The organism is Parvibaculum sp. (genome assembly GCF_030651915.1).
Taxonomy (GTDB): domain Bacteria; phylum Pseudomonadota; class Alphaproteobacteria; order Parvibaculales; family Parvibaculaceae; genus Parvibaculum.
Map to the genome: position 1 here is coordinate 333,277 of NZ_JAUSBV010000008.1, position 57,420 is coordinate 390,696.

General features: G+C 63.5%; 48 protein-coding genes, 1 tRNA gene, 1 other RNA gene and 1 pseudogene (2 of these 51 cut by a window edge). 15 read left to right on the forward strand and 36 right to left on the reverse strand.

Features of this window, described 5'->3' with window-relative positions:
- The 20 genes from recN to rnpB form a co-directional block, all read right to left on the reverse strand.
- Nucleotides 1-683: the start of a DNA repair protein RecN gene (gene recN / locus Q7V31_RS13065; protein ID WP_304734948.1), read on the reverse strand. Its footprint begins 1,000 nt before the window's first position; 683 of the gene's 1,683 nt are visible here — the first part of the coding sequence; it begins with the start codon at nt 681-683; its stop codon lies off the left edge, out of view.
- Between the two features lie 21 nt (nt 684-704).
- Entirely contained in the window at nt 705-1,568 is an 864-nt protein-coding gene (locus tag Q7V31_RS13070; RefSeq protein WP_304734950.1) for an outer membrane protein assembly factor BamD, read from the reverse strand.
- A gap of 215 nt (nt 1,569-1,783) precedes the next feature.
- Nucleotides 1,784-2,779, reverse strand: a complete 996-nt coding sequence (gene lpxC, locus Q7V31_RS13075) for a UDP-3-O-acyl-N-acetylglucosamine deacetylase (RefSeq protein ID WP_304734951.1) — start codon at nt 2,777-2,779, stop codon at nt 1,784-1,786.
- A 232-nt stretch (nt 2,780-3,011) separates the two neighbouring features.
- On the reverse strand, nt 3,012-4,667 hold the full coding sequence (gene ftsZ, locus Q7V31_RS13080; RefSeq protein WP_304734952.1) for a cell division protein FtsZ: 1,656 nt from the start codon (nt 4,665-4,667) through the stop codon (nt 3,012-3,014).
- A 178-nt stretch (nt 4,668-4,845) separates the two neighbouring features.
- On the reverse strand, nt 4,846-6,156 hold the full coding sequence (ftsA, locus tag Q7V31_RS13085; RefSeq protein ID WP_304734954.1) for a cell division protein FtsA: 1,311 nt from the start codon (nt 6,154-6,156) through the stop codon (nt 4,846-4,848).
- The gene (locus Q7V31_RS13090; protein WP_304734955.1) at nt 6,153-7,160 is read right to left on the reverse strand and encodes a cell division protein FtsQ/DivIB; all 1,008 of its coding nucleotides are present in this window, start codon (nt 7,158-7,160) and stop codon (nt 6,153-6,155) included. Before Q7V31_RS13090 ends, ftsA begins: the two co-directional genes overlap by 4 nt.
- Nucleotides 7,148-8,074, reverse strand: a complete 927-nt coding sequence (locus Q7V31_RS13095; RefSeq protein ID WP_304734956.1) for a D-alanine--D-alanine ligase — start codon at nt 8,072-8,074, stop codon at nt 7,148-7,150. Before Q7V31_RS13095 ends, Q7V31_RS13090 begins: the two co-directional genes overlap by 13 nt.
- The gene (gene murB / locus Q7V31_RS13100; protein WP_304734957.1) at nt 8,071-9,009 is read right to left on the reverse strand and encodes a UDP-N-acetylmuramate dehydrogenase; all 939 of its coding nucleotides are present in this window, start codon (nt 9,007-9,009) and stop codon (nt 8,071-8,073) included. Before murB ends, Q7V31_RS13095 begins: the two co-directional genes overlap by 4 nt.
- Nucleotides 9,006-10,442 carry a UDP-N-acetylmuramate--L-alanine ligase gene (gene murC / locus Q7V31_RS13105; protein ID WP_304734959.1) on the reverse strand — a complete coding sequence of 479 codons (1,437 nt, stop codon included), beginning with the start codon at nt 10,440-10,442 and terminating at the stop codon, nt 9,006-9,008. Before murC ends, murB begins: the two co-directional genes overlap by 4 nt.
- Nucleotides 10,442-11,632 carry an undecaprenyldiphospho-muramoylpentapeptide beta-N-acetylglucosaminyltransferase gene (gene murG / locus Q7V31_RS13110; protein ID WP_304734960.1) on the reverse strand — a complete coding sequence of 397 codons (1,191 nt, stop codon included), beginning with the start codon at nt 11,630-11,632 and terminating at the stop codon, nt 10,442-10,444. Before murG ends, murC begins: the two co-directional genes overlap by 1 nt.
- Nucleotides 11,629-12,777: a putative lipid II flippase FtsW gene (gene ftsW / locus Q7V31_RS13115; protein WP_304734961.1), complete on the reverse strand. Its 1,149-nt coding sequence runs from the start codon at nt 12,775-12,777 to the stop codon at nt 11,629-11,631. Before ftsW ends, murG begins: the two co-directional genes overlap by 4 nt.
- Nucleotides 12,774-14,183, reverse strand: a complete 1,410-nt coding sequence (gene murD / locus Q7V31_RS13120) for a UDP-N-acetylmuramoyl-L-alanine--D-glutamate ligase (protein WP_304734962.1) — start codon at nt 14,181-14,183, stop codon at nt 12,774-12,776. Before murD ends, ftsW begins: the two co-directional genes overlap by 4 nt.
- A gap of 4 nt (nt 14,184-14,187) precedes the next feature.
- Nucleotides 14,188-15,276, reverse strand: coding sequence for a phospho-N-acetylmuramoyl-pentapeptide-transferase (mraY, locus tag Q7V31_RS13125; protein WP_304734964.1), 1,089 nt, complete (start codon nt 15,274-15,276; stop codon nt 14,188-14,190).
- 3 nt (nt 15,277-15,279) lie between these two features.
- The gene (locus Q7V31_RS13130; protein ID WP_304734965.1) at nt 15,280-16,716 is read right to left on the reverse strand and encodes a UDP-N-acetylmuramoylalanyl-D-glutamyl-2,6-diaminopimelate--D-alanyl-D-alanine ligase; all 1,437 of its coding nucleotides are present in this window, start codon (nt 16,714-16,716) and stop codon (nt 15,280-15,282) included.
- On the reverse strand, nt 16,713-18,182 hold the full coding sequence (locus Q7V31_RS13135; RefSeq protein WP_304734967.1) for a UDP-N-acetylmuramoyl-L-alanyl-D-glutamate--2,6-diaminopimelate ligase: 1,470 nt from the start codon (nt 18,180-18,182) through the stop codon (nt 16,713-16,715). Before Q7V31_RS13135 ends, Q7V31_RS13130 begins: the two co-directional genes overlap by 4 nt.
- Before the next feature lie 31 nt (nt 18,183-18,213).
- Entirely contained in the window at nt 18,214-19,977 is a 1,764-nt protein-coding gene (locus tag Q7V31_RS13140; RefSeq protein WP_304734968.1) for a penicillin-binding protein 2, read from the reverse strand.
- On the reverse strand, nt 19,974-20,348 hold the full coding sequence (locus Q7V31_RS13145; protein ID WP_304734970.1) for a hypothetical protein: 375 nt from the start codon (nt 20,346-20,348) through the stop codon (nt 19,974-19,976). The genes Q7V31_RS13140 and Q7V31_RS13145 overlap by 4 nt, the downstream gene beginning before the upstream one ends.
- Nucleotides 20,345-21,376 carry a 16S rRNA (cytosine(1402)-N(4))-methyltransferase RsmH gene (gene rsmH / locus Q7V31_RS13150; protein ID WP_304734971.1) on the reverse strand — a complete coding sequence of 344 codons (1,032 nt, stop codon included), beginning with the start codon at nt 21,374-21,376 and terminating at the stop codon, nt 20,345-20,347. Before rsmH ends, Q7V31_RS13145 begins: the two co-directional genes overlap by 4 nt.
- Entirely contained in the window at nt 21,373-21,849 is a 477-nt protein-coding gene (locus Q7V31_RS13155; RefSeq protein ID WP_304734973.1) for a division/cell wall cluster transcriptional repressor MraZ, read from the reverse strand. The genes rsmH and Q7V31_RS13155 overlap by 4 nt, the downstream gene beginning before the upstream one ends.
- Before the next feature lie 359 nt (nt 21,850-22,208).
- An RNA gene (rnpB, locus tag Q7V31_RS13160) (RNase P RNA component class A) lies at nt 22,209-22,582 on the reverse strand.
- 104 nt (nt 22,583-22,686) lie between these two features.
- On the opposite strand from rnpB, the gene Q7V31_RS13165 reads away from it, so the two are divergent.
- Nucleotides 22,687-23,649, forward strand: a complete 963-nt coding sequence (locus Q7V31_RS13165) for a zinc-binding alcohol dehydrogenase family protein (protein WP_304734974.1) — start codon at nt 22,687-22,689, stop codon at nt 23,647-23,649.
- On the opposite strand, the gene Q7V31_RS13170 is transcribed toward Q7V31_RS13165, so the two are convergent.
- The 4 genes from Q7V31_RS13170 to Q7V31_RS13185 form a co-directional block, all read right to left on the reverse strand.
- The gene (locus Q7V31_RS13170; RefSeq protein ID WP_304734975.1) at nt 23,646-24,389 is read right to left on the reverse strand and encodes an N-acetylmuramoyl-L-alanine amidase; all 744 of its coding nucleotides are present in this window, start codon (nt 24,387-24,389) and stop codon (nt 23,646-23,648) included. The genes Q7V31_RS13165 and Q7V31_RS13170 overlap by 4 nt on opposite strands.
- On the reverse strand, nt 24,389-25,255 hold the full coding sequence (locus Q7V31_RS13175; RefSeq protein ID WP_304734977.1) for a DMT family transporter: 867 nt from the start codon (nt 25,253-25,255) through the stop codon (nt 24,389-24,391). Before Q7V31_RS13175 ends, Q7V31_RS13170 begins: the two co-directional genes overlap by 1 nt.
- A 94-nt stretch (nt 25,256-25,349) precedes the next feature.
- The gene (locus Q7V31_RS13180) at nt 25,350-26,060 is read right to left on the reverse strand and encodes a TerB family tellurite resistance protein (RefSeq protein WP_304734978.1); all 711 of its coding nucleotides are present in this window, start codon (nt 26,058-26,060) and stop codon (nt 25,350-25,352) included.
- A 77-nt stretch (nt 26,061-26,137) separates the two neighbouring features.
- Nucleotides 26,138-27,049 (reverse strand): hypothetical protein, encoded by a 912-nt coding sequence (locus Q7V31_RS13185; RefSeq protein WP_304734979.1) that lies wholly within the window; start codon nt 27,047-27,049, stop codon nt 26,138-26,140.
- A gap of 98 nt (nt 27,050-27,147) precedes the next feature.
- Between Q7V31_RS13185 and Q7V31_RS13190 the strand changes: the two genes are divergently transcribed.
- Together Q7V31_RS13190 and Q7V31_RS13195 are read left to right on the forward strand one after the other, a co-directional pair.
- Nucleotides 27,148-30,744 carry a hydantoinase B/oxoprolinase family protein gene (locus Q7V31_RS13190; RefSeq protein ID WP_304734980.1) on the forward strand — a complete coding sequence of 1,199 codons (3,597 nt, stop codon included), beginning with the start codon at nt 27,148-27,150 and terminating at the stop codon, nt 30,742-30,744.
- A gap of 181 nt (nt 30,745-30,925) precedes the next feature.
- Nucleotides 30,926-31,093 carry a hypothetical protein gene (locus Q7V31_RS13195; RefSeq protein WP_304734982.1) on the forward strand — a complete coding sequence of 56 codons (168 nt, stop codon included), beginning with the start codon at nt 30,926-30,928 and terminating at the stop codon, nt 31,091-31,093.
- 97 nt (nt 31,094-31,190) lie between these two features.
- On the opposite strand, the gene Q7V31_RS13200 is transcribed toward Q7V31_RS13195, so the two are convergent.
- A complete protein-coding gene (locus Q7V31_RS13200) occupies nt 31,191-31,745 on the reverse strand; it encodes a carboxymuconolactone decarboxylase family protein (protein ID WP_304734983.1) in 555 nt (184 codons plus the stop codon).
- Between the two features lie 83 nt (nt 31,746-31,828).
- Here Q7V31_RS13200 and Q7V31_RS13205 point away from each other — a divergent pair, with 83 nt between their 5' ends.
- Nucleotides 31,829-32,173 (forward strand): helix-turn-helix domain-containing protein, encoded by a 345-nt coding sequence (locus tag Q7V31_RS13205; protein WP_304734985.1) that lies wholly within the window; start codon nt 31,829-31,831, stop codon nt 32,171-32,173.
- Nucleotides 32,174-32,176: 3 nt separating this feature from the next.
- On the opposite strand, the pseudogene metH reads toward Q7V31_RS13205, so the two are convergent.
- The 3 genes and pseudogenes from metH to Q7V31_RS13220 form a co-directional block, all read right to left on the reverse strand.
- Nucleotides 32,177-35,972, reverse strand: a pseudogene (gene metH, locus Q7V31_RS13210) (methionine synthase).
- A gap of 10 nt (nt 35,973-35,982) precedes the next feature.
- Complete coding sequence (gene metF, locus Q7V31_RS13215) at nt 35,983-36,885, reverse strand: methylenetetrahydrofolate reductase [NAD(P)H] (RefSeq protein WP_304734986.1); 903 nt, start codon at nt 36,883-36,885, stop codon at nt 35,983-35,985.
- Nucleotides 36,882-37,877 (reverse strand): metalloregulator ArsR/SmtB family transcription factor, encoded by a 996-nt coding sequence (locus Q7V31_RS13220; RefSeq protein ID WP_304734987.1) that lies wholly within the window; start codon nt 37,875-37,877, stop codon nt 36,882-36,884. The genes metF and Q7V31_RS13220 overlap by 4 nt, the downstream gene beginning before the upstream one ends.
- A 313-nt stretch (nt 37,878-38,190) precedes the next feature.
- On the opposite strand from Q7V31_RS13220, the gene Q7V31_RS13225 reads away from it, so the two are divergent.
- The 4 genes from Q7V31_RS13225 (at nt 38,191) to Q7V31_RS13240 (ending at nt 42,122) form a co-directional block, all read left to right on the forward strand.
- Nucleotides 38,191-38,985: a VacJ family lipoprotein gene (locus tag Q7V31_RS13225; RefSeq protein WP_304734988.1), complete on the forward strand. Its 795-nt coding sequence runs from the start codon at nt 38,191-38,193 to the stop codon at nt 38,983-38,985.
- Between the two features lie 65 nt (nt 38,986-39,050).
- The gene (locus Q7V31_RS13230) at nt 39,051-39,716 is read left to right on the forward strand and encodes a phospholipid-binding protein MlaC (protein WP_304734989.1); all 666 of its coding nucleotides are present in this window, start codon (nt 39,051-39,053) and stop codon (nt 39,714-39,716) included.
- Nucleotides 39,717-40,230: 514 nt separating this feature from the next.
- Nucleotides 40,231-41,433: an MFS transporter gene (locus Q7V31_RS13235; protein WP_304734990.1), complete on the forward strand. Its 1,203-nt coding sequence runs from the start codon at nt 40,231-40,233 to the stop codon at nt 41,431-41,433.
- 176 nt (nt 41,434-41,609) lie between these two features.
- Nucleotides 41,610-42,122, forward strand: a complete 513-nt coding sequence (locus Q7V31_RS13240) for a PAS domain-containing protein (RefSeq protein WP_304734991.1) — start codon at nt 41,610-41,612, stop codon at nt 42,120-42,122.
- A 632-nt stretch (nt 42,123-42,754) separates the two neighbouring features.
- Here Q7V31_RS13240 and Q7V31_RS13245 read toward each other — a convergent pair.
- The 4 genes from Q7V31_RS13245 to Q7V31_RS13260 form a co-directional block, all read right to left on the reverse strand.
- Nucleotides 42,755-44,374, reverse strand: coding sequence for an ATP-binding protein (locus tag Q7V31_RS13245; protein ID WP_304734992.1), 1,620 nt, complete (start codon nt 44,372-44,374; stop codon nt 42,755-42,757).
- Between the two features lie 243 nt (nt 44,375-44,617).
- Complete coding sequence (gene ettA, locus Q7V31_RS13250) at nt 44,618-46,273, reverse strand: energy-dependent translational throttle protein EttA (protein WP_304734993.1); 1,656 nt, start codon at nt 46,271-46,273, stop codon at nt 44,618-44,620.
- A gap of 77 nt (nt 46,274-46,350) precedes the next feature.
- Nucleotides 46,351-47,409 (reverse strand): TIGR00341 family protein, encoded by a 1,059-nt coding sequence (locus Q7V31_RS13255; protein ID WP_304734994.1) that lies wholly within the window; start codon nt 47,407-47,409, stop codon nt 46,351-46,353.
- 160 nt (nt 47,410-47,569) lie between these two features.
- Nucleotides 47,570-47,646: transfer RNA gene (locus tag Q7V31_RS13260), tRNA-Ile, on the reverse strand.
- Nucleotides 47,647-47,822: 176 nt separating this feature from the next.
- On the opposite strand from Q7V31_RS13260, the gene Q7V31_RS13265 reads away from it, so the two are divergent.
- From Q7V31_RS13265 to Q7V31_RS13285, 5 genes are all read left to right on the forward strand, one after another.
- The gene (locus Q7V31_RS13265) at nt 47,823-48,557 is read left to right on the forward strand and encodes an SIMPL domain-containing protein (RefSeq protein WP_304734995.1); all 735 of its coding nucleotides are present in this window, start codon (nt 47,823-47,825) and stop codon (nt 48,555-48,557) included.
- Between the two features lie 153 nt (nt 48,558-48,710).
- Nucleotides 48,711-49,148: a nuclear transport factor 2 family protein gene (locus tag Q7V31_RS13270; RefSeq protein WP_304734996.1), complete on the forward strand. Its 438-nt coding sequence runs from the start codon at nt 48,711-48,713 to the stop codon at nt 49,146-49,148.
- Nucleotides 49,145-49,744: a TetR/AcrR family transcriptional regulator gene (locus tag Q7V31_RS13275; protein WP_304734997.1), complete on the forward strand. Its 600-nt coding sequence runs from the start codon at nt 49,145-49,147 to the stop codon at nt 49,742-49,744. The genes Q7V31_RS13270 and Q7V31_RS13275 overlap by 4 nt, the downstream gene beginning before the upstream one ends.
- 133 nt (nt 49,745-49,877) lie before the next feature.
- The gene (locus Q7V31_RS13280; protein ID WP_304734998.1) at nt 49,878-50,924 is read left to right on the forward strand and encodes a methyltransferase domain-containing protein; all 1,047 of its coding nucleotides are present in this window, start codon (nt 49,878-49,880) and stop codon (nt 50,922-50,924) included.
- Between the two features lie 261 nt (nt 50,925-51,185).
- A complete protein-coding gene (locus Q7V31_RS13285; protein ID WP_304734999.1) occupies nt 51,186-51,452 on the forward strand; it encodes a hypothetical protein in 267 nt (88 codons plus the stop codon).
- A gap of 36 nt (nt 51,453-51,488) precedes the next feature.
- On the opposite strand, the gene Q7V31_RS13290 is transcribed toward Q7V31_RS13285, so the two are convergent.
- The 3 genes from Q7V31_RS13290 to dnaG form a co-directional block, all read right to left on the reverse strand.
- Nucleotides 51,489-51,722 (reverse strand): hypothetical protein, encoded by a 234-nt coding sequence (locus Q7V31_RS13290; protein WP_304735000.1) that lies wholly within the window; start codon nt 51,720-51,722, stop codon nt 51,489-51,491.
- Nucleotides 51,723-52,313: 591 nt separating this feature from the next.
- On the reverse strand, nt 52,314-54,287 hold the full coding sequence (gene rpoD / locus Q7V31_RS13295) for an RNA polymerase sigma factor RpoD (RefSeq protein WP_304735001.1): 1,974 nt from the start codon (nt 54,285-54,287) through the stop codon (nt 52,314-52,316).
- A gap of 274 nt (nt 54,288-54,561) precedes the next feature.
- Complete coding sequence (dnaG, locus tag Q7V31_RS13300) at nt 54,562-56,481, reverse strand: DNA primase (RefSeq protein WP_304735002.1); 1,920 nt, start codon at nt 56,479-56,481, stop codon at nt 54,562-54,564.
- Nucleotides 56,482-56,647: 166 nt separating this feature from the next.
- Between dnaG and Q7V31_RS13305 the strand changes: the two genes are divergently transcribed.
- Together Q7V31_RS13305 and Q7V31_RS13310 are read left to right on the forward strand one after the other, a co-directional pair.
- Entirely contained in the window at nt 56,648-56,968 is a 321-nt protein-coding gene (locus Q7V31_RS13305) for a BrnT family toxin (protein ID WP_304735003.1), read from the forward strand.
- 43 nt (nt 56,969-57,011) lie between these two features.
- The gene (locus Q7V31_RS13310) at nt 57,012-57,257 is read left to right on the forward strand and encodes a BrnA antitoxin family protein (RefSeq protein ID WP_304735004.1); all 246 of its coding nucleotides are present in this window, start codon (nt 57,012-57,014) and stop codon (nt 57,255-57,257) included.
- Nucleotides 57,258-57,267: 10 nt separating this feature from the next.
- Here Q7V31_RS13310 and Q7V31_RS13315 read toward each other — a convergent pair whose 3' ends face one another.
- Nucleotides 57,268-57,420, reverse strand: partial view of a GatB/YqeY domain-containing protein gene (locus Q7V31_RS13315; protein ID WP_304735006.1) — the end only. The gene runs 312 nt beyond the window's last position; 153 of the gene's 465 nt are visible here — the last part of the coding sequence; its start codon lies beyond the right edge, outside the window; the stop codon is at nt 57,268-57,270.

The window sequence follows — 57,420 nt, forward strand, 5'->3', positions numbered from 1 at the left end:
ATCAGATCGGCGGCGATCTTTTCGGCATGCATCATCAGCGTGCGCTCTTCGGCCAGCGCCGTTTCCTCGCCGGGCCGGGGCGCAAGTTCGTCGAGCTCGCCGACGACATGGGTCAGGTAATCCTGTTCGGCCTTGGCCCGCGCCAGCAGCGCCACGTGGTCGGCAAGCGCGGTGCGGGCTTCGGCCGCCGCCGCATGAAGCTTGCGCGCCTCGGCCACCGCGCCCTCAAGGCCGCCAAAGGCATCGAGGATCGCCCGATGGCCGGAGGCATCGAGCAGCCCGCGCTCGTCATGCTGGCCGTGGATCTCGACCAGCGCGTCGCCGAGCTGGCGCAACAGCGCGATGCTGACCGGCTGGTCGTTGACGAAAGCGCGCGAGCGGCCGTCGCGCGTCTGCACCCGGCGCAGAATGAGATCGCCCTCGGCATCGAGACCGTTGTCGCGCAGCGTGGCGCGCGCCGGATGCGTGGCCGGCACATCGAAAACCGCGGTGACGCTGCCTTGTTCGACGCCCTGCCCGACAAGCCCGCTATCGGCGCGCGCGCCGATAGCCAGTCCGAGGGCATCGAGAAGGATCGATTTGCCGGCACCGGTCTCGCCCGTCAGCGTGCACAGGCCCCGGTCCAGCACCAGTTCCAGTCTATCGATGAGAACGATGTCGCGGATCGACAGGGCGGCGAGCATCAAACGCGCCTTATGGCTGAGTTAGAAGACCGATGTGACCGACTGCCAGGCCCGGCTGATCCAGGAGTCCTTGTTTTCGACCGGCTCGAGACCGTAGCCCGCGAGCAGCGCGTAGCTGTCCTCGTACCACTCGCTGCCGGGATAGTTGTAGCCGAGGATCGCCGCCGCCGTCTGCGCTTCGGTCTGGATGCCGAGCGCCATATAGGCTTCGGTCAGGCGCTCCAGCGCCTCGGGCGTGTGGGTCGTTGTCTGATAGCGCTCGACAACGACGCGGAAACGGTTGATCGCGGCGATGTAGTCATGCCGCTTGAGATAATAGCGGCCAATTTCCATTTCCTTGCCGGCCAGATGGTCCAGTGCGAGTTCGACCTTCAACCGCGCATCGCGCGAATACTCGCTGGCGGGAAAGCGGCGCACCAGTTCGGTAAAGGCAGCCACCGCATTCTCGGTCATCTTCTGGTCGCGACCGACATCGGAAATCTGTTCGTAATAGCTGAGACCGATCAAGTAGTAGGCGTAAGGGACGTCCCTGTTGCCGGGATGCAGCGCAATAAAGCGCTGCGCATTGAGGATGGTCTCGTCGTACTGGTTGACCTTGTAGTTGGCATAGGCGCTCATCAGCATCGAGCGGCGCGCCCATTCCGAATAGGGATGCTGGCGTTCGACCTCGTCGAACTCCTTGGCCGCCGGGATGTAGCGGCCATCCTCCATGTGATCCATCGCCTTGTTGTAGATCTGCTCGACCGCGCGCTCCTCATAGGGCACTTCGTCGCTGGCGCAGCCGCCGAGGGCGGCGATGGCAAGCACGGCCATACCGGTCAGCGCATGGCGCAGGCGGAAGGCGGACCGGGCATTGCGGAAAGCAGGCAGGCGGGCAGAACTCATGCGGGCAACGTCCATTTCGTTCGATATTCCGGCGGGGCCGCAGCGCAAGGCGCGACTCGCCCCGCCAAGGCACAATCCCTGTCTGTTTCTATCTCAAGAAGCGCTGCGAGACCATAGCGGGCACGCGGCCGGTCGGGCAAGACGCCGCCGGCACGCGGGGCCGCTCATGGCCCGATTCCACTGGATTTTTGGGGTCGTCCGGGAAGGATCGGCGCTCAGTCGGCGGTAATGGCCACGAGGGCGTGTTCCGCCGCATAGACCGGGGACGACGCTTCGACAAAATCGACCACTTCCCAGGCCGTATCGTCGGCCATCAGCGCCCGCAGCACCCAGTTGTTCATGGCATGGCCGGAGCGCGCGCCCTCATAGCGGCCGATCAGCGGCAGCCCCGACAGGGCGAGGTCGCCGACGGCGTCCAGAACCTTGTGGCGCACGAACTCATCCTCGTAGCGCAAACCCTCCTCATTGAGGATGTTTTCGCCATCGATAATGATCGCGTTGTCGAGCGATGCGCCCTGCCCAAGCCCGGCAGCACGCAGCTTCTCCTGATCCTTCAGGAAACCGAAGGTCCGGGCGCCCAGGATGTCGTCGGCAAAGCAGGGATCGTACAAATCCGCCTCGATCGCCTGACGGCCGATCACCGGATTGTCGAAATCGATTTCGAAGGCAAGACGGAAACCGTCGCCCGGCAGAAGCGCGGCGCGCTTCGCGCCGTCTTCGACGATGACGGGCTTCAGAACACGAATGGCGCGGCGCGGCGCGTCCAGCGCCGTCAGGCCGGTTGCCTCAATCCGTTCGACGAAAACCTCGGCGCTGCCATCGAGAACCGGCACTTCCTCGCCGTCGATCTCGATCAGGACATTGTCGATGCTGAGGCCCGAAAGCGCGGCCATCAAATGTTCGATCGTGCCAACCCGCGCGCCGGCTGCATTGCCGATCACCGTCGACATCGTGGTCTCGACGACATGGTCATGACGCGCCCGAATGTCGGTCGCATCGCGACCACCCACGAGATCGATGCGACGAAAAACGACGCCATGGTCGGCGTCCGCCGGATGCAGCATCATGTGAATGATCTTGCCGCTGTGAAGGCCCGCGCCTTCAATGGCAACAGGCGCCGCCAGCGTCATCTGTGGATATGGCAGCGCGGCCGCGCGCCGCTGGCGCCGGACCGTTTCCAGCATGATGGTCTCGAACTCGGATTTACGCACTTGAAACACCTGAGAAATCCCCCAAAGCTCCACCGCCCCATCCGGCTGGCTTCGGCTCGGTTCTAGCAGTGTCTCAAAATCGTCTCAAATAACAGTTCTTTACTGAATGTTACGCGCCGAAAACGAGCGTTAACCGTTTGACAGAAAAAAGAAAACCCGCCCGCCGGCACAGTGGCCAAAACGAGCGGGTTTACCACATAAAGCTGCCCCGAATGAGCGGGACAGCCGTTCTTCAGTTGGCCTGGCGACGCAGGAAAGTCGGTATCTCGAGCTGCTCTTCTTCATAGGAGGGTTGGACGAGACGGCTTTCGGTCGCAGGCGACAGGCTCTCCTGCGGCCGCTCCGCCGGAGCCGGACGAACGGGCTCCTGCTTACGTTGGGCAGCGACCGGCTCGCGGCGTTGCGGCGCCGGCGCCTCCGGCGTTTCCACCTTGCGCCGGCCGCCGGTCAGGCGTTCAAAGAAGCCCGGACCCTTTTTCGGGGCACGGGACTGCTGCACCGGCGCCGGCTTCTGACCAAGAAAGCCCGGAATATCAGCCTTGCCGGTCTGCGCCCGGTCGAGATCGCCCGGAATGAACGGATGCGATTTTGCCTCGGCGCGAACCGCAGCGGCCGGAATGACCGGCGCCTCCACGTCGCCCCGCGACGCCGGCTGATGCCGGGGCTCGGGCTTGTGAATGATGACCTCGGCTTCATAGTCGGCCAGATCATAGTCCCGGCTGGATGACATGGCCGGCTCGATGCCGAGATCGGCCTGCACCGCAGGCGCCATCCGTTCTTCGATGTGCTCGACCTGCGTCTGAACCGGATTGGTCACATGCGCGGTCAACGCGACCGGTTGCATGGCGGCAGGTGCCATGCGGTTCTGTGCGACAACACGGATCTGCGCTGTCTGCACATCGGGGCGCGCCAGCGTCGCCCCCTCCGCCTCGATGCCCGTCGCCACGACCGAAACGCGCATCCGGCCGTCGAGCGAACTGTCGAAGGTCGAACCGACGATGATATTGGCGTCGGGATCGACTTCGGAGCGGATGCGATTGGCCGCCTCGTCGACTTCATAAAGCGTCAGGTCCATGCCGCCTGTGATGTTGATCAGCACACCCTTGGCACCCTTCATCGATACTTCGTCGAGCAGCGGGTTGGAAATCGCCGCTTCCGCCGCTTCGATTGCCCGGTTCTCGCCCGAAGCCTCGCCGGTCCCCATCATCGCCTTGCCCATCTCGTTCATCACGGTGCGCACATCCGCGAAGTCGAGATTAATGAGACCGGGCTTCATCATCAGGTCGGTGATGCCGGCAACGCCGGAATGCAGCACCTGGTCGGCCATGCCGAAAGCGTCGGCAAAAGTCGTGTTCTCATTCGCCACCCGGAACAGGTTCTGGTTCGGGATGATGATGAGCGTGTCGACATATTGCTGCAGTTCGCAAATGCCTTCTTCCGCAAGCCGCATCCGCCGCGAGCCTTCGAACTGGAACGGCTTCGTGATGACGCCGACCGTCAGGATACCGTGCTCGCGCGCCGCCCGTGCGATGACGGGCGCCGCCCCGGTGCCGGTACCGCCGCCCATACCGGCGGTGATGAAGACCATGTGCGCACCCTGCAGATGCTCGACGATCTCATGCAGTGCTTCCTCGGCCGCCGCGCAGCCGACTTCCGGACGTGAACCCGCGCCCAGACCCTCGGTGATTGATGCCCCGAGCTGGATACGCCGATCGGCCGAAGACAGGGCCAGCGCCTGCGCATCCGTGTTGGCGACGACGAAGTCGACGCCCTCGAGGCCCGCTTCGATCATGTTGTTGACCGCATTGCCACCAGCGCCGCCGACGCCGAACACGGTAATTCTGGGCTTGAGTTCCTTTTCCTTAGGAACCGAAAGTTTGATGCTCATGTCAGCCTCCTGGGAGCAGTAGTGAAAATCCGGGTCGGGTTAGCCGCGCTTTTATCTGGCGGCGATTCGTTAGCCCGTCTTCCCGGCGGGCCAGAGAGCCGTCCCTGCCGCCGCCGGCAGGGCGCCCGATCGATAGACCCACGTCGTCGTCGCACGCCGATTTGGCCGATGCGTCTCATCAGAAATTCTCCTTCAGCCAGCGGCCGAAGCGCCGGAACTGCCCACTGGACGACCCCATTTCGGAATCATCATCGGCACCCACGGCGTCGAGCGGCGAGATCTGCGAATAGGTGAGGAGCCCGGCGCAAGTCGAGAAGGCCGGCCCACCTGTCGCATCGGCAAGGCCGGTCAGCCGGATCGGCTGGCCGACCCGGACCTGCTTGTCGAGCATCCGTGTGGCGAGTTCGCGCGCGCCGTTGAGCTGGCTCGCGCCGCCGGTCAGCACCACGCGTCGCCCTGCCAGCCGTCCGTAACCGCTCGCATCCATCCGGTCCCGCACCATCTCGAAAGTCTCCTCCAGGCGGGGCTGGATAATGCCGGTCAGCATCGAACGCGGAATGTGATTCGCCGCGTCTGCATCGGTTTCGCCAACTTGCGGCACATCAATCATTTCTCTCTCATCCGACGGGCTGGCCAGTGCGCTCCCGTAAAGCGTCTTCATTCGTTCCGCATGGGAGAGCGGCGTCGAAAGCCCTCGCGCAATGTCATTGGTAATATGATTCCCGCCAATCGACACGGAATCGCAGTAAACCATCGCACCTTCGAAGAAGATGCCGAGCGATGTCGTGCCCCCGCCCATGTCGACAACGGCAACGCCGAGGTCCATTTCGTCCTCGACGAGACAGGCCAACCCGCTCGCATAGGGGCTGACAGCAATGCCGGCGACCGAGAGATGGCAACGTTCGATGCAGAGTTCGAGGTTGCGCAGGGGTCCACGCAACGCGCTGACCATGTGAACTTCAACACCAAGCCTCTCGCCGAACATGCCGCGCGGATCGCGCACGCCGCGACTGTCGTCGACGCTGTAGTTGGTCGGAATGGCATGCAATACGTCACGCCCGTCGGGTTGGAAATTGCTCTGGGCATGGCCGATCAGGCGGCCGAGATCGTTATCGCCAATCTCGTTGGCCGCGACCGACGCCTTGACGCCAACCGTCTGGCTCTTCGGTTCGCCGCCGGACACGCCGACGATCACGTCCCGAATCGTCACCCCGGCCATCCGCTCGGCCGCATCGACCGCAACGCGAATCGCTTCCTCGGCGGCATCCATGTCGACAACGGTGCCGGCGCGGATGCCGCGCGACACCTGATGTCCGATGCCGATGACGCGCACGGGCGCATGGCCGTTGGCCACCCGCCCCGCTTCAATCCGCGCGATAAAGCAGGAGATCTTGCTCGATCCCACATCGAGCGCCGCGATCGTGCCCGAGCGGCCCACCGCGATGGGACGGCCCTGAAAACTCCGCGAGCCGAGACTGACCATATTCATGTTTCGCCCCCAATACCGGCCTCGGCGGGCCGGACAACGCCGTTCTTGTTCTTGATGCCGGCCGCGATGCCCTGCGTCGAACCGGCGCCTGGTGCCAGTTCGACCGACACGCGGTCGGGAAGCCTCAGATCGACCGCCACGATGTCGCGCGACAGAATACGGTGGCGCGCGTCATGCGCGACGAGGTCTGCCAGCGCCTTCTCGACGCCGCTTTCCGGCAGCTTGACGTCGACGCCGTTTTCGAGCCGCAAATTCCAGCGTCGCCCGCTGACACGCACGAAAGCCCGTACGCGCTGCAAGAGCTGCGGCTGTTCGGCTTGCATGAGCTTCAGCAACGCCGGTGCCTCGCGCGGCGCGCCGAAACCGACGATGAAAGGCAGATGCGCGAATTCCTGTATGCCCTCGTCGGTGATCGGCCGTCCTTCGGCATCAATGACCGACAGCATGCCGCCACGCTGCCAGAGCGCGAAAGGCGCTCGTTCTGTCACTTCAATACGAATGGTGTCCGGAAGCAGTCGCGTCACGGTCGCCGATTCGACCCATCCCAGCCGCTCCACACGTTGCCGCGCCGCCTCGGTGTCAAAACCGAAAATCGGATCGCCGCGTTTGATGCCGCCGGCATCAAACAGCGCCTGCTTGTCGGTCCGCACACGTCCGATGACGGTCACGTCCTGGATGCTGAAGCCCGACAACGCCAGAAGCCGGTTGGTCCGCTCGGCAATCCCGTTGGCGCCCTCGCTCACATGTCCGCCGACAAACAGCCCATAGAGAACGACACCGGCAAACAACGCCACTGCACCGGCTGTAAATGGCCGCATCGGAAACTCGCCGGCGCCGATCTCGGCCAGCCAGCGCCCGACAGGTCCCGGCGGCCGCTGCGCGCGGCGCCCGAAAATCCGCGTCGACGGCGTGTTGTGGCGCTTGCCGGGCGTAACCTTGCTCTTGGCTCCCCGGCGTGGTGCGGCACGGATGCCGGTGCGCGATGCTTTTTTCACCGGTCGCATGTGGCGTCCTCCACCATCCAGCTCACCAGTTCGGCGTAGGAATAGCCGGCGAGATTGGCAAGCTCCGGCACCAGCGATGTCGGCGTCATGCCGGGCTGCGTGTTGACCTCGAGCAGAATGAGTTCGCCCTTGCCGGGGCGCGTATCGTCGAAACGGAAATCGGCGCGGCTGACGCCACGGCATCCCAACGCCTTGTGCGCGGCCAGCGTCACCCGTTGCACCTCGGCATAGACGTCCGGCTCGATCGGTGCCGGAATGACGTGACGCGAACCACCGGCCGCATATTTGGCCTCGTAGTCGTAAAAGGTCGTGTTGGCGATGATCTCGGTCACGCCAAATATCTCTTCGCCCATCACGGCGCAGGTGAGTTCGCGGCCAGCGATGTAGCGTTCCGCCATCACCTCGTCGCCGAGGTTCCAGTCGGGCGAGGTCAGCTCCGCCGGCGGCCGGTTGTCGCCCGCCCGGATGATGAACACACCGACCGACGAACCCTCGCTCACCGGTTTGATGACATAAGGCGGGTCCATCACATGGCCGAGCGCAGCCTGCGCACGCGGCACGACTACGCTCTCGGCCACCGGCAGCCCCGCCGCGCGGAACACGGCCTTGCCGCGCTCCTTGTGCATGGCGAGCGCCGAGGCCAGCACACCCGAATGCGTGTAGGGCACGCGCAGGATTTCGAGCAGCCCCTGCACGCAGCCATCCTCGCCCCAGCGGCCATGCAGCGCATTGAACGCGACATCGGGTTTTGCCTTGAGAATCTGGTCGGCCAGATCGCGTCCGGCATCGATCTCGGTCACGTGATAACCGTGGCTCCGCAGCGCCTCGGCGCAACCCTTGCCGGTGACGAGACTGACTTCGCGCTCGGCGCTCCAGCCGCCCTTCAGGACGGCGACATGCTTGGTCGCGCTCATGCCCCGCCTCCATCGTTGCGCGTGCCGATGCGCCGGATTTCCCATTCAAGCATAACGCCGCTCTGCGCCTTGACGCGCGCGCGCACCTCTTCACCGAGATCCTCGAGGTCGGCGGCGCTGGCCGCACCTGTGTTGAGGAGAAAATTGCAATGCAGCTCCGACACCTGCGCCCCGCCGCGCTTCAGCCCGCGGCAGCCGGCCGCGTCGATCAGCTGCCACGATTTGTGCCCATCGGGGTTCTTGAAGGTCGAACCGCCGGTGCGCGTGCGGATCGGCTGCGTCGCCTCGCGCGACGCCGTGATCTCGTCCATGCGCTTTGCGATCTCGGCCTTGTCGCCGGGCGCGCCCTGAAAGACTGCTTCGACGAAAATCAGATCGTCCGCCGCGCCGCAATGGCGGTAGCTGTATTCCATCTCGGCGTTCGACAGCACATGGCGCTTGCCCGCGCGGTCGATGGCAACCGCCTCTACCAGAACGTCTTTCGTCTCGCGCCCATAGGCGCCGCCATTCATGCGCAAGGCACCGCCGATCGAACCCGGAATGCCGCGATAGAACTCAAGTCCGGCAATGCCCGCCTCCTGGGCGGCTCGCGCCACGGCCACATCGAGCGCCGCCGTGCCCGCGCGCAGGCGCTGGCCCGGCAACGTCTCGATCTGCGCAAAGCCCTTGCCGAGACGGATGACGACGCCCGGCACGCCGCCGTCCCGCACCAGCAGGTTGGAACCGACACCGATCACCGTCACCGTCACATCGGCCGGACAGCCGGCAAGGAACGATGCCAGGTCGTCGGCATCCGCCGGACGGAACATGACCTCCGCCGGTCCGCCGACGCGGAACCAGGTCAGCGGCGCGAGCGGCGCATCGGCGACCAGTGCGCCGCGCACCGGCGGCAGCCGGTCGAGCAGATGGGGAAGCGAGGCGCGGGCCGCCATCATTTCTTCCTCCCGTCTCTGGCATCCGCCTTGTCGAACGCCGCCAGCTGTTCGGGCAGCGCATTGGCCCAATAGGTGATGCTGCCCGCGCCGAGGCAGACGACGAGGTCGCCGGGCTTCGCCGTATCGGCGATCAGCGCCGGCAGGGCCTCCGGCCCCTCCAGCGCCGTCACATTGCGGTGCCCGCGCGCGCGCAAGCCCTCCACCAGTGCGTCGCGATTGGCGCCCGCGATGGGTGTCTCGCCGGCTTCGTAGACATCGGCGACGATCACGGCGTCGGCATCGTTGAAACAGGCGCAGAACTCGTCGAAGAGATTGTGCAGCCGCGTATAGCGATGCGGTTGCACCACCGCGATGACGCGCCCTTGCGTCGCCGAGCGCGCCGCCTGCAGCACAGCCGCGATCTCGACCGGGTGATGGCCGTAATCGTCATAGATGCTGATGCCGTTCCAGTTGCCGACATAGGTGAAGCGCCGCTTGACGCCGCCAAAGCCTTCCAGCGCCGCGCGGATGCGTTCGTCGGCAATTCCCATTTGCAGCGCGACGCCGATGGCCGCAAGGCTGTTCAGCATATTGTGCGTGCCATGCATCGCCAGATGCACGCCGCCGATCTCGCGCGTCTTGCCGGTCTTGCGATCCGTGATTGTGACGTCGAAGGTGTTGAAGCCGTTTTCGACGCGCTGGTTGGTGGCGCGAATATCGGCCTGCGGATTGGTCCCGTAGGTGACAATGCGACGGTCGCGCACCCGGCCGATCAGCGCCTGCACTTCCGGATGGTCGACGCACATGACGGCGCAGCCATAGAACGGCACGTTTTCGACAAAGGCGAGGAAGGCGTCCTTGGCGGCCTCGAACGAACCGTAATAATCGAGATGTTCGGGATCGATATTGGTGACGATCGCAATCGTCGAAGGCAGCTTGACGAAAGTGCCGTCGGATTCATCCGCCTCCACCACCATCCACTCGCCGTCGCCGAGCCGCGCATTGGTGCCATAGGCATTGATGATGCCGCCATTGATGACGGTCGGATCGAAGCCCGCGCCATCGAGGATCGCCGCCACCAGCGACGTCGTCGTCGTCTTGCCATGGGTGCCGCCGATGGCAACACAGGAGCGCAACCGCATCAGTTCGGCCAGCATTTCGGCGCGCCTTACCACCGGCAGGAAGCGCGCCCGCGCCTCCATCAGTTCCGCATTGTCGGGTCTGATCGCCGACGAAACGACGACGACCTGCGCCTCGGCGAGGTTCTCGGCCTTCTGGCCGATGAACACCTTGATGCCGAGCCCGGCGAGCCGCTTGACATTGGCGCTCTCGCTGAGATCGCTGCCCTGCACCGTGTAGCCGAGATTGTGCATGACTTCGGCAATGCCGCTCATGCCGATGCCGCCGATGCCGACGAAATGAATCTTGCCGATGTCGAGAGGCGCGGGACGCATCATGCACCTCCGGTCGCGAATTTGAGGAGGCCGGATCCGCCGGCCGTGTCGGTGGCACGGGCCGGCGCGCCAAGAGCCTGGAATTCGCCGCGGCCGATCCGCTCAACGAGATCGGCGAGATCACGCACGGCATTGGGTTGCCCTTGCGCCTTGGCCGCGCGCGCCGCGGCCGCCAGCTGCGCCGGATCGGCAAGCAGCGAGGTCAACATCGTCGCCAGCGCCGCCGCGGTAAAATTCTTCTGCTCGATGGCCCAGGCAGCGCCCGTGCGGGCCAGCTTTTCGGCATTGGCCTTCTGGTCGTTGTCGAGCGAATGCGGCAGCGGCACCAGGATCGAGGGCCGGCCGACAATGGCCAGCTCGCTGATGGTCGATGCGCCCGACCGGCCGATCACCAGATGCGCACCCGCAAGGCGCTCCGGCATGTCGTCAAAGAAGGGGCTCAGTTCGGCGTCGACGCCGGCGGCCTCGTAAATCGCGGCGGCCCGTTCCATATCCTCGGCACGCGCCTGCTGCACCACCGACAGGCGGCGGCGCAAGGCTTCCGGAAGCTGCGCCAGCGCGTCCGGCACAACATCGCTCATCACGCGCGCGCCCTGGCTGCCGCCAAAAACCAGCAGATGGATCGTCTCTTGCCCGGCAGGCGCCGCATAGCTCCGTCCGGCGACCGCAATCACCGCGTCGCGCACCGGATTGCCGGTCAGCACCAGCTTGCCGGCATCTTTCGGCCTCAGGAATTTCGGCGCATCGAAAGTCGAGGCGATGGCGCTGACATAAGGCGCAACAAGACGGTTGACGCGGCCGAGAACCGCGTTCTGTTCATGCACACACACCGGAACGCCGCGCAGGATCGCGGCGGCAACCGGTGGCAGCGTCGGATAACCGCCAAAGCCGATCAACGCCGCCGGCCGGATCCGGCCGAGAATGCCGAAGGAACGAGCGACGCCCGCAAGAATGGCGGGCGCCGCCCTCACAAGACCGACCGCACCTTTGCCTGAAGGTGTTGCGGCCGGAACGGGATAAATGTCGGCATCGGGAAAAAGCCGGTCGAACCGCTGCACACGCTCATCGGTGATCAGCACGATACGGCGGCCGCGGCGGCGCAGTTCCTGCGCCAGCGCCTGGCCAGGAAACAAATGTCCCCCTGTGCCGCCGGCGGCAATCACGATCGGACCTTGCGGATTGCGCTTCATGCCTGCGCCCTCCGCTCGCCGGGCGGCGCCACATTGCTGCCGGCACGGCGCCGTGTCAGTGCCAGCAGCATGCCCATCGCAAGCGCAAGCGCCAGCAGCGACGAACCGCCATAGGAAATGAACGGCAGCGTCATGCCTTTGGCCGGTACGAGGTTGAGATTGACCGCCATATTGATGAGTGCCTGCACGCCGAACATCGCAACCAGCCCGCATGTTGCGAACTGCACGAAGAGATCGCGCTCCTCGGCGGCCCGCCTCATGGGCCGCACCACGATGAAGGCAAAAAGCCCGATGATCATCAATCCGACAACGACGCCGAACTCTTCGGCCGCGACCGCAAAGATAAAATCGGTATGAGCGTCCGGAAGAATACGCTTCACCTCGCCCTCGCCCGGTCCGCGGCCGAAAAAGCCGGCGGCATGAAAGGCATCGAGTGCGCGGTCGATCTGGTAGGTGTCGCCCGACTCCGGATTGAGAAAGCGATCCACGCGGCTGGCGACATGCGGCATCAACGTATAGGCGCAGATGACGCCGGCCAGCGCCACCGCGGCGAGAGAACCGATCCAGCTCCATGAAAGCCCGGCCATGAAGAACATCGCGCCGAAGACCATCGTCACCAGCATCAGCTGCCCGAAATCGGGTTGCAGCGCCAGCACACCTACAACGGTCGCATAGAGCACCAGCGCGAGAGCGGTGCCGGGAATGCCGGGGTTGCGCTGTGCTTCTGCAAAGAGCCAGGCGACGAGCACGACGAAGGCCGGCTTGACGAATTCCGATGGTTGAATGGCGAAAGGTCCGATCTGCAGCCAGCGATGCGCACCTTTCACTTCCGGTCCGATGAAAAGCGTCAGCACCATCAGCACCAGCGCGCCGACAAAAACCAGCGCCGCCAGGCGTCGCACCTGCCGCACATTGAGCAGCGACACGCCGATCATCACCGCAAGCGCCGGCAGGAAAAACAGCATCTGCCGATAAACAAAATGGAATGGCGGCAGGTTGATGCGCATGGCGACCGCGGGGCTCGCCGCCAGCGCCAGAACGCCGCCCAGAACCATCAGGCACACAAGGCAGAGCAACGTCCATTTGTCGACGGTCCACCACCATTCGGCGATCAGGCTGCGGTTGGTGCGCGCAAGACGGATCATGCGGCGGCTCCTCCCGTTTCGGCGAGCACACGCTGCACTTCGCGGCGAAACAGATCGCCGCGCTCTTCGAAATTCCGGAACTGGTCGAACGAGGCGCAGGCCGGCGAGAGCATCACGACGCGCATCTCGGCCTCGTTCGCCATCGCGTCCCGCGTCGCCGCTTCGATGGCGCGCGGCAGCGTTCCGCATTGCAGATAGTCGACCTTGCCATCAAGCGTCCGGGCGAAATTCGCCGCGGCATCGCCGATCAGATAGGCGCGGACAACATGCGGGAAGAGGCGTTCGAGGCTTTCGATGCCGCCTTCCTTGGCCTTGCCCCCGGCGATCCAGAAAATCGTCCGGTAGGCGCCAAGCGCTTTCGAAGCGGCATCGGCATTGGTCGCCTTGCTGTCATTGACGAAGCGGACGCCGTCGCGCTCCGCGACGATTTCCATGCGATGTGCGAGACCGGGAAAACTCTCGAAAGCGGCGAAAATCTTCTCGCGTGTGTAGCCAAGCGCCCGGCCTGCCGCATAGGCCGCCGCGGCGTTCTGCCAGTTATGCGCACCAGCCAGTGTGCGCATCTCTTTCAGGTCGCCGGCCTTGACCGCCTGTGTGCCGGCATTGTCGTAGAGCGTGCCGTCGATCGCATAGACGCCGCGTCCCACCGTCTTGCCGACCGAAATCGGCACCACCTTCGCCAGACGCCGCGCGCCGACCCGGGTGCAGATGTCCTGCGACAGCGCGTCGTCGACGCTGATAATCGCCGTGTCGCCTTCTGTTTGATTTTCGAAGAGCCGCGCCTTGACGGCCGCGTAATGTTCGAGCGTCCCGTGCCGGTCGATGTGATCGGGCGTGATATTGAGCAACACGGCAACTTGCGGCGCAAGGCTCGGCGCAAGGTCGATCTGGTAGGACGACACCTCGATCACATAGACGGTTGCCGGAGTCGGCGCTTCGAGTTCGAGTACCGCCTTGCCGATATTGCCGCCGACCTGTGCCTCGCCGCCGCAACGCCGGATCATGTGACCGATCAGCGCCGTCGTCGTCGATTTGCCATTGGTGCCGGTGATCGCAACGATCTTGGCCCCCGTGCCGCTCGCTGTCACGGCGCGCTGGAAAAGCTCGATATCGCCGATGATCTTGACGCCGGCCGTTTGCGCCGCCAGTGCGGCCGGATGCGGCTCGGGATGGGTCAGCGGCACGCCGGGGCTGAGCGCCAGCGCGGCGATTTCCGCCCAGGGCCAGTCTCTCATGTCGACGACGTTGAAGCCTGCAACCGCTGCTTCGGCACGTTTCGCGTCGGCATCGTCCCAGGCCAGCACCGTCGCCCCGCCGGCTTCGAGCGCGCGCACGGTCGCAAGGCCCGACGTACCGAGCCCGAACACCGCCACCTTGCGCTTTGCGAAACCGGTCGCTGCGATCATCCCCTCACCTCAACTTCAAGGTTGCGAGGCCGGCCATGGCAAGCACGACCGAGATGATCCAGAAGCGGACGACGATGGTCGGTTCCGCCCAGCCCTTCTGTTCGAAATGATGATGCAGCGGCGCCATGCGGAAAACGCGCTTGCCGGTCAGCTTGAACGAGACGACCTGGACGATGACCGACACCGCTTCGAGGACGAAAAGCCCGCCGATGATGGCCAGCACCAGCTCATGCTTGGCCGCCACTGCGATTACGCCGAGCGCCGCGCCGAGCGCCAGCGAGCCCGTGTCGCCCATGAACACCATGGCCGGCGGCGCGTTGTACCAGAGGAAGCCGAGCCCGGCCCCGATAAGCGCCCCGCAAACGATCGCAAGCTCGCCCGTGCCCGGAACGAAATGCACTTGCAGATAGTCGGCGAAAACGGCATTGCCGACCAGATAGACGATGAGGCCGAACGCCGCCGCCGCGATCATCACCGGCACGATGGCGAGCCCGTCGAGCCCGTCGGTCAGGTTGACCGCGTTTGACGAGCCCACGATCACGAGCGCTCCGAACACGAAGAAGAAGCCGCCGAGCTGCAGCAGCACGCCCTTGAAGAACGGAACCGTCAACGCCGTCTGCAATGGCTCGTTGGCAACCAGCACCAGTGCCCACATGGCCGCAATCGCGATAATGAATTCGAAGAACAGCTTCACCCGTCCCGGCACGCCTTTTGGCGAAATCTTCGACACCTTGAGATAGTCGTCGGCAAAGCCCACCGCGCCGAAGCCGAGCGTCACGAGAAGCACGATCCACACATATTTGTTGGAAAGGTCGGCCCACAGCAGCACCGCCGGCACCAGGCCGACGAGAATGAGAAACCCGCCCATGGTCGGCGTGCCCTGCTTCTGCACGATATGCGTCTGCGGTCCGTCCTCGCGGATCGGCTGACCGCGCCGCTGCCGCGACTTCAAGAGCGCGATGATGCGCGGTCCGAACAGGAAGCTGATCAGGAGTGCTGTCAGCGTTGCCCCGCCGGTGCGGAACGTGATGTAGCGAAACACGTTGAGCGCGGGATACTCACCGGCCATGCCTCCGAGAAGATCGTACAGCATCCTCTATGCCCCCCTGTTGCGCCGCAGGCTGGCGCCGTCATCGTCGCCCATCCCCAGCAGCATCTCGACCAGCGGCCCCATCCGCGAACCGAGAGAACCCTTGACCATTACGACATCGCCGGGACGGATCGCGTCGCGCAGCAGCGGCGCCAACACGTCGGACGTCTCGGCATAACCGCCCTGCACCGTTGTCGGCAGCGCCTTGAACAGCTCGCGCATATGCGGCCCGCAGGCGAAGACGAGGCCGATCCCCGCCGCAGCGATATCCCCGGCGAGCTCGCGATGCATGGCAATCGAGTCGTCGCCAAGTTCCAGCATGTCGCCCATGACCGCGATGCGCCGGCCGCTTCCCGCCGGACTGGACTGGCCGAGCGCCGCAAGCGCGGCGCGCATCGAAGCCGGATTGGCGTTGTAGCTTTCGTCGATCACCGTGAAGTCGCCCAGCGGCGCCGACACGACATGCCGTTCGCCCCGCCCCTTTGGCGCCTTGAGCTGCGCCATCGCGAGCGCCGCCAGCGCCAGATCGGCGTCGAGCGCCTGCACACAGGCCAGCACCGCGAGACTGTTCATCGCAATATGGCGCCCCGGCACGGCAAGCTTGTAGGTGACCTTCTGACCGCAGATCGTCGCCGACACGCAGGAACAGCTTTCGTTGAGCGCCACCTTGTCGAGACGCGCATCGGCATCCGCATGCGCGCCGAACGAAATGATCCGCGCCGCGCCGCGCGCTTCGGCGCGCGCCCGGAGCCGCGCATAATGCGGATTGTCGCGGTTGAGGATGGCGACCCCGCCTTCCTGCAGCCCGTCGAAAATCTCGGCCTTTGCATCTGCGATCTCCTCGACCGAATTGAAGAAGGCCAGATGCACAGCCTCAACCGTCGTGATCAGCGCGACAAAGGGTTCGACCAGCTTCGACAGCGGCGTGATTTCGCCGGGATGGTTCATCCCGACTTCAAAAATGCCGAAGCGCGTATCGGCGGGCATTCGCGCCAGCGACAGCGGCACGCCCCAGAGATTGTTATAGGACGCCGCCGAGGCATGGGTCGCACCCTGCTCGGACAGCACGAAGTGTAACGCTTCCTTGGTGCCGGTCTTGCCGACGCTCCCGGTCACGGCGACGATGCCGGCACGCGCCCGCCGCCGCGCCGCGCGGCCAAGCGCATTCAGCGCGGCCAGCGTATCGGCAACGATGACGAGCGGCCCCGCCGCACGCATCTTGTCTGTCGGCTTCGACACGATGGCCGCCGCCGCGCCTTTGGCGAAGGCGCTTTCGACAAACACATGTCCATCCGAATTCTCGCCCGAAATGGCGACGAAGAGATCGCCCGGCTGCAGTGTCCGGCTGTCGATCGAAACGCCGCTGGCCGCCCAACGCGCACCCTCGGCCTTGCCGCCGGTTGCCGCGATTGTTTCCTCTTGCGTCCACAACGGTGTTGTCATGCGCCACCGCCGATCTTCCGTGCCGCCGCTGCAATGGCGTCGTGATCAGAGAACGGGATCGTCCGGTCACCGACGATCTGCCCCGTCTCATGTCCCTTGCCGGCCACGACCAGCACATCGCCTGCGCGGAGGGCCCGCATTGCCGTTTCGATCGCCTGGGCCCGGTCGCCGATTTCGGTGGCACCGGGGCAGCCCTTCATGATCGCTGCGCGAATGGCGCCGGCATCCTCGCTGCGCGGATTGTCGTCGGTGACATAAACCTGGTCGGCGAGACGCGCCGCGATCTCGCCCATCTGCGGACGCTTGCCGGCATCGCGATCGCCGCCGCAGCCGAAAACGACGGCCAGCCTGTCTTCAGCATGCGGCCGCATCGCGTCGAGCGCATTCTCAAGCGCATCCGGTGTATGTGCGTAATCTATATAGACGGCCGCACCCGACGGCAGATGGGCGGCTTCTTCCATGCGGCCGCGCGCGCCCTTGAGGTTCTCGAGTGCCTTGAAGACCTTGGCCGCGATGCCTCCGCAGCCGATGACAAGGCCGGCGGCGACCAGCGCATTTGACGCCTGGAAGGTCCCAACCAGCGGAAGCTGTACTTCATAGTTCGCGCCGCCATGCACCAGCTCCAGCGTCTGGCCCCGTGCCGTCGGCCGCGCTGCGACGAGGCAAATGCCGCGTCCCTTGCGTCCGACCGAGATGATCCGGTGCCCGCGCGCCCAGCACAGCGCCTCAAGTTCGGCGGCCTGCGCACCGTCGGCATTGATGACGGCGACGCCGCCCGGCCCCATCACCTCGCCGAACAGGCGCATCTTCGCATAGAGGTAATCGTCGAAGCTGGTGTGATAGTCCATATGATCGCGCGTGATATTGGTAAACCCGGCCGCGGCCAGCCGCACCCCATCGAGGCGGTACTGCGCAAGCCCATGGCTCGACGCCTCCATCGCAAGATGCGTCACACCTTCATCTGCCAGTGCCGCAAGCTCAGCCTGCAGGGCGACCGGATCGGGCGTCGTAAAGCCCAGCGGCCGCTCGCCCTTCGGGCTTTCGACACCCAGCGTCCCGAGACTGGCTGCCGGCTCGCCGAGTGCCGCCCAGATCTGCCGCACGAAAGTCGCGACCGATGTTTTGCCGTTGGTCCCCGTTACCGCCGCGACGATCTCCGGCTGCTTGCCGAAAAACCGCGCCGCCATCAACGCAAGACGTCGGCGCGGATTACGGTCGGCGATCACCGGCACACGCGCCTTGATCCCGGCTCCTTGCGGCACGAGCAACGCCACTGCCCCTTGTTCCAGCGCCTGCGGAATGAAGCGCGTACCGTCGAGCTTGGTGCCGGGAAGGGCCGCGAACAGAAATCCGGGTCTGACCGCGCGGCTGTCCGCGGTCAGGCCAAGGATCTCCGTGGCACCCCCTTCCGGGAGCGCCGGGAGGTCCGACCCCATTAACGCCGCAAGCTGCATATCTCCCAACATTCTCGTTCGCCGTAAACTCACACGCCCGTCGTCATCGCCCGTTCGCCTCGAAAGACACGAGCTTCGCTTCACGCAACATTTCCAGTTCCTGCGGCTTTGTTGCCGGGCGAAGCCCGAGCAGCGGTGCGACACGCGCCACCACGCGTGATGTCACCGGCGCGGCGTTCCAGCCCGCCGTCGCATAGCCATAGGTATCCTTGGTCGGTTTCGGTTCGTCGAACATCACGATCATCGCGTAGCGCGGATCGTTGGCCGGAAAGGCGCTTATGAACGACGTGATCAGCTTGTTACGCGCATAGCGGCCGTTCTCGGCCTTCTCGGCCGTCCCGGTCTTGCCCATCACCGGATAACCCGCCACATCGGCACGCCGCCCTGTGCCCTCAGCCACGACCATCCGCATCAGCCCGCGCATGGTCTGGCTGACTTCGCTCGAAATCACCCGCGCGCCAAGCTGCGCCTCATTACGGCGCAGGAAGGTCGGCTCAACCTTGAGCCCACCATTGACGATGGTCGCGACCGCGCTGACGACCTGCAGCGGCGTCACGGCAATGCCGTGGCCATAGGAAGTCGTGATGGTCGACAATTCGCTCCAGCGCGCCGGGGTCAGCGGCGAACCGGCCTCCGGCAATTCGATCTGCGGTCGTGTCAGCATACCGAAGCGGCGCAAATATTCGCGGTGCTCCTCGCCGCCGAGCTGCAATGCAATCTTGGCCGTACCGATATTCGAGGAATGAACAAAAACTTCGGGCACACTGAGCCAGCGATTTTGGGCATGGAAATCGTGAATTTTGAAGCGCGCCACCTGCATCGGCTGTGTCGCGTCGAACCGGCCGTCGAGCCGGACCTTGCCGCTGTCGAGTGCGGCTGCCAGCGTCACGGCCTTGAACACCGATCCCATCTCATAGACGCCGAGCGTCGCCCGGTTGAAGCGGGCCTCTTCGGGCGCCGCCATCGGATCGTTGGGGTTGTAGTCGGGCAGCGACGCCATGGCGACGACTTCACCGGTATGGACATCCATGATGATGCCGACTGCGGCAAGCGCCCGGAATTCGGTCATCGCCCTTTCAAGCTCGTCCGTCAGCGCGTGCTGCACCTTGATGTCGATCGACAACATCACCGTCCGGTTGCGATCGAAACGCGGAACGCCGAACCTGTCCGAACGCGCAACGACGCGGTCCATATAGCGTTCGATGCCGGCGGTTCCGTTATTGTCGATATCGACCATGCCGAGAACGCTGGCGCCGGTCTTGCCGTTCGGATAGACGCGCTTGCGCTCATTGCGGAAGTCGAGCCCCGGCAATCCAAGATAGTGCACGGCATATTGCTGGCGCGGCGCGAGATCGCGCTTGACCCACATGAAGGCGCGACCGGACGAAAGCTTCGCTGTCATGTCCGCCACGTCGAGTTCGGGCAGAACCGTCGCAAGCTGTCGTGCCGTTTCGGCCGCGTCGATGATGCTGCGTCCGTCGGCATAGAGCGAGGCGGTGCCGATATCGGTCGCCATCACCTCGCCGTTGCGGTCGACAATATCCGGGCGCTGGATCGGTGCGGCACGGTCGATCGCGGCCACGCGCGAGCTGTCGTCGCCGCCGATGATCGCCAACCCGACAAGTCGCGCGCCGATCAACGCGAAACAGGCGGCAAACACCGCAATCGCCAGCGAGATCCGGCGCTCCGACGGTGTGCGGACATTCCGCTCGCCGGCACGCGCCGAATGGCGCGACTTGTCGATAGCGTCATACCCCGGCAGGAGAAAGCGCGTTTGCATCTGCGGCCGTCCGCGGCGTCCGATCATTGGATCGACCTCCCGCCGCCAATACCCTCGGACACGGTGCCCGCATAGCCGCCCAGCGGCTGCCGGCCCGACGGCACATAATAGTCATCTGCCATATGCGGCATCGGCACATCTTCGAATTCGACAATCTGGCTTGCCGTCAGCGGCTGCAGCGCGGTGTAACGGGCCGCGAGCTCCTGCAAGCGCTCCGGCTGATTGAGATAGCTCCACTCGGCGCGCAGCACGCGAATGGCCTCGCGCTCGGCGCCAATCTGCGCCTCGAGACGCCCTGCCGCCCGGTCGGCGCCCTCGGCGCGATACTTGATGTCGTAGAGACCGACCGACAGACCGATCACGGCAACGACAAGCAGCAGGTTGATGAGCCGGATCATGCCTGCCCTCCCGCCGAGATATGTCGATCGAGCGAAGGGACCGCACGCAAACCGAGTGATGCGAGATCGAGAGGCAACGCAGGCGCACCCGTCCGCTCCGCCGCGCGCAGCTTCGCCGAGCGGGCGCGCGGGTTGTTTTCGATCTCGGCCTCCGGCGCCTTGCGCGCCTTGTGTTCGATTTCGCGAAACGAAGGCGCCGCCTCGTCGCGCTCGGGCATGTGGCGGTTGGCGCGCCCGGCCCGGCCCGTCCGCGCGGTCAGGAAGCGTTTGACGGCACGGTCTTCGAGTGAATGGAAGGTGACGGTCGCGAGGCGCCCGCCCTCATGCAACAAATCTTCGGCAGCCGAAAGCCCCCGCGCCAGTTCGCCGAGCTCGTCATTGACGAAAATCCGCAGCGCCTGGAAGGTCCGCGTCGCCGGATGGATACGATCCTGCGGCCGGCGGCCGATAACGCGCGCCACTGTCTCGGCAAGCTCCAGCGTCCGCTTGAACTCGACTTGCGTCCGCGCCGCGACGATCGCTTTGGCGACGGCCCGCGCGCGCTTCTCCTCGCCATAGACGGCGATGATGCGGGCCAGATCGCCCTCATCGAAATGATTGACGACATCGGCGGCCGACGGCCCCTCGCCGCCCATCCGCATATCGAGCGGTCCGTCCTGCTGGAACGAGAAGCCGCGTTCGGCCTCATCGAGCTGCATCGAGGAAACGCCGAGATCGAGAACGACGCCATCGACGGTCTCGTGGCCGAGCGCCCGGACAAGCCGCGCCATGTCGCCGAAACAACCTTCAATCAACGTCAGCCGTCCGGCAAATTCGGTCGCCAGCGCCCGGCCGCGCAGGATCGCGCTCGGATCGCGGTCGATCGCCAGCACCGCGCAATCGGCCGAACCGAGAAGGGCCCGCGTGTAACCGCCTGCGCCGAATGTGCCGTCGACATAAACTGCGCCGTCGCGGGGCCGAAGGACATCGAGGACATCGGCGAGCATCACCGGGATATGGGGGGCGTTGCTCCGGCCGCCGTCGCTCATCGGCCGCCTCCGTCCAGAACCGGGGGTAGCGCCTTGAGCATGGCGCGGAAACCGGGAACCTGCTTCTTCGCCTCGACGGCGAAGACCTCGTAAGCCTTCGGCGCCCAGATCTGGAACCGCTCGCCGGCGCCCACAAAAGTCGCCTCGTCAGCAATACCGGCCATCTCGCGCAGCGTTTCGGGCAGGATCACGCGGCCGTCGGCATCGAACATCAGTTCGGCGCTTTCGCCGAGCAGCACCGAGGCGAGCATGTCGCGCTCGGACGAGAACGGATCGAGCCGGGCCAGCATCTGGTCGATCTGGTTCGAGAAAGCCGGACCGCAGCCTTCGATGAACCGGCCCTCGCTCAGCGGCGGAAAACAGATGATCCCGTTGAAGCCCTGGGCGACCGTCACGGCGCGAAACTTCGCGGGCACGGATACGCGCCCCTTCGCATCGATCTTGTTCGTGAAACGCCCCCGGAACGACTCCATCGGCCGACCTCTCCCCTCTCTCGGGCTGCCCCCTCCTGCCTGAAGGGACTTGTGCCCGCGAGACCGGCGAGCGCTTTACGGGCGCGGCTGGGCCTTATACGGGACATCATGGGATAGCATGGGATTTCATGGGCGTCAACGGGAAAACCTAGTAATTTCGCGGTTTTCCGCCCCATTTTGACCCATCTGAACTGTCTTAACGGACCGTTAAAACTGTCGAAAACTTGAGAACACAAGTAGAACATTTGTTCTCCTCAGTCATCGGATCGGACGCGCGCGATGGTCTCCCTCGTGCCACGACACCACGGCGGCCCCGCGCCGCCTTTGTGACAGTTTCGTGACAGTTTTTTGACAGAGGGGGTGTCAGATGGCCTGTAAGCCGGGTTCTGTACCCTTGCGGGTGATGACTATTCATCTGGGACGCCCGTTACCGGACGCCTCTAGCAACCAACCCGGGCGGCGGCCCGGAAACGGGTTATCAGGCTAAACGCCTGAAATGCCGCCCCTATTTGGTCTTGCTCCCGGTGGGGTTTGCCGTGCCGCGCCCGTTACCGGCCGCGCGGTGCGCTCTTACCGCACCCTTTCACCCTTACCGCGGCCCGAAGGCCGAGGCGGTTTGCTTTCTGTGGCACTTTCCCTGGGGTCGCCCCCGCCGGCCGTTAACCGGCACCGTGTCTCCGTGGAGCCCGGACTTTCCTCTGCATTTTCATGCAGCAGCCATCCGGCCATCTGACCGGAATGAGATGGGCCTGAAAATCGTCCGCGTCAAGACGCTTGCGGATTGCCCGCACGATGCCGACATTGCCCCTAACGACAATCCACACATGGGAGAACGCGATGAAGGCCGCTGTCTATTACGAAAACGGTCCGCCCTCGGTATTGAAATACGAAGACGTGCCCGATCCGCAATGCCTGCCGCAAGGCATCGTCATCAAGGTCGAGGCGGTCAGCATCGAAGGCGGCGACACGCTGAACCGCGCCGGCGGCGAACTGGCGACCGTACCGCATATCGTCGGCTATCAGGCGGCCGGAACGATTATCGAGGTCGGCGCGGAAGTTACGCACCTCAAAACCGGCCAGCGCGTGACGACGGTCAACATGCACGGCTCGCATGCCGAGCTGCGCTCGGTCTTCGCGCGCACGGCATGGCTGATCCCCGACAACATGGATATCAAGACAGCATCCGCCATTCCCGTTCCCTTCGGCACCGCGCATGATTGCCTCTTCGAGTTCGGTCGCTTGAAGGCCGGAGAAACGGTGCTCGTGCAGGCGGGCGCCGGCGCCGTCGGCCTCGCCGCGATCCAGCTTGCAAAAAAGGCAGGCGCCACAGTCATCGCAACGGCGTCGAGCGACGACCGGCTCGAAGGACTGAAGCAATACGGCATGGACCACGGCATCAACTACCGGACGCAGGATCTCGTCGCCGAAGCAAAGCGCCTCACAGACAACAGAGGCGTCGACCTCGTCGTCGATCCGGTCGGCGGCTCGACATTGCAGAAGTCGATCCTGTCGCTCGGCTATCGCGGCCGCATTTCGATGGTCGGCCGCGCCGGCCGCGAAGATATGCGCGTCGATGTGACGACGATGATGGGCGGCAACCAGTCGCTGTCAGGCGTTTTCCTCGGTGCCGAAATCTTCACCGATCGCGTCCACGACAACATCCAGAAACTGATCGGCGACATCGCGAAGGGCGAACTGAAGGTCGTGCTCGACAAATCCTTCCCGCTGAAGGACGCCGCGGCCGCACACGAATATATCGAAAGCCGCAAGGCCTTCGGTCGCGTGACGCTGATCCCCTAAGCGATGGCCTTCGCGGCATCGACAAGACGGCGAAGGGTGGCGACGGTCGAAAGATCCGCCACCCCGTCGACCTTCTCAGGCCGGAAATGCCGCTGGAAAGCCGTGACGACGTCTTGCGTCGTCGCGTCGTAATGGCCGAGCACTTCGAGCCCGTAGCCATAGCCCGCCAACATGTATTGAAGCTCGGCGACCGTGTCGCCACGGTCGCCGAATGACAACGACGGCCCTTCCACAACAGGTTCCGGCGCGACCCACAGCCCCACGCCCGCCTGTGCAAGTCGCGCCCAGTCGAACCACTCGCCGGGATCGGCCTTGCGCCCCGGCGCAATGTCCGAATGGCCGAGCACGCGCGCGGGCGGGATCGGATGGCGCGAAAGAATGTCGAGACAAAGCGCTTCGACCGCCGCCATCTGCACATCCGGATAGGGCGGCGAACCGAAATCGTGTCCACCATTTGCGATCTCGATGCCGATCGAACAACCGTTGATGTCGTTCTCGCCCGCCCAGCAACCGACGCCCGCATGCCAGGCGCGCCGGTGTTCCGGCACCATGCGGGTGATGCGTCCCGCCTCGTTCACGAAATAATGAGCCGAGACCTTGGCCGCCGGGTCGCATAACCGGTCAAGGGCGGCCTGCGCGCTCGCCATACCGGTATAGTGCAACAGCAGAATATCGACCGCGCGCCCCTCGGGGCGCTCGTTGAAGTTCGGCGAAGACCGCTCGTCGCAGGGGAGTGTCATCAGGGCCCGGTATCCACAATCCGCTTCTGGCGTATCGACACGATCAGAACGCCCGTCAAGGCGATCAGCGCGCCGACAAGCATACGCTCCGTCAGCACTTCGCCAAGCAGGGTGACGGCGAAAAACACCGTGAAGACCGGCGCCAGCAGAGTCAGCGGCGCGGTTTGCGTCACTTCATAGCGCTGCAGCAGGTAGTAGATGCCAGCATGGCCGACAAGGCTCGACGCGAAAGCCACGTAGAAAACCCCCGCCCATTCCATCAAATTGGCTTCGACAAGCGCCGCCATCTGTCCCTGCTCGAGCGCGAGGGACCCCGCAATCATCAGTGGTGCGGCCGCCGCCGCCACCCAGGCCTGCATTTCAAAAACACCGACATTCCTGATCTGACGCTGGTAGATCGTGCCGACGGATCCGACCAGCGCGGATGCGACGACAAACAGCAGTCCATCGATATAGGTGAAGACCGCCGGGTCGAAGCTGATCACCATGACGCCGGCGAATGAGAGCGTGATGCCGAGCCAGCGCCGCCAATGCACCTGTTCCTTCAGAAAGACGATCGACATGATGGTGGCGAAGGGCACGCCGAGCTGGCTGGTGACAGCAACGACGGAGGCGGTCGACAAAGAAAGACCGACAAAGAACAGGCCGAAGCCGACCGGGCCCGCACACAACGCGATGATGATGACCTGCTTCATCCGCCCACGATGGACCTTCAGGAACGGAAACAGCACCATCACGATCAGCGTGAAACGCAGCGCCGCGAAGAGCAGCGGCGGAAAATGGTCGAGCGACACCTTGGCCGCGATCAGCGCAAAGCCCCAGATGAGGTTGATGAGGACCATGAAGCCCAGATGGAGGGGTGTCATCGCGGTTCCGTGTCAGGGCCGGAAAGAGGTCGCCGGGCGGCTTTTTCTTCTTGGGTTGTTGTTATCTCAACGGCGCGGGCACGCCTAGGGCCAATCAGACCGTCATGCCGCGCGAGCGGGCAATTTTCGCATAGGCCACATTGATCGCCGAAAGCTTCTCGTTGGCGATGGCGACGAGCTCCTTCGGTACGCCGCGTGCAATCAGCATGTCGGGGTGGTTTTCCTTCACGAGGCGGCGATAGGCTTTCTTGAGGTCCTCGTCGCAAATATCGGGCGTGATGCCGAGCACCAGATAAGGATCGCCCTTTTCGTGGCCAAGATGGCTTGCCCGGATGCGCGCGAATTCGATTTCCGAAAAGCCGAAAATATCGGCGACAGTGCGCAGATATTCGAGCTCCTGCGGATGGACATAACCGTCGGCCTTGGCGATGTGGAAGAGCGCATCGAGCACGTCTTCCAGCACGGCGGGCCTGTCGGCATAGATGCGCGCCACCTGCGCCGCATAGGCCTCGAAACCGGCAACATCCTGCTGGGCAATGCGGTAGACACGCTCGACATTGCGCGCCTCGCCGGGCGGCACATGGAAAATTTCCTCGAAAGCCCGCACTTCGGCGTCGCTCACCTCGCCGTCGGCCTTGGCCATCTTGGCCGAGAGCGCGATGAGGGCGATCGTGAACACGACTTCGCCGTCCTGGAGTGCGCGGTCGATGACGATATGTCCGGCGACCGCGCCCAGGAGCGCGCCAAGAGGCCCACCGACGGCCAATCCGACGCCGGCGCCCGCGATTTTTCCCCAAATCGACATGAGGCGAGATTAGGACGTTTTTTCCCTTCTCGCACCTGCAAAATCGGCGGATGACCTTGCGGAAATGAGGCTATTGATCAGTTTCGAGTTCCGTATTGCAGCGAGATTGTCGTGTCTCCTTGCGACAGACTGATGGTGGATCCCATGAACTGCCGAACAAACGTCACCTCTTTGAGATTGTAGGAGATCGCGTTCAGGTCTGCGGTTTCGACGTTCATCGTTACCCCCGTCACCTCTTCATCCGTACCCCCGAAAGATATTTTTTCGTAATCGGTATCACTTGCCATTGGATTGACCCCGGACATGGGGAGCCTCGCCGGGCCACCTTGATAGGGATAGCTGATGACGCGCGCATGGCTGGCGTCCGTGCGCGACTCGATTCGGAAGCGGATACGCCCCTCCGATGCGCCGAGATAGACGATCTGCACCGGCTCGAAGAAATGGGTCCATCCGCCGGAAATACCTTCCGGCAAGCTGTCGAGCCGCTCATCGTTGAGGCGAAGGTAATTTCCGATATTGACGGGCTGCGGCACGATCCTGAGCTGATCATCGAAGCTGCCGATCGAGAACATTTCGATGTTCGTCACATTGCCCGGCGATGTCAGCTTGATGCAGGAGTGATCCTGATGTTTGGAGAACAGGGACTTTCGCTCGGCATATGTGCCTTTGGTGCAGTAGAGCGACATTCCATATGGAATAGGAACATACTCTTCGCCCGCGGGAACATTGTGGCAAATCCCGTTGGCGCAGATACCGCGCATGTCGCCATTCACAATGATCCTGCGATAGGCGGCAATCCGGGTGTCGCTGTAAACGACATCGCCGACGGAAGCGGTGAGCGTCTGTTCCAATTGCTGATCCGGCTCCACGATGAGATGGACCGCAGAAGGCCCATCGGGAAATCCGGCGGCAGCCGCTTGCGCAACAGTCGCAAATGCGAGCACCGCGGACAAAGCCGCCATCTTCAGAATTCTGGTATGGTCACTCATGGAAAGTTTTCCCCTTTTTCAATCGCAATCGCAATGCGAAAGATGAATTCGAGTATGAACTTTCAAATTGCTCACCGCGACATTTTTTGGGCTGCCGAATGAGCAACCGCTGGGATTTCTGGATCGACCGGGGCGGCACCTTCACCGACGTCCTCGGGCGGGCGCCGGATGGCCGCCTGACGGCGCGGAAGCTGCTGTCCGAAAACCCGGAACACTACGCGGATGCGGCCCTTCAGGGCATTCGCGACCTGCTGGACGTGGCGGCGGGCGCAGGCTTGCCCGCCGGCCGCATCGGCGCCGTCAAGATGGGAACGACGGTCGCGACCAATGCGCTGCTCGAACGCAAGGGCGAGCGCACGCTCTTCCTGACCACGCGCGGCTTTGCCGACGCACTGGCCATCGGCTATCAGGCCCGGCCGCATCTCTTCCGGTTGAAAATCGAAAAGCCCGAACTTCTCTACGCGCGCGTGGCGGAGGTCGGCGAGCGCGTCACCGCCGAGGGCGAGGTGCTGATGCCGCTCGACCGCGATGGTACGCGTGCCGAATTACGCGCGGCACATGAAGCGGGCATACGCGCCGTGGCAATCTGCTTCATGCATGGCTACCGCTATCCGGCACACGAAAACGAGGCCGCTGCCATCGCGCGCGAAACCGGATTCACGCAAGTCTCGGTCGGACACAAGGCGAGCCCGCTGATCAAATTCGTCTCGCGCGGCGACACGACGGTTGTCGACGCCTATCTCTCGCCCTTGCTGCGCCGCTATGTCGAGGGTGTGGCCCGCGAGATCGGCGCCGACGATGAGGAGACGCGGCTGTTCTTCATGCAGTCTTCCGGGGCATTGACCGATGCGGCCTTGTTCGAAGGCAAGGACGCGATCCTGTCCGGCCCCGCCGGCGGCGTGGTCGGCGCGGCGGCAACGGCAGCGGAAGCAGGCTTCACCCGCGTTATCGGTTTCGACATGGGCGGCACCTCGACCGACGTGTCGCATTTCGACGGCGAATACGAACGGAGTTTCGAGACCGAGGTTGCGGGCGTTCGCATGCGCGTGCCGATGATGCGCATTCACACGGTGGCCGCCGGCGGCGGCTCGATCCTCCATTATGAGGACGGGCGCTTTCAGGTTGGCCCGGATTCGGCGGGCGCCAGCCCCGGCCCCGCCTGCTACCGGCGCGGCGGCCCGCTCGCCGTCACCGATGCCAATGTGATGCTGGGGAAGCTGCAGCCCGATCTCTTTCCGCCCATCTTCGGCCCGGCGCAGAATGAGCCACTGGACGCCGATATGGTGCGCGAACGCTTTACCGAACTTGCTGCGCGCATCGGTGGGCGGACGCCGGAAGAAGTGGCCGAAGGCTTTCTCCGCGTTGCCGTGGAAAACATGGCCAACGCCATCAAGAAAATTTCGGTGGAGCGCGGCCATGACGTGACGGCCTACACGCTGTCCTGTTTCGGCGGTGCCGGCGGCCAGCATGCCTGTCTCGTCGCCGACGCACTGGGCATGACCGCCATACATATTCACCCCTTCTCGGGCCTGCTGTCGGCCTATGGCATCGGTCTGGCCCGCATCGCCGCCGCGCGCGCGCGCGCCGTGATCCGCCCCTTCGACGGTGAACTGACGGCGGAACTCGATGCCACGATTGCCGAATTGACCGAAGAAGCGCTGGCGGAACTCGCAGCGCAAGGCGTCGACACTGCAAGCGCGAAGACCCGACCAATCCTGCATTTGCGTTATGACGGCAGCGACACGACGCTGCCATCCGACTTCACGACCCGCGACCGGCTGGCAACCATCGAGCATTTCGAGGCGGCGCATCGCGCGCAGTTCGGCTTCAGCTTCGAGGGCAGGACGGTCGTGGTGGAAGCGGTTGAAGTGACCGCGGAAGATACGACCACACGCCATCGAGACACCGAAAGCGCGGCAACGACCACCGACCTGCCCGAACCGCATGACAGGCGGCGCATCCATACCGGCGGCGAATGGCGCGACGCGAACATCTATATGCGGGCGGCGCTGACGGCCGGCCACGAAATGACCGGCCCCGCCATCATCGTCGAGCCGAACCAGACGATCGTGATCGAGCCCGGCTGGCGCGCCGAAGTGACGGCGAAGGACCACATCGTCATGCGCCGCGTCGAGGCCCTGCCCGCGCGCACCGCCATCGGCACCGGCGCCGATCCGGTGATGCTCGAGATTTTCAACAATCGCTTCATGTCGATTGCCGAACAGATGGGCGTGGCGCTGCAGAACACCGCCTCGTCGGTCAACATCAAGGAGCGGCTGGATTTTTCCTGCGCCGTCTTCGACCGCGCGGGCGGCCTGGTGTCGAACGCGCCGCATATGCCGGTGCATCTGGGCTCGATGGGCGCCAGTGTGCGCGCCGTGATCGAGCAGAACCCCGATATGGGCCCCGGCGATGTTTTCGTGTTGAACGCGCCCTACAATGGCGGGACGCATCTGCCGGACGTGACCGTCGTTGCGCCTGTCTACGACGCGGCGAAGGAGACCCGGCTCTTCTATGTCGCGGCGCGCGGCCACCACGCGGATATCGGCGGTATCACGCCGGGTTCGATGCCCGCCCATTCGCGAAACGTCGAAGAGGAAGGTGTGCTGATCGACAATTTCTGCATTGTCGAGCGCGGCCGCCTGCGCGAGGCGGAGCTGCGTCGCCTGCTGACAAGCGGCAAATATCCGGTGCGCAATCCCGAACAGAACATTGCCGATCTCCGCGCCCAGATTGCGGCCTGCGAAAAGGGCGCGCGGGAACTGCGCCGCATGGTGGCCGAATTCGGTCTCGATGTCGTCGAGGCCTACATGACCCATGTGCAGGACAATGCCGAGGAAAATGTGCGCCGCGTGATCGGTCGGCTGAAGGACGCAAGCTTCGAGCAGAAAATGGACGACGGCTCGGTCATTCGCGTCGCCGTGCGCGTGAACCGAGAGGCCCACACCGCGCGGATCGACTTCACCGGCACAAGCGCCGAGCTCGCCAGCAATCTCAATGCGCCGTCGGCGGTCGCCCGCGCGGCGGTGCTCTATGTCTTTCGCTGCATGGTGAATGACGACATTCCACTGAACGAGGGTTGCCTGAAGCCCATCGAAATCGTCATTCCCGAAGGCTCGATGCTCGCGCCCCGTTATCCGGCGGCCGTCGTCGGCGGCAATGTCGAGACGAGCCAGGCGGTGACAGACGCGCTCTTCGCCGCCTTCGGCGCCATGGCCTCGGCGCAAGGCACGATGAACAACCTGACTTTCGGCAATGACCGGTATCAATATTACGAGACGATCGCCGGCGGCGCAGGCGCGGGCCCCGATTTCGACGGCGCCGATGCCGTGCAGACGCATATGACCAATTCGCGGCTGACCGACCCGGAGGTGCTCGAATGGCGCTTCCCTGTGTTGCTGGAAGAATTCAGCATCCGCCGCGGCTCCGGCGGTGGCGGCAGACACAAGGGCGGCGACGGCGCGGTGCGCGCGATCCGCTTCCGAGAAAAGATGAGCCTGTCGATCCTCTCGACCCGCCGCGTCGTCGCACCCTTCGGTCTGATGGGTGGGGAGGATGCGCAAAAGGGCAAGAACGACATCCGTCGCATCAATGGAAAAACGGAACGACTCGACGGTTCCGCTCAAGCCGAACTCGACGCCGGCGACATTGTGATCGTGAAGACACCGGGCGGCGGCGGGTTTGGCCAGGTCTGATGACCGGCGCTTGATCCGGTCCATATCGGTCGCCCGCCGCCGGAATGGCCACGACTCGCGCATAGGGCACGCAATGGGCTCAATTAATGACCAAGGCGTGACAAATTCGAGTTTTTATCCACATCGAATTACATGCATGGATTCAAGCGCTTGGGGACCAAAGCTCAGACGCTCAAATTCCATGCTGCGGTGCAGCCACGAAACCGCTTGCGAACAGCCCGAATTTTACCTGAAAGTCAGCATCTACCCACGACGAGTGGAGGCCGAAATGATTGCAACGAAAGTCGGTTACGTCGCTACCGGGCTTGCGTTTTTCTTCGTCGGCGCCGTGGCGATGGGTCTGTTCTGACCTCGACAGGACGAAGGCAGTTACGGCGTCAATGCCGTATCCCCCAGATGGTTCGGAGGGCGCGACCGCAAGGCGCGCCCTCTTCATTTGTCGACGGTCAATCGACAGATTCAGGAAAGCGCGCGGCATAGTCCTCAAGCGGCAGCCGCGTGGCGTTCACCACAAACGACACCATGTGGTACAGTCCCGTGAGGACGATCAGTTCCAGCAATTGCTCGTCGCTGAATTCTGCCTTGAGCGCACCCCACAATTCATCGTCGACAGTATTTGTATCGTGCAGCTGGTCGACAAGCCGGACGACCAGCCTCTCGCGCGCATTCCAGCATTCGGAATCGGCGCCAGCGGCGACCGTCGCGGCAATTTCCGCTTGGCCGAAACCCACCCGATCGGCGAAGAACGCAATATGCACGCCCCACTCATACTCGCCGCCGCAACGCGCGCAGGCGCGATCGATGACGATTTCGCGCTCGCGCAACGAGAGCGTTCCTTTGTCGAGCAACCCGCCCGCCATGAAGCGCCGGAAGACGCGCGGATTGCGGGCGAGCGTGCGGAAGAGCACCAGCGGCTCGACGCCGGGCGGCATCAGCCTCTCAAGCGTCTTCTCCATGTCGTCATCGTAAGGCCTTGCGGCAGGTTCGATCCGGGCTGTCATGGCGCCATCTCCATATTTGCTACGATTTCAGTAGCAAGAACATGTCGCTTCTCTTTTCGTAGCGCAAGAGTTAATCTGGCAGCATGACGAAACCGCCGAAAACCGCCCCCCGTCCCGGCCGCCGCGTCCGCGGCTCGACCACCGGCCGCCCGGTCATGGTCCTGCTCGACCTGCTCGGACGGCGCTGGGTCTTGCGCGTCCTCTGGGAACTACGGGGCGACCCGTTGACCTTCCGCGCGCTGCAGGCGGCTTCCGGCGGCCTTTCGCCCAGCGTCCTCAATGCGCGCCTAGCCGAATTGCGCGACAGCAAAATCGTCGAACAGCGGCCCGACGAGGGCTATGCGCTGACACGACAAGGGCGCGAACTGCTTACGCAACTCGCGCCCCTGACGGCGTGGTCCGAAAAATGGGTCAAATCGCTCGGCTGAGCGTCAGGCAGCTTCCTCTTCCGGCTCCGCCCCCGGCGTATAGCTGAGAATTGGTGCCAGCCAGCGCTCGCATTCCGCAAGCTCCATGCCCTTGCGCGCGGCGTAGTCCACCACCTGGTCGTGGCCGATCTTGCCGACACCAAAATATTCCGACTGAGGGTGGCTGAAATAAAGCCCGCTCACCGCCGCACCCGGCCACATGGCGCAGCTCTCGGTCAGTTTCATGCCGATCTTCGCTTCGACGTCGAGCAGCTTGAAGAGCGTGCGCTTCTCGGTGTGATCCGGTTGCGCGGGATAGCCCGGCGCCGGACGAATGCCCTGATACTTCTCCGCGATCAGCTCGGCGTTGCTGAGCTTTTCCTTCGCTGCGTAGCCCCAGAACTCGCGACGCACGCGCTCATGCATGTGCTCGGCAAAGGCTTCCGCCAGTCGGTCCGCCAGCGCCTTCGACAGGATTGCCCTGTAGTCGTCATTCGCTTCCTCGAAGCGCTTCGCGACCTCATCTTCGCCGAACCCGGCCGTGACGGCAAAGCCACCGACATAGTCTTCGATGCCCGTGTCCTTGGGGGCGACAAAATCCGCAAGCGCCATGTTGGCGCGATCGGAGCTGCGCTTCATCTGCTGGCGCAGCGAGTGAAGCATGGCCAGCGTCTCCTTGCGCGCATCGTCGGTATAAAGCTCGATGTCATCGTCGGCCACCTGGTTCGCCGGCCAGAATCCGATGACGGCAGCCGCCTTCACCCACTTCTCCTCGACCATCTGCTTCAGCATCGCCTGTGCATCGTCGAAGAGCCCCCGCGCTGCTTCACCTACCTTGTCATCTTTCAGTATCTGCGGGTATTGGCCAGCGAGTTCCCACGTCTGAAAAAAAGGCGTCCAGTCGATATAGGGCACCAGCTTCTCGAGCGGATAGTCCTCAAACACTCTCGTGCCGAGAAAGCTCGGTCGCGTCGGCTTGTAGCCCGGCCACTCGACCTTGAGACGGTTTTCACGCGCCGCTTCTATCGGCTGCCGATCCTTTTTTTCGCGCGCGCCGGCATGAGCCGTCGCCATTTTCGCGTACTCCTCGCGAATGTCAGCCACGAACTGTCCGCGCGACGTTTCCGAAATGAGGTTCGACGCAACGCCCACGGCGCGGCTTGCGTCGGTTACATAGATTGCCTGACCACGCCGATAGTTCGGATTGATCTTGACGGCTGTGTGAATGCGGCTTGTCGTCGCCCCGCCGATCAGCAGCGGAATGTCGAAGCCTTCGCGCTCCATTTCGGCCGCGACATGACACATTTCGTCGAGACTCGGCGTGATGAGGCCGGAAAGACCGATGATATCGACTTTCCTTTCACGCGCGACCCGAAGGATTTTGTCGACTGGCACCATGACGCCGAGATCGATCACTTCGTAATTGTTGCATTGGAGCACGACGCCGACGATGTTCTTGCCAATATCGTGGACATCGCCCTTGACGGTCGCCATCAAAATGGTGGCTGCCGCTTCCTTCTGCGTCGCTCCCGTCAGCTCTTTTTCCTTCTCCATGAAGGGCATCAGGTAGGCGACCGCCTGCTTCATCACGCGGGCGCTCTTCACCACCTGCGGCAGAAACATCTTGCCGTCACCGAAGAGATCGCCGACGACGTTCATGCCATCCATCAGCGGGCCTTCGATGACATGCAGCGGACGTTCGGCTTGCTGCCGCGCTTCCTCCACATCTTCCTCGATATAGGCATTGATACCCTTGACCAGCGAATGCGTGAGCCGTTCGCCGACAGGCTTTTCGCGCCAGGACAAATCTTCTTCGCGCTTTTTGCCCGTACCGCCCTTGTATTGTTCCGCTGCCTCCAGCAGCCGTTCCGTCGCATCCGGCCGCCGATTGAGGATCACGTCCTCAACGCGCTCGCGCAGGGTCGGCTCGATATCGTCATAGATGGCAAGCTGTCCGGCATTGACGATGCCCATGTCCATGCCCGCCTTGATGGCATGGTAGAGAAACACCGAGTGCATCGCCTCGCGCACGGGCTCGTTTCCTCGAAAGGAGAAAGAAACGTTGGAGACACCGCCCGAAACATGAGCGTAAGGCAACTGCTGCCGAATACGCCTTGTCGCGTCGATGAACTCAACGGCGTAGTTGTTGTGTTCATCGATCCCGGTTGCAACCGCGAAGATGTTGGGATCGAAAATAATATCCTCGGGCGGAAATCCCGCCACTTCCGTCAGCAACTTGTAGGCACGTTCGCAAATTTCGAACTTGCGATTGGCGGTATCAGCCTGGCCTTCCTCGTCGAAAGCCATGACGACGGCAGCAGCACCGTAGCGCTTGACCTTGCGCGCTTGCTCAAGAAACGCTTTCTCCCCTTCCTTGAGGCTGATGGAATTCACCACCGCCTTGCCCTGCACGCATTTGAGCCCCGCCTCGATGACCGACCACTTGGACGAGTCGATCATGATGGGGACACGCGAAATGTCGGGCTCGGACGCGATGAGATTGAGAAATCGCACCATCGCCGCCTGCGAGTCGAGCATCCCCTCGTCCATGTTGACGTCGATGATCTGTGCGCCGTTTTCCACCTGCTGGCGCGCAACGGCCAGCGCCTCATCGAAGCGGTCCTCGACGATCAGCTTCTTGAACTTGGCCGATCCCGTCACATTGGTCCGTTCGCCAATGTTGATGAAGTTTGCAGTCGATTGAGTCATGAGATTCAATATCTAACTTTTTTGAAGGAGAGTGACGGCGGCCCGAAAATCAGGCCGCCGTGAAGGCTTCAAGACCCGACAGCCGCAAACGCGGCTCGATCCGTGGAATATTGCGCGGCCGAATGCCCTTCACCGCCTTGGCAATGGCCTCAATATGTTCGGGCGTGGTACCGCAGCAGCCGCCGACGATATTGACGAGGCCGGACGACGCGAACTCGCCGACCAGCGCCGACATTTGCGCCGCATCCTGGTCATACTCGCCCATCTCGTTCGGCAGGCCGGCATTGGGATGCGCGCTCACATTGGCGTCCGCAATGCGTGACAGCGTGTCGATGTGCGGCCGCATCTCCTTGGCGCCCAGCGCACAATTGAGCCCGATCGAGAACGGCTTCACATGCCGCACCGAGTTCCAGAAGGCTTCCGGTGTTTGCCCGGAAAGCAGACGTCCGGACATATCGGTAATGGTGCCGGAAATCATCACCGGCAGTTCGAAGCCCAGTTCCTCGAAAACTTCCTCGACTGCGAAAAGCGCCGCCTTGGCGTTCAGCGTGTCGAAAATCGTTTCGACGAGAATGGTATCGGCGCCGCCTTCGATGAGACCCCTGGTCGCTTCCTTGTAGGCCGTCACGAGCTCATCGAAATAGACGTTGCGAAAGCCCGGATCGCTGACCTTCGGCGAAATCGACGCCGTCCGATTGGTCGGTCCGAGCACGCCGGCGACGAAGCAGACACGTCCGGGCGTTTCACTCTCCGCGATATCCGCCGCTTCGCGCGCGATGCGCGCGCTCTCGACATTCATCTCATAGGCGAGATGCTCGAGGTGATAATCCGCCTGCGCGATACGCGTTGCGCTGAACGTGTTGGTCTCGGCAATGTCCGCGCCTGCCCGATAATACTTCAGGTGGATTTCGCGCAGGATGTCGGGCTGCGACAGCGATATCAACTCGTTGTCGCCCTTGACGTCATGAGCATGATCCTTCAGCCGCTCGCCACGGAAATCGGCCTCGGTGAGCTTGTAGCCCTGGATCATCGTTCCCATCGCCCCATCGAGCACCAGGATGCGCTCCTTCGCGAGCACCTTCAGTTTTGCAATCCGTTCGTCTCTGGTCATGGTGCCTCCTTTATGCGGGTTCGACCGGCGTCAGCGCGGCCTGCGGACGCAAACCCAGCACATGGCAAATGGCGAAAGTGAGATCGGCCTGATTGAGCGTGTAGAAGTGAAAGCGGTCGAAGCCGTAGCCGCGCAGCCGGTTCACCTGCTCGGCCGCGACATAGGCGGCGATCAGCTTGCGCGTCTCCAGTTCGTCGTCGAGCCCGACATAATAATTCTCCAGCCATTGTGGAATGCTGGCGCCGCAACGCTCCGCCATCCGCTTCGTGCCTTTGAAATTGGTCGTCGGCATGATGCCCGGCACGATCGGAACCGAGATTCCCGCCTTCTGTGTTTTTTCCAGAAAGCGGACATGCTTCTCCGTGTCGAACACGAATTGCGTGATCGCCCGCGTCGCGCCGGCATCGACCTTCTTCTTCAGCAGCTCGATATCGGCGTCGAGCGAAACGGATTCCGGGTGCTTTTCCGGATAGGCCGAAACGATCACATCGAAATCGCGGATCTTGCGGATCGCGGCGATCAGCTCCGGCGTCGACTGGTAACCTTCCGGATGCGGCCGATAGGGCGCGCCGAGTTCGGGCATGTCGCCACGCAGCGCTACAATATGCCGGATTCCGGCATCCCAATAGCCCCGGATGACGTCGTCGACTTCGGCGCGCGACGCACCGACACAGGTAAGATGCGCAACTGGCTCAAGCGTCGTCTCGTCGAGAATGCGCTTCACCGTCGCATGCGTGCGCTCACGCGTCGATCCGCCGGCGCCATAGGTCACGGACACGAATTCAGGCGCCAGTGGTTCCAGCCGCCGGATTGAACGCCACAACGTCTGTTCCATCTCCGGCGTCTTGGGCGGAAAAAATTCAAACGAGACGCGCGTACGATCGCGCTTGTCTTCTTTTGATTTCCGGTTCATCGCGTCGCTCCTTCAAATTCGATGCGCCGTTCGGCACGAGGCGCCGGTCGCGCTGGCCGCTCCGCAACCCAGATCGACACCGTCAGTTGCGCATCGTCGTCACCTTCCGGCGGCAAATGCCTGATTTCGCGCACATCGAGACCGGCCTCGACAAGCCATGCCGCCACTTCGTCCGCGTCAAATCCCAGCCGCCGATGGGCATGACTCTCGCGCAGAAAATCGAGATCATGCGGTGCGAAATCGGCGATCAGCAATCGTCCGCCGGGCTTCATTATCCGCGCCGCTTCGGCAATCGAGGCGGCAGGATCGTCCAGAAAGTGCAGCACCATATGCAAGGTCACGAGATCAACCGTCTCGTCCTGCATCGGCAGGTCGTAGAGATCGCCCTGCCTTACCGAGCAATGTGCAAATTCGGGCAGCGCAAGGTGCGCGCGCGCGAGCGCAAGCATTTCCGGGCTGAGATCGATACCGATGCCGCTCTTGGCCTTCGGGCCAAAAAGTTCGAGCATCCGCCCCGTTCCTGTCCCCAGATCCGCCACCGCCTCCATGTCGTCACGGGCACCGAGATCCATCATCGCCTGTTCGACCTTGCCTTCCGGCACGTAGAGCGAGCGAATGCGGTTCCATTCATCGGCATTCGCGCGGAAATAGGCCGCTGCCTTCTCGGCACGCGCCGTACGCACCGCCTCCAGCCGCTCACAATCGCGCGCGATGACGAGATCTTCCTGCGGAATCAGCCCTGTCAGCACTTCGGCCAGCGCGGCCACCGGTCCGCCACTGGCGAGGCGGTAAAAAACCCAACTCCCCTCCCGAAACCGCTCGAGAAGCCCCGCTTCACAAAGCAGTTTGAGGTGACGACTGACGCGCGGCTGGCTCTGGCGCAAAATCTGCGTCAACTCGGTCACTGTGAGTTCACCACGCGCCAACAAGGCCAGAAGACGCAATCGCGTTGGCTCACCAGCGGCCCTCAACCCCGCAAGAAGCTGTTCCATTCGGCATCCGATCGTCAAATTTTGAGAAACATATAAACATATCCTTATGTCTATCAAAAGGACTTTTTTCTTGCAGCATTTCCGCAACATAGTCGCGGAATTGACGGGAGCCCCCGGGCTCGTCCGCTGGTTAACGCCCAACCCATATGCTACCTAGAGCGCTTGGCAATGCGTGAATCGAAGCGAAATTTTGAGCGTTTCTGCGCCGTTCACGCGAATTTAAGCGGTTCGGCGGATGCTCCCGGGGAAGGGGCTTACGGCCGATGTAACGCACGCATCGGCGGGCAGCCGGTTTTGGATTGAGGGCGGACGAATGAGGTTTCGGACTGGACGAACGGCGCGGCCGCGCCTGCTCGCAGGCATTGCGGCGATCACGATGCTGGTTGCCGGCGGCGTGGCGCTGGCCGGGGACGACGGCGAGAACGACCCGCTCGAACCGATGAACCGCTACTTCTTCGAGCTCAACAAGTTCTTCGACACGATCCTGCTGAAGCCGGTCGCCACATGGTATGACGGCGTCGTGCCGGAGCCGGGCCGCGACGGCGTGCGCAATTTCCTCGACAACCTCAGAAGCCCGGTCATCCTCGCCAACGATCTGCTGCAGGGCGAATGGGATCGCGCCGGCACGACCGCGAGCCGCTTCGGCGTCAACACGACGGTCGGTGTGCTTGGCCTTTTCGACCCGGCCTCGAACTGGGGCATGAAGCAGCACAGCGAGGACTTCGGCCAGACGCTCGCGACCTGGGGCACGGGCGAAGGCCCCTATCTCTTTCTGCCGGTGCTCGGCCCCGCCCCGCCGCGCGACCTGACGGGCTTCGTCGTCGACTCGGCCTTCGACCCGCTGACCTATATCTACTGGGACCGCCCGAAGACGGTGCCGGTCACCCGCTTCGTAGTGAACGGCGTCGACCAGCGCGCGCGCAGTCTAAAAACGTTCGACCAGATCGAGCGCACCTCGATCGATTTTTACGCGACGGTGCGCAACCTCTACCGGCAAAGCCGCGCCAGCGAGATCGCCAACGGCCAGTACAATTTCGACACACTGCCGGACATCAACGATCTCACTTTCGACACAAACGAACCCAACACTCCCGGTATGAGACCCTGAGTTCGCACGCCCGCGCATGTCGCGCCGGCACCGAACGTACGGAACCGGAAAGCAGGAGATCGCGCATGCCCCGCCATGCTTCGATGCGAGCCGTCATCGCCCCCCTCGTCTTTTGCGCCGCCTTGACGCTGGGGCTGTTTCACGCCGCCGCGCCAGCCCGCGCCAACGACGATCCGAAAGCCTTTGTCGACGCGGTCGCCGTGCGCGCCATCGCCATTATCAGCGACGACGCGGCGACGCCGAAGCAGCGCGAGGAAGCCTTCCGCGACCTGCTGCGCGAAACCGCCGATCTCGACCGCGTCGCCGCCTTCGCGCTCGGTCAGTATCTGCGCACGCCGACACCCGAGCAGCTCGCCGAATATCGCAGCCTCGTCGAGAACTTCATCGTCAAGGTCTATGTGACGCGTCTCACCGACTACAACAACGAGAAGCTCGAAGTGCTGAGCGCGCAGATGCGCGGCGACACCCAGGCGATCGTCAAGAGCGAGATCCGCTTTCCCGGCGGCCGCCCGCCGGTGACTGTCGACTGGTGGCTGGTGAAAAGCGGCGACGGCTACAGGATCTTCGACATCAATGTCGTCGGCATCTGGCTGGCACAGGAGCAGCGCTCGACCTTCTCGAGCGTCATCCGCAATAGCGGCGGCAATTTCGACGCCCTGCTCGAACACCTGCGGGCCCAGATCGACAAGGCCGAAAAGGGCGACCTTTCGGGCATCGCCAAGCTCGACTAAAGAAAGAACCGTACACGGATCAACCCGGCCGCGGCGCCTCCCGAAAGAGGGGCGCCGCAGCTGTTTGTGGCAGCAAAACACCCCCCTCTGTCACTGAACTGTCATAAAACTGTCACAAAAGACTTTTCCACAGCGATACCCCATGACTTATCCCCGTGGGACAGACATGACTTATCCCCGTGGGACCGGGATGCCACAGCCATGTCACCGTGACGCGAAGGCCACGACGCGAATAAAATGCGCCAAAATTCGCCAAAACTTGTCCCCGCCCTGTTGATCAAGGCCGTATCGCGGCACCCGCCAACCGGATTTCGGCTTTCGCCGATGCACCGGTACACCGGTACACCGGTCGCCCGGTGGAAAATCTGTATACAGACAATTCCGGACCCGGTCAGCCGCGGTGTTGCGCCGAGGCGAAGGTACAGAAACAGGACTTGCCTCTTTCCGCGAACCTCCCCACATTCGCCGGGCGCAACCGGAAGGATTGCGATTCTTCCCGGGGGGCGACCATCCCATGACATTCGGCAAACCCATGCACCGGCAGGTGCTGCTGCTGGCGACCGCGCAGGCGCTGTTCCAGACGACGGCCGTTCTCGTCATGACGATCGGCGCGCTGGCGGGCGCGACGCTGGCGCCGCGGCCGGAACTGGCGACCGCACCCATCGCCGCCATGCTGCTGGGCACGACGCTGGCGACCGTGCCGGCCTCGATGCTGATGGCGCGGGTCGGGCGGCGGCCGGGTTTCATCCTCGGCGCGCTGGCCGGCGCGGCGGGCGGATTCGCGGCGGCGGCAGGGATGTGGACAGGCTCGCTGCTGCTGCTCGCGGCGGGCACGTTTCTGGTCGGCGTCTATCAGGGCTTCGCGCAGTTTTATCGGTTCGCGGCGTCGGAAGTGGCCGACGAGGATTTTCGGCCGCGCGCCATCTCGCTGGTGCTGGCCGGCGGCGTCGTGGCGGCGATCCTCGGTCCGGCGCTGGCGCAATGGGGCGGGCCCTTGCTGGTGCCGGTCTATACGGGCTCGTTCCTGCTGCTGGCGCTGGTGTCGATCGTCGCCTCCGTTCTCCTGCTCGGCCTCAATGTGCCGCGCCCGGCGCCGCGCGCCGAGGGTACCGATGGCGGCCGTCCGCTTGGCGCCATTATCCGGCAACCCGCCTATGCGGTGGCGCTGTTCGGCGCCGCGACCGGCGGCGGCGTGATGATCCTCGCGATGACGGCGACGCCGCTGGCGATGACCCATCACCATCATCATCTCTCCGACACCGCGCTGGTGATCCAGCTTCACGTGCTCGGCATGTTCCTGCCGTCGTTCTTTACCGGCTCGCTGATCGCGCGCTTCGGCGTGTTGCGCATCATGCTGGCAGGCGTCGCGCTGCTGGCGGGCCATGTGACGATGAGCCTGTCGGGGACGGACTTCGTTTCCTTCGCCTCGGCGCTGGTGCTGCTCGGCGTCGGCTGGAACTTTCTCTATATCGGCGGCACGACGCTTCTGACCGAAACCTATACAGAGGCCGAAAAGGGCCGCGCCCAGGCGATGAACGACATGACGGTTTTCGGTGTCAGCCTTCTCGCCTCGCTCAGCGCCGGCGCGCTGCATCAGTTGCTGGGCTGGCAGGCGATGAACATGCTGCTGCTGCCCTGGCTCGGCATGGCGGCGCTGGCGCTGGTCTGGCTGACGGCGCGCCGCCGGAGGCCGCATCGCCGATATTCTGTGAGATAATGCGTGGCGCATGCGAAAAATTCGGCGGCGGAGCCGCAATCCGCGTCCGCATTCCTGCCGTTTCAGACCTTCTTAAAGCTTCGGCCTCAGGATGGCCGGGTAAGCTTGGGCCTTTGTTTGTTGCGTGAGGTGACGTTTTGGATGCGGGGTCTTCTTCGGGCGGCGCGGCGGCGGCAATGAAGCCGGTGCGTTCGGCGTTGAGCCATGCTTTCGAGAAAGTCTGGATGGCGATCCCGAAGCACGGCCAGCCGATCCCCGACAAGGCCGATTTCCGGCCCGAGCGCTTCGCGCGCTTTCTGGCCAACATCTATCTGGTCGAACTCCACGACGTGCCGGGCAAGCGCCTGCCGATCCGGCTGGCCGGCAACAATATCCGCGATCATCTGGGTGTCGACGTCAAGGGCATGAACTATGCCGACTTCGTGCCGCCGGAACGCCAGCACATCGCCGGCGCCTCAATGCCGAAAATGTTCGGGCCGCCGCCGCTCGGCCGCTGGATCCGCAAGGACATTCTCCACCGCGACGGTCACCGCGAAATGATCGAGATGACGCAGCTGCCAATGTTCGAAGCGGCGACCGGCACGCGGCTGGTGCTGGGTCTGATCGAGGGTTTCGGCGAGGAACTGCACGGCGAAGGTCAGTTCCGCATCGAGGACCGCGACGCCGAGGTGTTTTTCGAACTCGCGTGAGGGTTGGGAAAAAGGAAGAAGGGTTTCACGCGGAGACGCGGAGACGCGAAGAAGGGAAGGACTCACGCAGAGGCGCAGAGACGCAGAGGTGCTGCGATACGGCGCAGACGCATCAGGCTTCCCCGGACGCTGTTTTCATTCCTGCCGGGCTTCGCCCGGCAAAAGCAGTCAAGCGACAGAAAACGGGAGCCTGCCACATATTCATTCCCCTCTGCGCCTCTGCGTGCAAAACCCTTTCTCACAAGGAAGTTGTGCACTCGCCAAAACCAAAAGTGCCATCCCGGCGGAAGCCGGGATCCATGGGCCGTTCGGCAAGTGGTGAGGTGAAGGGAAGAAGGACTCACGCGGAGACGCGGAGGCGCGGAGAAGAAGAAAAGTGGTTGCGCCTTCGGCGCGAAAGAACCACATCGCCAACACACAATTTCGAGGAGCGCCAGCGACGAAGCAACCCAGAAAGCGTCGAATACAGAGTTTGCGGCTTTCTGGGTTGCTTCGCTTCGCTCGCAATGACGTTTCTTATGAGATTCCATGTCGCTGATGCGAAGCAGCCTCGTCGGCGCGTAGCGCCAGAATTCCTTTCTTCTCCGCGGCTCCGCGGCTCCGCGTGAAAAATTCTTTCCTTGCGCCTTCGCTCAGGCGCGGCGCAGGTCGGGGAAAGCGTTCTTCGGCGTCGGGGAGCGGCCGTGTTTCTTTTCCAGCACACGGCCGATCTCGAGGATCAGTTCGCGATGGTCGATCGGCTTGCCGACATAACCGTCGGCGCCCATCTCGTCATACCGCTTGTTGTCCGGGCCAAGCGAGTCGGCGGTCAGCGCGATGACCGGAATGTCGCGGAAAGACGCTTCATGCGCGCGGATATGGGCAAGCGTCTCCTTGCCGTTCATCACCGGCATGTGCATGTCGAGCAGCACAAGATCGAAGGGCCGCGTCTGCAGGTCACGGATCGCGTCGGCGCCGTTTTCGGCTTCGGCGATCGTTATGCCGAGCGGCTCGAGGAAAAGCCGCGCAACCTTGCGGTTGAGCGCATGATCGTCGACCAGCAGGATCGAAAGACCTTTGGCCCAGCGCACGCCACCGGTGCGGTCGACCTCGGCATCGGCCGGCGCCTCGCTGGCGCGGCGGCCGGGCATGGCGCGAAAGTTCAGCGTGAAGGTCGAACCATGGCCCTCCTCGCTTTCGACGGTGACGTCGCCTTCCATCAATTGCGCCAGCTTGCGGCTGATCGACAGGCCGAGGCCGGTGCCGCCGAAACGGCGCGCGGTGGAAGCGTCGGCCTGGGTGAAGGGCGCGAAGAGCCTGTCGAGCGTTTCGGCATCCATGCCCATGCCGGTATCGGAAACCGAAATGCGAATTTCGAAGGCGCCGTCATCGGCCGGCACGGCGGTTGCCGAAATATCGATGCCGCCCTGCTCGGTGAATTTGATCGCGTTGGACACGAGATTGGAAATGCACTGGCGCACACGCACCGGATCGAAACGCAGAAAGGTCGACATCGCGCAGTCGACCGAAAGTGTCAGCTTGAGCCCCTTTTCCCGGGCACGTGGCGCCCAGAGCTTTTCCATGCGACGCAGCAGATGGCCGAGATCATTGTCGATCGGCGAAATGTCGAAGCGTCCGGCCTCGATCTTGGCGAGATCGAGAACGTCGTTGAGGATCGCCATCAGTGTTTTGCCCGAATCGAGGATCGTTTCGAGCTGGTCCTGCTGTTCGGGCGAGAGATCGCCCGAGGCCATGACCTGCGCCATGCCGAGAATGCCGTTCAGGGGCGTGCGGATCTCGTGGCTGATATTGGCGAGGAAGGCCGACTTCGCCTCATTGGCGGCCTCGGCCTGCTTGCGCGCCTTCTTCAACTCGCGCTCGCGCTCTCTGAGTGCGGTGACATCGGCACCGACCGCGACCCAGCCGCCGAAGGACAGCGGAATCTCGACGACCTGCATCACCGTGCCGAGATGGGTCTTCAACTCGACCGGCTCGCCGCGCGCCAGCGTGTCGTGAATGCCCTTTGCCACTGCAAGCGCGTCATCGTCCGGCAAGTCGGGCACCACCACCTTGACCGCGGTGTACGTTGCTTCGAGATAGGTCTTGCCCTCCCTGAGGGCCTGGTTGGTGTAGGGGAAGTCGCGCTCGTTCTGCGCGTTGGAGAGCAGGATTTCATGATCGGGGCCGAATATCACGAAACCGCCGGGCAGGCGGTCCACCGCCTCCCGCACGATCGCGGCCATCTCCTGGTCGCTGATTTTCTTTCCACCCATCGCCGAGCCTTTCGCCACGCGCGCCGCCAAGCAGCGCCCGAGCTCCCTCCAAATCCCCCGATTTGATCGCTCCCAATCTAGAATTTGCGGATTAAAGCTCCGTGAACAGGGCGGCCCGGACCGCGCCGGTAACGCAAGGGATTCCGGGCGATTTTGGTGAAATAGGAGTTTTTTACGGGCCGGCCGATCGGCCCTGCGGCGCGGCGCCCGCCCGCTGGGGGGAGGGTGAACGAAGTCGCCCCTCTAGCGGCTGAAGCGCTTATATTTGATGCGGGTCGGAATTTCGGCGGCCGGCCCCAAGCGGCGCTTCTTGTCTTCCTCATATTCCTGGTAGTTGCCCTCGAACCATTCGACATGGCTGTCGCCCTCGAAGGCCAGCATGTGGGTGGCGATGCGGTCGAGGAACCAGCGATCATGCGAGATGACGATGGCGCAGCCGGCAAAGGCGACCAGCGCGTCTTCGAGCGCGCGCAAGGTTTCGACGTCGAGATCGTTGGTCGGTTCGTCGAGCAGCAGCAGGTTGGCGCCCGATTTCAGCATCTTGGCCAGATGCACGCGGTTGCGCTCGCCGCCCGACAGCAGGCCAACCTTCTTCTGCTGGTCCGATCCCTTGAAATTGAACGAACCGACATAGGCCCGGCTCGGCATGGTGACCTTGCCAAGCTCGACAATGTCGGTGCCGCCGGAGATTTCTTCCCAGACGGTCTTGTTGCCGTCGAGCGAGTCGCGGCTCTGGTCGACATAGCCCATGACGACCGTCTCGCCGATTTTCAGCGTGCCCGAATCCGGTTTTTCCTGACCCGTCAGCATACGGAACAGCGTCGTCTTGCCGGCGCCGTTGGGCCCGATGACGCCGACAATGCCGCCGGGCGGCAGCTTGAACGACAATCCGTCGATCAGCAGCTTGTCGCCGAAGCCCTTCGAGATGTTGTCGGCTTCATAGACATTGCCGCCGAGGCGGGGCCCTGCCGGAATGACGATCTGGGCCTTGCCCTCCTGTTGCTTGCCGGCCTCGGCCAGCAATTCGTCGTAAGCGCTGATACGCGCCTTCGACTTCGCCTGCCGCGCCTTGGGGCTCTGGCGGATCCATTCGAGTTCGCGGGCCAGCGTGCGCTGCTTGGCTTCTTCCTGACGGCCTTCCTGAACGAGGCGCTTTTCCTTCTGTTCGAGCCAGGAGGAGTAATTGCCTTCGTAAGGGATGCCCGAACCGCGATCGAGTTCGAGAATCCAGCCCGTCACATTGTCGAGGAAATAGCGGTCATGGGTGACCATGACGACGGTGCCTGTGTATTCCTTCAGATAGTTCTGCAGCCAGGCGATCGATTCCGCGTCGAGATGGTTGGTCGGTTCGTCGAGCAGCAGCAGGTCGGGCGAGGCCAGCAGCAGGCGGCAAAGCGCGACGCGGCGCTTCTCGCCGCCCGAAAGATTGTTGACGTCGGCTTCCGGGTCCGGGCAGCGCAGCGCATCCATCGCCATCTCGACCTGGCTGTCGAGGTCCCAGAGATTCTGCGCGTCGATGACGTCCTGCAGCTTGGCCATTTCCTCGGCCGTCTCGTCCGAGTAGTTCATGGCCAGTTCGTTGTAACGGTCGACAAGCGCCTTCTTTTCGGCGGCGCCCTCCATCACATTGCCGAAAACATTGAGCGCCGGATCGAGCTCGGGCTCCTGCTGCAGATAGCCGACCCTGGCGCCGGCCGCCGCCCAGGCCTCGCCGGTGTGATCGGTGTCGACGCCGGCCATGATGCGCAAGAGCGTCGATTTGCCGGCGCCGTTAAGGCCGACAACGCCGATCTTGACGCCCGGCAGGAAGGACAGGCGGATATCCTTCAGCACCTGCTTGCCGCCCGGATAGGTCTTGGACAGGCGGTCCATCACATAGACATACTGATAAGCGGCCATGGCGGGCGGGTATCCTTGGGCTCGGAATTGGAATTGGCGCTTCTTCTAGCGGATCGCCCGGAAAGGGGCAATCCGGCCTATGGCGCCACGGTGCTCTCGGCGGCCTCGGTGACACGCTCGATCAGGTGGAACGGCACCACCGGAACCTTGAGCCAGGCGATGGCGCCGACAAGGGCGACGAGAAGCACCAGCCACATGCCGAAATTGATGCCAAGGGAAGCGGTGGAAGTCTTCTTTTCCCACCAGGTCCGGGGCCGGATTCCCTTGACCACGAAAACCGTCTGGGCGGCAAGATTGATGCAGACGATATTCACGCCCAGCAGGGTCGCCGCGCCGAACGCCGCGTCGAAATTTCCCGCCCCCAGCATCAGGCCGATCGCAATGGCAGGCGGCAGCAGCGCGACCGCGACCATGACGCCGACCAGCGCGCTCGACAGACCCGAGACCAGGGAGAGGACGGCGGCGGCGCCCGATGCAAGGGCAAGCGCGATGCCGTCATAGCCAACCCTGGTGCGGCTCAGAAGCTCCGGCGCATCGAAATCTTCCGTCCAGAGAAAGGCGATGACGACGCCGAGCACGATGGTGAGGCCGATGCCGATAACGTTGGTCATCATCGATTTCAGCATCAGCGCATGATTGCCGAGTGCCGTGCCCAGCGCGAAGGCAAGATTGGGACCGAGCAGGGGCGCGATCACCATGGCGCCGATGATGACCGCCACATTGTTGTTGAGGAGACCGATCGCCGCGACGACGCCCGAAAGCGCCGTGAGGATGAGATAGGTCGAGTCGAGTTCCGAGTTGCGTGCGACCTCCTCATGAATTTCCTCGCGGCTGGCGGCGCCCGTATCGAAGGCGGGCTTGTTCCCGGCCGTGTCGGGCTCATAGTCCGGGACCGTGCCTTCCACCTTGAATGTGACCGCGCGCCAGGCTTCGCCGCGCCCGATCGCCGTCTGAACGGCATCCGTATAGGCCTGAACGCAATTCATGTCGCAGACGACACGAACGATGCAGCGCGACCCATCCATATCGGCGCTGCGGGCGGAGAAGACGTCGATCATCTCATGCTGTTCGGCAAGCGCTGTCAGCGTGTCGGCATAGCCGGCGGGCGCCGTGATCTCGATGACACGAAGCGACATGGGGGTCCTCCTCTTTTCCGTACTATCGCAGGAGAGGAAAGAGACCGCATCCGTTACCTTGGCCTAGACCGTCTTCATGTATTCGACGAGCTGGTCGAGCGCCGTGCCCCAGCCGTCCTGGAAACCCATCTCGGCATGGCGCTGTGCGGAGGACGAAGGCTGGTGGGCCCGGCAGGACTCGAACCTGCGACCAAACCGTTATGAGCGGTCCGCTCTAACCAACTGAGCTACAGGCCCCCAGCGCCCCGCCATATAGCAGCAAGGGGCACGGCCCGCCAACCGGGAAGCCGGGTTTCAGCACCGCGCCAAGGCTGCCAAGATCGGCCCGTCCAGCCATTCGGGGGGCGGACAGCCGCCGCAATTTCGCCCCCTTCGACGCCGAAGCTCCGCTCCTGAACGCATTTACAGGAGGCATGTCCATGCCGCGCCGCTTCATTCCCGCCGCCGCCATCGCCGCGCTCTTTCTGGCCACGACGGCATTTGCCGCACCGGCCCATGCCACCGACACGCCGCCGCCGCGCACCCTCACCGTCACCGGCGAGGGCGAGAGCGTGGGCGTTCCCGACATCGCCTATATCGACACCGGTGTCGTGACCGAGGGCAAGACGGCCGGCGCAGCGCTGACCGCCAACACCAAGGCGATGAACGCCATCTTCAAAGGGCTGGAAGAGGCCGGCATCGAGAAGCGCGACATGCAGACCTCGCAATTCTCCGTCTACCCCGTTTACGAACAGATCGAACCGCAGACCCGACCGCAAATGCCGAAAATCGGCGGCTACCGCGTGCAGAACCAGTTGACCGTCAAGGTCCGCAATCTCGACGCGCTGGGCGGCATTCTCGATCAGGTGGTGAAGCTCGGCTCGAACCAGCTTTCGGGCATCCGCTTTGCAATCGACAAGCCCGAACCGCTGATCGACGAGGCGCGCAAGAAGGCGGTCGCCGACGCGCTCCGCAAGGCCAAGCTCTATGCGGGTGCCGCCGGCGTGGCGCTGGGCCCGATCCAGACCATCACCGAAAGCAGCATGGGCTATGCGCCGCCGATGTATGCCAAGAGCATGATGGCGATGGAACGCGATTCAAGCGTGCCCGTGGCCGCCGGCGAGCAGACGCTTTCGGCCAGCGTGACGCTGGTGATCCGGATCGACTAGCCGTTTCCAGAACGAGCGGACAAGGGCGGTGTCATTGACGGGCACCGCCCTTTTTCTGCGCACTAATGAGATTTTTATATTGCAATGAGACAAAAATCTCACTAAATCATCGGGCATCCGCTCCGCCGCCGGAGCCCCTTGAGGAGAACCGCCATGGCGATAACACCCGCCGAGATGGACAGGAAGATCGACGCGCATTTCGGTTTCGAGGCCCGCGACGATGTGGAAGGCGTGCTGGCGACACTGGCGCCGGACGTCGAGCACGACGTTGTCGGCTGGCCGACCGGGCCGGCGCATGGCCGCGCCGCCGCCCGCCCCTTCTACGAGACGCTGTTTGCGGACCTCGCCGATGGCGAGGTGACCTGTCTGCGGCGTTATCACGGTTCGAATTTCCTGGTCGACGAGTCGCTCTGGCGCGGCACGGCACCGGGCCGTCCCTTCGGCATCGAGGGGCGCGGCCGCCCGCTCGAATTCTGCCTGCTTCATGTTATCGAATTCTCGGAAGGCGGGGATATCTCGCGTGAGAATGTCTGGGTCGATCTCGCCGCCGTGATCGCGCAATTGCCGCAGACGGAAGACGCGGCCGCATGAGCGCGGCGAAAGAGAGCCGCGCCAACCAGAAGCGGCGCACCCGCAAGGATCTGCTGCAGGCGGCCGCACGGCTGATGAAGGAAGGCCGGAAGCCGAGCCTCGAGGAAATCGCCGAAGAGGCGCTCGTCTCCCGCGCGACCGCCTATCGCTACTTCCCGAATGTCGAGGCGCTGCTGATCGAGGCGCCGCTCGACCTCGCCCTGCCCGACGAGGCGGCGATATTCCGCGGCGCGCCGGCCGCCGACCCTGTCGCACGCATGGAACGCGTGGACACCGCCTTCCACGACATGATCCTCGAAAACGAGACGCCGCTCCGCCTGATGCTCGCCAAGACGATGGAGCGGCGCGTGGCCGAAGGCGATACCGGCCTCCCGGCCCGCCAGAACCGCCGCTCGCCGATGATCGAGGCCGCGCTCGCGCCCGCCAAGGCGGAGTTCAGCCGTGCCTCGCTCGACAGACTGAAGAAAGCCCTCGCGCTTGTGGTCGGCACGGAAGCCATGATCGTCTTCAAGGACGTGCTGCAACTCGACGAGAAAGAGGCGCGCGAGGTCAAACGCTGGGCGATCCGTGCCCTGATCGAGGCGGCGCGGAGGTGAGGAACCGATGCCCCGGAACATGGATCTCGAATATCCGCGTCCCTGAGCCCCTCTCCCTTTTGTGACTGGACGGTGAGCCCCGCCGCCGGGCAGGCTTGCGCCATCGCTCACAGGGAAAATGGAGAAGGCGCGGATGTCGGTCGAGATGGTGAAGGAATATTACGGCCAGACGCTGAAAGGCTCGGCCGATCTCAAGACCGATGCCTGTTGCGACGTGACGGCGACGCCCGCCCATATCCGTGCCGCGCTGTCCGGCATCCATGACGAGGTGCTGACGCGCTATTACGGCTGCGGGCTTGTGATCCCCGAAAAGCTCGAAGGCATGCGCGTGCTCGATCTCGGCTGCGGTGCCGGGCGCGATGTCTATGCGCTGTCGCGCCTGGTCGGCGAGACGGGCCGGGTCACCGGCGTCGACATGACGGTCGAGCAGCTTTCCGTCGCCCGCGCCCATATCGACTGGCACACGGAGCGCTACGGCTATGCGCAGGCCAATGTCGATTTCCGCGACGGCTATATCGAAGCGCTCGGCGATCTCGGCCTCGAGCCGGCGAGCTTCGACATCATCGTCTCGAACTGCGTCATCAACCTCTCGCCCGACAAGCGCGCCGTGCTGAAAGGCGCCTGGGAGCTGCTGAAGCCGGGCGGCGAACTCTATTTCGCCGATGTCTATGCCGACCGCCGCCTCGACCCGGCGCTGCGCGACGATCCGGTGTTGCTCGGCGAATGCCTCGGCGGCGCCCTCTACTGGAACGATTTCCTGACCCTGGCGAAGCAAACGGGCTTTGCCGATCCCCGCCTTGTCACCGACCGGCCGCTCGAGGTGACCGATGCCGCCATCCGCCGCGCGCTCGGCCCCGCCCGCTTCTTTTCCGCAACCTACCGGCTCTTCAAGATCGACGGGCTGGAAGGCGCTTGCGAAGACTATGGACAGGCCGTGATCTATCGGGGCGGCATCCAGCATGCCGAAGAGGTTTTCACCCTCGACAGCCACCACCGCATCGAGAAAGGCCGCGTTTTCCCCGTTTGCGGCAACACATGGCACATGCTGAAAGAAAGCCGCTTTGCCCCGCATTTCGACTTTATCGGCGATTTCTCGCGGCATTTCGGCATTTTCGAGGGCTGCGGCACGCAAATGCCCTTTACCGGCGATGCCACGGCGACCGATGGCGCCTGCTGCTGAAAGACAGGCCTTGTTTTGTGGCGCCGGCCCCCCATATTGATGAAAGCGACAGTTATCGCGGCTTTTCGCGCGCCTTATGGGCGCAGGCGGAGATGCCGGTCCGGCGAGAGCCGGTGGCGCAAGCCCGGTAACTTTTCATCGCGAAGCCTTGACCACGGATGTAACGGCAGGGCCACGGGATGATTGGGAAAGGCCGGGACATCCCGGCCTTTTTTCATGCCCGAACGCCGGCCCCGCAGCGGACAGCAGAAGGAACGAGCCATGTCGGCCAAGAATTTTCACTTCAAGGTCAAGTCCTCGGAAGAACGCGTCACCAAGGCGGACCAGACCAGCATCGTCGCCCACGGCATCAACGAAACCGCCGCGCGCCTCTCGGCGGCCAAGACCGCGCGCCTGCGCGAACTCCGCCTCGCCCGCGACGCCGAGGAAGCCGCCGCAGCGGCGATCGACGCCAAAGCCGCCGCCAGAGCCGCCAAGTCGAAGAAGAAGCCGGCGGCGAAGAAGGCGGACCAGGAATCCGCCGACTGAGCCTGCTGCATGCCGGCGGACGAGGTGTCGCCGGCCCTAGCGCTTCTGCATGACGCCGGCGCCGATCAACGCCAGACCAAGAACCAGTACGCCGCCGCTCAGGAGCGGCGGTATGCTGTAGGACGTGTCCTCGGTGGTCTGAAGCGCCAGATCGCCGATCCGGGCGACCTCCTCGGTCTTTTGCGTCGTGAAGACCGGGATCGCAAAGCCCAGAATGCCGGCCAGAACCAGAATCGCTCCGACCACCATCAATCCGTTCATCCGCGCCATTGGCGTGTTCCTCTGCATGGCAGGCGGCAAAGACCCGCTGCCGGCCGACCATAGCATGTCCGGGCCGGATATCTCCGGTCCGAATGCACCCGACGCGCCACACGCCAACAGCCCCGCAAAGCCTGGCTTCCGGGGTTTCGGCACGCGAGCTTGCGACCTTCAGGCGTGAAGGATGCGCGGGGCGTGTGTCGAACGTGGCCGCACATGTGAGGTACATGTGCATGTTACATGTGGGGGCGGCTTTGCTCGCACGCGCCCCGCGCGCCGCATTCCGCGCGCGCATGGCCTAGCACCATGAGCCCTCAGAACAGCGACACCCGATCCACGCATGCGGACAATCCGGATACGCCCTTCGCAGGAGCGGGTATGGATGAATATGGGGGTGGTTTGGTGGGTGGGGATAAGTTTTTTTGATGACGGATGGCAAAAAGCCCGGATCGAACGATCCGGGCTTTGACGTTTGTGGCAATCCCCCCGCTTCGTCGTTGCGAACCCCGAAGAGGTGAAGCAATCCAGAAAGCGGCGGGCTCAGGGCTTGCCGCTTCCGGGTTGCTTCGCTGCGCTCGCAATGACGGCGAAAGGGAAGGAGCGTCAGTTGTCGAGGAAGCTGCGGAGCTTCCTTGAGCGCGACGGATGCTTCAGCTTGCGCAGCGCTTTCGCTTCGATCTGGCGGATGCGTTCGCGCGTCACCGAGAATTGCTGGCCGACTTCTTCCAGCGTGTGGTCGGTGTTCATGCCGATGCCGAAGCGCATGCGCAGCACGCGCTCCTCGCGCGGCGTGAGGGACGCCAGCACGCGGGTCGTCGTTTCGCGCAGGTTCGACTGGATCGCCGCGTCGATGGGCAGGATCGCGTTCTTGTCCTCGATGAAGTCGCCGAGATGCGAATCTTCCTCGTCGCCGATCGGCGTTTCGAGCGAGATCGGCTCTTTGGCGATCTTCAGAACCTTGCGGACCTTTTCGAGCGGCATGCCGAGCTTTTCGGCCAGTTCTTCCGGCGTCGGCTCGCGACCGATTTCGTGCAGCATCTGGCGCGAGGTGCGCACCAGCTTGTTGATCGTTTCGATCATGTGGACCGGGATGCGGATGGTGCGCGCCTGATCGGCGATCGAACGCGTGATCGCCTGGCGGATCCACCATGTCGCATAGGTCGAGAACTTGTAGCCGCGGCGGTATTCGAATTTGTCGACCGCCTTCATCAGGCCGATATTGCCTTCCTGGATCAGGTCGAGGAACTGCAAGCCGCGATTGGTGTATTTCTTGGCGATGGAGATGACGAGGCGCAAATTCGCTTCGACCATTTCCTTCTTGGCGATGCGCGCCTCGCGCTCGCCCTTCTGCACGCCGGAAACGATGCGGCGATATTCCTGGATGTCGAGACCGGTTTCGGAGGCCAGTGTCTGGATTTCCAGACGCAGATTCTTGACCTGGTCGCGTTCGTCCTTGGTGAAGCCCGCCCAGCCCTTGCCCTTGAGGCGGCTGACGCGGCGGATCCAGTTGGGATCGAGTTCGTTGCCGAAATACTGCTTCAGGAATTCCTCGCGCGGGATGCCGTGGCTTTCGGCCAGGCGCAGCATGCGGCCTTCGAGGCCCATCAGGCGCTTGTTGATCGCATAGAGCTGTTCGACAAGGCTTTCGATGCGGTTGTTGTTGAGCGAGAGGCTTTTGACTTCGTCGATAAGGTCCGACGTCAGCTTCTGGTATTTCTTGTCGGACGCGCCGCCGAAATCCTCGCCCTTCAGCGCCAGCTCGACTTTCTGATCCTGCAGCTTGCGGAGCTTCTTGTAGTCGGCGGCGATCTTGTCGAAGGTCTCGAGCACTTTCGGCTTCAGTTCGGCTTCCATGGCGGCAAGCGACATCGAATTGTCGTCCTCGCCGTCTTCATCGACTTCCTCTTCTTCAGGTTCGATGCGCGGCGGCGCCTCGCCGGCGAGTGCCGCCTGGCTGTGGTCGACCTTCTTGGCGTCGGGGCCGGCAAAGGTGGCGTCGAGATCGATGATGTCGCGAAGGAGAATCTTTCCCTCGTTCAACTCGTCGCGCCAGATGATGATGGCCTGAAAGGTCAGCGGGCTTTCGCAGAGACCCGCGATCATGGTTTCGCGGCCGGCCTCGATGCGTTTGGCGATGGCGATTTCGCCTTCGCGCGACAGCAGTTCGACCGAACCCATTTCACGCAGATACATGCGTACCGGATCGTCGGTGCGGTCGAGCGCGGTCGAGGTGGTGGTCGTGGTGGCGACCGCCTTGCCGGCGGGGCGGTCTTCGTCGTCGGATTCGCCGTCCGCTTCGGCCTCGCCGTCGCCTTCGGCCTGCTCCTCGACTTCGTCGTTCTCGACCACGTTGATGCCCATTTCGGAGAGCATCGACAGCGTGTCTTCGATCTGTTCGGAGGAGAATTCTTCGGACGGCAGAACCTTGTTGAGCTCGTCATAGGTGACAAAACCGCGAGACTTGGCGGCCTTGATCATCTTCTTGACCGCCGCGTCGGACATGTCGAGAAGCGGACCGTCCTGCGGCGCCTCTTGGGCCACTTCCGGTGCTTCTGCCTGTTCCGCTGTCTTCGCCATTCAGTCCGTCTCCGCCTTGGCGCCGCCGCGAGGCCGCGCATGTATCCGATATAGGCCGTGGGAACCCTCGGGGCGAGGACCGAACGGGAACCGAACGTGTAAAAGAAGGCACGCCGCCGGACGCCGCCCGGCCGCTACACTTCCCTCACGCTCGCCTGATCCCTTGTGCACCCGCGTGTCCCCGTATGGCTTTGCAAACCATCACCGCGCCGGCGCACCGCCCTCGAAATTCCCGCTGGTTGACCCGATCCCCTTAAAGTCCAGTTCCGAAGTCTCACCCGAGCCCGTCGGCCAGTTCGGAGCGCTCAAGCTGCTCCTGAATGGCCCGGAACCGGGCGTAGTTCTCTTCCGTCATCTCCTCGGCAAGCACTCGCTCGGCGGCCTTCAATTCGGCCTCCAGCACGATCGCGCGCCGGTGCCGCGCCAATGTGTGCAGGAAGCCCGCTTCCGCCTCGTCGGGCGGCGCATCGGGCCAAGCATGACGGTCGCCGACATAGGCCGTACCGGCCTCAAGACGTCGTGCAATTTCCGCCAAATCCCTGCTCAGCAAGTGGTCCTTGAGCGCCTCCCTTTCAAGAGGCGCATGAAGGGCGGCTATATCTATGATTTCATTGCGTAATCTGTCAAGCGCCGGGACCCGGATCTCGACACTTGAGAATTCCTCGACGTAATTCTCAAGGAGTTCCGGGTGGTTAAGCACCGTGAGAACCAGCAGACCCTCCCGGCCCTGACCGCCCGCAAGGCCGCTGGCAATGGCCGAACGGCGCAATTCGGGCGTGATCGGGGGCACATAGCCGCTGCCCGGGCCGAAGCCCTGGCGGCCGCGCCATGGCCGGTTGCCGCCGGCATTGCCCGGGCCGAAGGGACGGCTGTTGCGCGCCGGTCCACCCTGCCCGCCGGCGCGGCGCTCGCCGCGGCCGAACATCCGCGCCACGCGACCGCGCAAATCCTCGGCATAATGGCCGCGCACTTTCGGGTCGCCGATCATGCCGATGACGGCCTCGATCCGCATATCGAGCGCAGCGCGGCGCTCGGGCGTGTCCCAGGTGCCGGCGGCGACTTCCTTTTCCCAGAGCATTTCGGCCAGCGGGCGGGCGGCATCGAGCACCGCGCGCATCGCCGCCGAACCTTCCTCGCGCACCAGATCGTCGGGGTCCTTGCCTTCCGGCAGCAGCGCGAAGCGGAGCGAATGGCCGGGCTTCAACAGCGGCAGCACACGCTCGACCGCGCGGAAGGCGGCACGCAACCCCGCCTTGTCGCCGTCGAAACAGAGGATCGGTTCGGGCGCCATGCGCCACAGCAGCGCGATCTGATCTTCGGTCAAGGCCGTGCCGAGCGGCGCCACCGCATGATCGATGCCGCCCTGGGCGAGACCGACGACATCCATGTAACCCTCGACGGCGACGACCGTGCCGGCGTCATGCGCGGCCTTGCGCGCGCGATGCAGATTGTAGAGCACGCGGCCCTTGTGAAAGAGCGGCGTGTCGGGCGAGTTGAGATATTTGGCCTTGGCGTCAGCCGCGAGCGCCCGGCCGCCAAAGGCGATGACGCGGCCACGCGCATCCGCAATCGGAAAGATCACGCGATTGCGGAAACGGTCGTAAGGCTCGGCAATGTCGGGCCCGGAAATGATGAGACCCGCTTCGGCCATCTGTTCGAGCGTCACCTCGCGCGATTTCAGGTAGCGCATCAGCGCCGTGCGCTCGGCCCGGTCGTCGCCCGGCGCATAGCCGACGCCGAAATCCTCCAGCGTCTTGCCCCTCATGCCGCGCCGTTCGAGATAGGCCCGCGCCTCGGCGCCCGCGCCTTCCTGCAATTTCTGGCGAAAGAATTGCGCCGCCATTTCCATCACGTCGATGAGACTGGCGGCCTCCTTCTCGCGCTGCGCCTCATGAGCGTCGCGCTGCGGCATTTCCATGCCGGCCTCGGCGGCCAGCCGCTCGACCGCTTCGAGGAAGGAAAGGTTTTCGGTCTTTTCGAGAAAGCTGATGACGTCGCCATGCTCGCCCGACGAGAAGCAATGATAGAACTGCTTGTCGTCATTGACGGTGAAGCTCGGGTTCTTTTCGTTGGTGAAAGGCGACAGCCCGACGAATTCCCTTCCCCGCCGCGTCAGCTTGACCTTGCGCCCAACGACCTCCGAGACGCGGATGCGCCCCTTCAGTTCATCGAGGAAGGACTTCGGGAAGGACATGGGGGTCGGATGCCTGACGGTTTGGAGCGCGCTTGTACATGGTACAGCTTTTCGTAAAGCTGCGGCGGGGGGCTTGCAAAGAGTTACATTTGTATATACAAATGTAACTTGATCGCGGTCATGCCGGACCACCGCGATTTCGATGGATTTTCGATAGAGTCAATTCATGGAAGATGCGCCGGCATATGAAGCATTCGACTCTCCATTTGCCTCATTCGAGTGGGACGAAGACAAACGGCAAATCAATATTGCCAAGCACGGGATCGACTTTCGACAAGTCCCGGACTTGTTTGAGCAACGGCTTTGCCGACGGAGATCGGACCAGAACGGGGAGATGCGCTTCCTCGTTGTCGGAGTATTGAACGATGTCGAAATCTCGATCGTCTACACAGAGCGCGAAGAAGGCGTCTGCCGCATCATCTCGGCAAGACGCGCACGGCCGGAAGAAAGAAGAGCGTATCGTTCGCTATACGCGCGAGGAGATTGAAAAGCTCGGTCCCGGAGAGACCGACTGGGAGCGCGTGCGAAACATGACGGATGAAGAGCTCGAAGCCGCGATTGCTTCCGACCCCGATTCCAACTTCCCGCTCGATGAAGGAGAATGGGAACTCGTCATTCCGAAAAAGCAGCCGGTCAGCATCCGGCTCGACGAGGATGTGCTGGGGTTTTTCCGCGAAACAGGGCCGCGCTATCAGACGCGGATCAACGAAGTGCTGCGCAGCTTCATGAAAGCGCAAAAGGCGAAGGCCAAAGCGAAAAAGAAGACGAAGGAATAAGAGCCCGCCTTCAGGCCAGCTTCACCTTCACAATGGCGCCGGCCTTGCCGAAATCCATCTGCCCGGCATGGCGCTTCTTCAGCTCGCCCATGACGCGGCCCATATCCTTGATGCCGGACGCACCCGTTTCGGCGATGACGGCAGCGACGGCGGCTTCGGTCTC

Bases quoted from the DNA above. Each gene is read 5' to 3' on its own strand.
- Q7V31_RS13070 (WP_304734950.1), bottom strand. From the start codon at position 1,568: ATGAGTTCTGCCCGCCTGCCTGCTTTCCGCAATGCCCGGTCCGCCTTC.
- ftsZ (WP_304734952.1), bottom strand. From the start codon at position 4,667: ATGAGCATCAAACTTTCGGTTCCTAAGGAAAAGGAACTCAAGCCCAGA.
- ftsA (WP_304734954.1), bottom strand. From the start codon at position 6,156: ATGAATATGGTCAGTCTCGGCTCGCGGAGTTTTCAGGGCCGTCCCATC.
- Q7V31_RS13090 (WP_304734955.1), bottom strand. From the start codon at position 7,160: ATGCGACCGGTGAAAAAAGCATCGCGCACCGGCATCCGTGCCGCACCA.
- Q7V31_RS13095 (WP_304734956.1), bottom strand. From the start codon at position 8,074: ATGAGCGCGACCAAGCATGTCGCCGTCCTGAAGGGCGGCTGGAGCGCC.
- murB (WP_304734957.1), bottom strand. From the start codon at position 9,009: ATGATGGCGGCCCGCGCCTCGCTTCCCCATCTGCTCGACCGGCTGCCG.
- murC (WP_304734959.1), bottom strand. From the start codon at position 10,442: ATGCGTCCCGCGCCTCTCGACATCGGCAAGATTCATTTCGTCGGCATC.
- murG (WP_304734960.1), bottom strand. From the start codon at position 11,632: ATGAAGCGCAATCCGCAAGGTCCGATCGTGATTGCCGCCGGCGGCACA.
- ftsW (WP_304734961.1), bottom strand. From the start codon at position 12,777: ATGATCCGTCTTGCGCGCACCAACCGCAGCCTGATCGCCGAATGGTGG.
- murD (WP_304734962.1), bottom strand. From the start codon at position 14,183: ATGATCGCAGCGACCGGTTTCGCAAAGCGCAAGGTGGCGGTGTTCGGG.
- mraY (WP_304734964.1), bottom strand. From the start codon at position 15,276: ATGCTGTACGATCTTCTCGGAGGCATGGCCGGTGAGTATCCCGCGCTC.
- Q7V31_RS13130 (WP_304734965.1), bottom strand. From the start codon at position 16,716: ATGACAACACCGTTGTGGACGCAAGAGGAAACAATCGCGGCAACCGGC.
- Q7V31_RS13135 (WP_304734967.1), bottom strand. From the start codon at position 18,182: ATGTTGGGAGATATGCAGCTTGCGGCGTTAATGGGGTCGGACCTCCCG.
- Q7V31_RS13140 (WP_304734968.1), bottom strand. From the start codon at position 19,977: ATGATCGGACGCCGCGGACGGCCGCAGATGCAAACGCGCTTTCTCCTG.
- Q7V31_RS13145 (WP_304734970.1), bottom strand. From the start codon at position 20,348: ATGATCCGGCTCATCAACCTGCTGCTTGTCGTTGCCGTGATCGGTCTG.
- rsmH (WP_304734971.1), bottom strand. From the start codon at position 21,376: ATGAGCGACGGCGGCCGGAGCAACGCCCCCCATATCCCGGTGATGCTC.
- Q7V31_RS13155 (WP_304734973.1), bottom strand. From the start codon at position 21,849: ATGGAGTCGTTCCGGGGGCGTTTCACGAACAAGATCGATGCGAAGGGG.
- Q7V31_RS13165 (WP_304734974.1), top strand. From the start codon at position 22,687: ATGAAGGCCGCTGTCTATTACGAAAACGGTCCGCCCTCGGTATTGAAA.
- Q7V31_RS13170 (WP_304734975.1), bottom strand. From the start codon at position 24,389: ATGACACTCCCCTGCGACGAGCGGTCTTCGCCGAACTTCAACGAGCGC.
- Q7V31_RS13175 (WP_304734977.1), bottom strand. From the start codon at position 25,255: ATGACACCCCTCCATCTGGGCTTCATGGTCCTCATCAACCTCATCTGG.
- Q7V31_RS13180 (WP_304734978.1), bottom strand. From the start codon at position 26,060: ATGTCGATTTGGGGAAAAATCGCGGGCGCCGGCGTCGGATTGGCCGTC.
- Q7V31_RS13185 (WP_304734979.1), bottom strand. From the start codon at position 27,049: ATGAGTGACCATACCAGAATTCTGAAGATGGCGGCTTTGTCCGCGGTG.
- Q7V31_RS13190 (WP_304734980.1), top strand. From the start codon at position 27,148: ATGAGCAACCGCTGGGATTTCTGGATCGACCGGGGCGGCACCTTCACC.
- Q7V31_RS13195 (WP_304734982.1), top strand. From the start codon at position 30,926: ATGCTGCGGTGCAGCCACGAAACCGCTTGCGAACAGCCCGAATTTTAC.
- Q7V31_RS13200 (WP_304734983.1), bottom strand. From the start codon at position 31,745: ATGACAGCCCGGATCGAACCTGCCGCAAGGCCTTACGATGACGACATG.
- Q7V31_RS13205 (WP_304734985.1), top strand. From the start codon at position 31,829: ATGACGAAACCGCCGAAAACCGCCCCCCGTCCCGGCCGCCGCGTCCGC.
- metF (WP_304734986.1), bottom strand. From the start codon at position 36,885: ATGAACCGGAAATCAAAAGAAGACAAGCGCGATCGTACGCGCGTCTCG.
- Q7V31_RS13220 (WP_304734987.1), bottom strand. From the start codon at position 37,877: ATGGAACAGCTTCTTGCGGGGTTGAGGGCCGCTGGTGAGCCAACGCGA.
- Q7V31_RS13225 (WP_304734988.1), top strand. From the start codon at position 38,191: ATGAGGTTTCGGACTGGACGAACGGCGCGGCCGCGCCTGCTCGCAGGC.
- Q7V31_RS13230 (WP_304734989.1), top strand. From the start codon at position 39,051: ATGCCCCGCCATGCTTCGATGCGAGCCGTCATCGCCCCCCTCGTCTTT.
- Q7V31_RS13235 (WP_304734990.1), top strand. From the start codon at position 40,231: ATGACATTCGGCAAACCCATGCACCGGCAGGTGCTGCTGCTGGCGACC.
- Q7V31_RS13240 (WP_304734991.1), top strand. From the start codon at position 41,610: ATGAAGCCGGTGCGTTCGGCGTTGAGCCATGCTTTCGAGAAAGTCTGG.
- Q7V31_RS13245 (WP_304734992.1), bottom strand. From the start codon at position 44,374: ATGGGTGGAAAGAAAATCAGCGACCAGGAGATGGCCGCGATCGTGCGG.
- ettA (WP_304734993.1), bottom strand. From the start codon at position 46,273: ATGGCCGCTTATCAGTATGTCTATGTGATGGACCGCCTGTCCAAGACC.
- Q7V31_RS13255 (WP_304734994.1), bottom strand. From the start codon at position 47,409: ATGTCGCTTCGTGTCATCGAGATCACGGCGCCCGCCGGCTATGCCGAC.
- Q7V31_RS13265 (WP_304734995.1), top strand. From the start codon at position 47,823: ATGTCCATGCCGCGCCGCTTCATTCCCGCCGCCGCCATCGCCGCGCTC.
- Q7V31_RS13270 (WP_304734996.1), top strand. From the start codon at position 48,711: ATGGCGATAACACCCGCCGAGATGGACAGGAAGATCGACGCGCATTTC.
- Q7V31_RS13275 (WP_304734997.1), top strand. From the start codon at position 49,145: ATGAGCGCGGCGAAAGAGAGCCGCGCCAACCAGAAGCGGCGCACCCGC.
- Q7V31_RS13280 (WP_304734998.1), top strand. From the start codon at position 49,878: ATGTCGGTCGAGATGGTGAAGGAATATTACGGCCAGACGCTGAAAGGC.
- Q7V31_RS13285 (WP_304734999.1), top strand. From the start codon at position 51,186: ATGTCGGCCAAGAATTTTCACTTCAAGGTCAAGTCCTCGGAAGAACGC.
- Q7V31_RS13290 (WP_304735000.1), bottom strand. From the start codon at position 51,722: ATGGCGCGGATGAACGGATTGATGGTGGTCGGAGCGATTCTGGTTCTG.
- rpoD (WP_304735001.1), bottom strand. From the start codon at position 54,287: ATGGCGAAGACAGCGGAACAGGCAGAAGCACCGGAAGTGGCCCAAGAG.
- dnaG (WP_304735002.1), bottom strand. From the start codon at position 56,481: ATGTCCTTCCCGAAGTCCTTCCTCGATGAACTGAAGGGGCGCATCCGC.
- Q7V31_RS13305 (WP_304735003.1), top strand. From the start codon at position 56,648: ATGGAAGATGCGCCGGCATATGAAGCATTCGACTCTCCATTTGCCTCA.
- Q7V31_RS13310 (WP_304735004.1), top strand. From the start codon at position 57,012: ATGACGGATGAAGAGCTCGAAGCCGCGATTGCTTCCGACCCCGATTCC.